Raw genomic sequence first — 57,671 nt, forward strand, 5'->3', positions numbered from 1 at the left:
TTCCGGTCCGGGAATTTCGCCCCTAATATTTTGGCCGATTAGTTTTACAGTCTTACCAAGATATCTATTACCTGTAAATGGTTTTACTATAATTCTTTTGTTCGATCTGATGTTATGGTAAATAATAAAGCTATTACTTTCTGGCTTACTGAAAATAGTTTGATCATCTGTATTGGGCGGCAAAGTATATGCACCTCCATCACTCGAAGCGATTATAATTAGCCAGTCTTCATTTGCGTAATTAGCACGCCTTTTAAGCGCAGCCAGTACTTCTCCTACATTTGAATCAAACTTTTCTATAGCAGACTTGTATTGAGGAAAAGAGTTATCGTAGCCACTTGCAGCACCAGCTTTATCTACATCAGTAAAATGACCAATAACTAAAGATGCTGTATCTGTGTTGAATTGATTGATAAGTGCATTTTTTACTGCATCATCATTGGCTACCTGAGCACTAATGTCTGCGCCAACGTTTAAGCTTTTAAATACTGGCGATGAGGTGTAAGCGGCAATTTTAGTTTGCGGCCTGCTCTCTTTTATCCTTTTAAAAATGATTGGATAATTCTGCAAGTTATTATTGGTTAAAGCGTCATCCTTAACCAAATGTTTCGCAACCTTTACACCAGTTAGCATGTTGGCCCAGTTGCTGGCATTTTGCGTAACACCAGGCTCATTTAATGCTACCCAGCTGTAGATTGATGTATTTAATAATGCGGTGATATTAGGGATGTTTGCAGTAGATACAGATTGTCCCCTTGCGCCATCTACAATTAGGTAGAGCACCTTACGGTTACCACTTTTGGCTGTAGTAGTATCACCTAAATTTTTGTCTGTTATCGTTCTCTCGAATTCTTTGTTACAAGAGTATAAAAATGTTGCCGTTATTATTGCGAATAAACCCAACAGTATCTTATATGTTTTCATAATATTTATCTTAATTAGATTTATTATTTTATTCAATTGTAATTCTAACCATATTATATGCAGGCTGATTATCAAATCTAGAGATCGATCCAATAAGCAAAAGCGCTTTTTTATTATCGGCAGATCTGGTTTCTATAATATCTGATAAGTAACCAACAAATGGCCCTGTAGCATTATATCCAGCAGCAAGAAGACCGGTAGAGTTTAGTACCATAAAACCGTTTCTTGTAACGTTATTGTATTTCCTAAAATCTCCAGATACCACAATCAAACCATTAGATAGTTGTCTCGCGAACGATGGATAGCCACCGTCAAACAGCTTAGAAGCAAAAGATGCATCCAAGCTACCGTCTTCATTAATTAACGCTATCCCATTGGCAGGTTTACCATTAAACTGTGTAAACGCTCCTGTAATAAGATATTTTTTGGTTGTAGCATTGTAGGTTAAAGAACTGATACCATTATCTGCACCTGATCCGGGATTGAAACTTAAATCTTTTGTTCCATCGGCATTTAATCTCAAAATTCTATTCACCGGTTGATCGTCGAAAGTGCTAAAATTTCCAAATACCATTAGTTTCTCCGAGTTAGCTGCATCTGTATGCATGTAGGTATCTATAGGTCCGTTGGCACTTACAGCACCCCTATTAGTTGTGGCATTAAAGCGATACGTTTTATCTAAAGTACCATCTAAATTAAAGCGTAAAATCTGGCGGATGTCTGTACTATCTAAGATAACTGTATCTCGTGTAAAATCATAATTATCTTTATCATAAGTACGCTTTACGTAATATCTGAAACTACCTGTAGCCAATATTTTTCCCTGATGAGGATAAACCCTCCTGATGTAACCGTTTGTACCTCCATTAAATTTAGGAAACCATTTTTGCGTAATAGTATCTGTTAATGTAGGTTTTTTCTTGGTTTGAATTTTAATGGTATCTATTGCCCCATTTGGGTATAAGCTGGTAATGTTGCTAATGTTTTCGGTACGTTGAGCATATCCACTAAATCCACCAGCGATGATGAACCTCCCCCCAATTTCAATTACATTCGCTAACGAACCATTGGCACCTCTTCCTGTTCTAAAAGTTCTATCGTATTCGCCGTTTAAAGAAGTTCTTGCAATTCTATTAATTGGCTGTACAATTCCTTTATTGTCGTAATTTGTAAAATCACCGAGAACTAATGCCCTACCGTCGAGCATTTCGTAAAACTGGTTTACAAAATTGTTTGTTCCAGCCGTAGGAACCCAAGTTGCATCGTTTTTGATGATTCCGGTAACTTTAAACTGGGGACCAATGATGAGCTGATCTCCGATAGCTATTGAGGTAACACCAGTACTCCCTGCTTCAGGAACCTTAACCGTGATTTCGGTATCGCTTAATGAAACTACCTCAGCCTTTTCTCCATTAAACATGAAGGTTAATTTGTCCTTGTATGGCATCAGCCCAGCTACTTTTATTTTTACAGTAGTACCTACAATACCTTCTGCAGGTGTTGGGGCAAGGGTTTGGCTAATATTGATGCCCAATGGTGCCTTACCATTACCATACGGATCTTCTCCAAGCACTTCTTCTTTCTTACAGCTTGCAATCATCAAGGCTGATATAAGAATAAAGGTAAAAGTGTATATTAATTTTTTCATAACTTATTGATCTCCTTTACAAATACTTATTTTGAACTGCTTGATCTTAAACCACTAGTATAGATATCGTTGAATAACTCACCTAAATTGAAACCAAGGTAGTAACCGCTATAATTTAGGGTATGCACTACTCCGTTTGTAGGCTTCACATCAGATGAAGAAATGAAATTTGATGACCAATTATCATTTGGTTTTGATATATCAGGAATATAGGAAATTACTAATTGCCTGTAGCCAATATACCTTACACCATTTGCATCGTTGAAATTTACGCCAATGTTGGCTACGGTATTGTTATAATCGTAATACAGTGCTCCCGGGTAGATGCTTTTAAGGGCTAAATCTATCTGTGGATAATCTTTTAAGCGATTGATGCCCTTAAACATGTAACGTTGCAGATACTTCCTCCAGATAGCAGGATCAACCTGATCTAAAGTTTTGATGGTATCTTTACCTGATAAATAAAGCATCTGATTGATTGATGGACCACGTGGAGAACGGTTTTGATCGAATGAATGAATATCTCCAATTGTTCTCTTAACCACGTCATCATCAAAAGCAAAAAACGTAAAATCTTCTTTGCTAAACTGTGCTTCCATGCCTGCAAGCTTTACAATCTGTGCAACAGTATCAAACGGAACTTTCTTTGCCTGCAAATACTGGTACATGTTACCAGGGTAATTCGGGTCTGCTTTGCCACCATCCTCATAGTATTCATCGCGCTTACAGGCGCTTAACACCATCAAAAATGCAATACATGTAATTATTATCTTTTTCATTTTCTTTTTTACGTTAGTTTCCGCCGTTTACCCAATACTCGTTTAATACCATAAATGGATTATTGTTTAAGGCGCTACCATTAATAGGCCAGGTCCATGCACCACGGTTAAATTTATCTGCAGTTAATACATTGTAAGACCATTGGTTGCTCAAAATTCTTTTGGTTCTTACCAAGTCGAAATAATGGTGACCTTCACCAATAAGTTCTCTTGATCTTTCATAGAAGATGAAATCTTTCAAGGCACTTCCACCGCCACCAGAATATTTTGATGCCTGGGCACGATCTCTTACCATATTCAATAACTTTATTGCTTCGGCATCCTGATCCAAAGCCGCCCTGGCTTCGGCAGCAAGTAAGATCTCACCTCCATACCTAAAAATCATAAAAGTATTATCTGGATTTGCATCTTCCTCGCCGGTGGCAAAAGAATTCTGTGCAAACTTTAGCATCATAAATTTACCGTTATCAGCAAAAATATCTTCGTTAAACCAGGTGGTAATACGCTTATCACCACCATCTTGAAATAGCTTCTGCATATACTCACCCCTATAATATGCAAAACTTACGCGGTGTGTATATTCCGGGCGTTTGTACGGATAATGTAAGAACATATCGGCTACAGGGGCCAGGTTAGTGTTGGCGTCGCCATAATTAATACTGCGGTAAAACTCAAACAAACTTTCCTCTGACCGGCCTTTGATAACCGTTGACCACTCTGAGATAGGCAATAACCTGAAAGCACCACTTGCAACCAATTCATCTCCCAAACTGGCAGTTTCCTGGTAATATTTGTTTGCATTGGCCTGATCGAAGCCTGCATTCCACATATTCATCTCCATCATTAAAGCAACAATACTACCTCTCCCAGCTCTAACCCCCTTAATTGACGGATCTGAGTAAGTCCATGGAACATTGTTTTTATGGGTTTTTAAATCAGCAATACACTTGTTCAAAACCGATACAAAGTTTTCCCGAGGTAATGCTGTTGAATGGAAAGCATCTGTGTAGTATACCACATTTCCATATAGGCGTACCATAAGGAAATAGCAAAGTGAACGAATAAATGCTGCCTCTCCTTTGAAAGCATTTTTTTCTGTTTCTGTTACCCCTGGAATTCCCTCATCTAATTTTGCGATGAGAATATTAGCGCCCTGTATTGCCCGGTAGTAACCCGTCCAATCGGTAATCCTACCGAAATTGTAATTGATGCCCGTAGACCAAGGTTGACTACCGTTAAGGAGTCCGAGGATGTCATTTCTTCCTAAGCTTTCTACAAATGCTCTAGCTGGTGCATTGTCTGATTGACTTTCGTATAGCACTTCCCCAGAACGGTATTCGCCAGTGGCGCCAATGTAGTGCGTTTCGTTAAACTTCCCGAAAACGATTCTGGATAAATCATAAATGTTGGCAGAGACATCTTCCTTTGATTGGAAAAAATTGTTACCAGTCAATTTATCCAATGGCTGCACTTCCAAAAACTTTTTACATGCTGGCAAGCAAAAAGCTGCTGCTACTATTAGCGTATAAATGATACTTTTTTTCATAACTATATTTTTTAGTTGCCAGTGTTTAATTCGAGGTTAAGACCAATATTGTAAGTACGTGGCACAGGGTAGCCTGTTGAAATGTCTCTACCTAATGTGGTTACGTTTTCTGGGTTTGGTCCGCTGTAATTAGAGAACGTAATCAGGTTATTTGTTGAGGCGTATACTCTAAGGTTATTTAATCCGATTCTGCTAATTAGCTTTTTATTGAACATGTAAGAAACCGTCACGTTACTGATTTTCAGGTAACTTCCGCTTTCTGCCCATAAAGTTTGATCAGCCCTTAATGGTTGGATCTGGTCGAAACGTTTATAATCATATGGATATGGGTATTTAGCGTTGTCGCCTGGTGCTCTCCAGATATCTAAATCATTTAATGGAACAACAGATTTTAGTGAGAAAGGATCACGCATAATACCAATCCGATCTGCCAATGCGTTGTTTAAGACAGTTCTATCAGCTGTAAAGGTTCCATAAACATTTAAACCCCAGTTTTTATACCTGATGTTGGCAGATAAACCACCTGTAAACAATGGCTGTGAGTTTCCTGTAACTTCATAATCTCGGCCATCTAAAACATAATCGCCATTAACATCTTTGATTATTGGATCTCCACCCAAGAAAAATACACCGTTAGACTGGTATCTTCTACCCGTAACCGGATCTACTGGCACATCTGCATCAGTACTATAAACACCCTGGTTAATTCTTAGGTAGTTAGATAAGGTATTGCGACCAACACGATAAACAATGTGTTGCAGGTATGATGAGTTATCAAACTTGATAAATTGCCCATTATATTCTGCCGGTAATTTTAGCAAAACATCTCTGTTAACAGCACCATTCACAGAAAGCGTTAAATCGAAATCTTTGCTTTTTACCGGGCGAACAGTTACCAATAACTCCGTACCATAGTTAGCGATGCCTAAATCATTACTTGCCAGCTTATTAAATCCAGTAGTATTTGATAAGAACCTATCGAAGAGTAAATTGTCAACCTTTTTGAAATAGGTATCAAAATTAACCGAGAGACGGTCGTTGAAGAAACCCAAATCTAAACCCAAGTTATATTGGCTGGTGGTTGTTGGTTTCAAGTTCGGATTCGGAATTAAATCATAATTGATACCAATAGTTGTATTATTGTTAAAGTTGCCATTCAGACCGTAGATACCGTAGATACTTTGTAGGTTTCCTGTTGGTACGATATTCTGTCCCCAAGTTAACCTCAAACTTCCGTATGAAAGCCACTTTTTGTCTGTTAACCAATTTTCTTTATTGAAGTTCCACCTTAAACCAACAGATGGGTTTTTTGAATACGGATTTTCTAAACCACTACTCGAAGTACCATCCAATCTGTATGAAAATTCTGCGACATATTTTTTATCAAAATCATAAGAAAGTGAACCTGCGAAAGATGCAATGGTTGCGTTTCTATAATTGCTTAAAACACCACCTCCTCTAGAGTTGAATGCATCAGAACCAACCGGACCTTGTAATTGATCGTTTGGTAAACGTGCCTGCCTGCTTATGCCTGCTTGTGCACCCTGCTTATAAATCTCGTTGAAGGTATTGATGAATACGTTGTGTTTTTCGCCGAAGGTTTTAGCGTAAGTAATCCCGTTACGATTGTATAACTGATAATTTCTTCCAACATAATCGTATAACCGGGCAAACTGACCATTTGCTGCAGCCGGAGTAAATGTAGACTCTGTATCTGATGTATAATCGTAACTTACGGTAGAGGTAGCGGCTAAACCTGGTATAAATTCATAACGGGCCTCAACGTTTGCTCTTATGTTTCTGGAATTGTTGTTATTTAAAGTTTGCAGAGCAGATAAAACGCCCCCGGTTGCCTGGTAAAATGATGGTGCCGGTAGCAAGCTTGATGCCTGACCATTTTCTGCAACTCCAGACTGAAGGAAACCAAGTCCGTCGCCCTTGTTTTGCTTTCCGACAGATCCGTTAATAAATCCGAAAAACCTGAACTTGTCATTTGGTTTAAACTCCATGTTCATATTCAGGTTATATCTATCATAACCAGTATTTTTAATTACACCTTTCTCTGTAAAATAACCAAGGTTGGCTTTATAATTAAAAGTTGGGTTTCCACCATCTAAGGCTAGGTTATGGCTTTGGTTATAAGTAGTTTGAAAAAATACATCTTGCCAGTCTGTTGAGTTATTCCAATAAGCATTTAAACTATCAGCTAAAAAAGAAGTATTGGTAATTCTTCTTAAATCGTTAACATTCTGTGCGTTCACAACAATCTGCTGAATTTTAAGCTGGCGCTCTGAATTTCCACCTAAGGTTTCGCGTAATTTTGGTGGCGTATTTACGAATGCATTTGTGGTATATCTAATACGTGGCACTTTAGAGTTACCGCGTTTTGTAGTAATGATGATTACCCCATAGGCACCTCTGGATCCATACATAGATGTTGCCTGCGCATCTTTCAAAATTTGAATATCCTGAATATCCTCAACAGGGATTAACGAAAGCGGACTAACGCCAGGCCCTTGTGTTTGGAAACCAAACTCAGCAGCTTTATCTGCATCTAGTGGCACACCATCAATAATGTATAATGGAGAGGTAGGCTGTAAGAAAGATTCGTTACCGCTACCAGTAATGCTTAAGCTGGATAGACCACGCACCTGAACCGAACCCCTAAAACCTGGTGCACCAGTGTTGTTTTGGATATTTAATCCTGGCACTTTACCTTGTAATAGTTGTTCTGGGTTAGATACCGGTATATCTTTGATATCATCGGCAGTAATTGAAACCGAAGAACCCGTTGTGGTTTGCTTTGATCTTTTTTGATAAGCAACAATTACCACATCATCAAGTTCCTTTTTATTTTCGGTAATTGTAACGCTGATGTTTGTAGCTCCAGTAACTTTCACCCTTTGAGTGTTATAACCCAAAAACTTAAACAATAAGGTTCCGCCAATTGGTGCATTTACAGAAAACTGTCCGCGGCCATTGGTTTGCGTTAAACCTTTATTGCCTTCTTCAAGTATTACAGAAACACCCGGCACACCTTGATTTGATTCTTTATCAACTACGGTACCACTCACAATTATAGATTTTTGTTGTGAATAAGCACTCACGCCAAATAGCATAAAGGCTATTAAAGTGACGTAAAAAAGTATATTTCTTTTCATATAAATTAGCTCTAAATAATTCCTATTCGCTTGCGAACTTTGGATTGTCTGTTTTGAAATGGAAAACGATTTCCCAATCTCCAGCTTTATAAATTGCGAAGTCGACACCGAAACTCGCAATGGTACGTCCACCACCGAAAGCACCACGCGAATAGCTGATATTTACCTTAGCACGTGTACCACCTGTAGCGTAAAATGTTGGCACCTCTACTAAAGGAATTGGATAAGCTACATCGTACTGAACATATTCTGTTGTTTTCTGAACATTAAACCCATGGATCATTTTCTCCCAAACAGTTTCATTAAAAAAAGCTGGGTTAATGGCTACTGAATCTTTATTTAACACCTTAATTCTTAGCGAATGGCCATTGCCGCCTGTAAATGGCCTGATATACACCACCGCATCTTTCAAATCGTTATTGCTTACTAAGTTTTTATTAGAGTTAGCGCCGATTACATTATTTAAAAACGGACGGATGTAATCTCTTAACTTTTTATCAAGAGGAAATTTTGGATCGGGAGCAGGTAAGCCTGTAAATGCATTAAAGTCGTTAGATGGCTCGTAAGGTCTCTCTCTGTAAGGCCTAATTTGAAAATCTCTAACAAGTCTTTCGCCACCGGTATTTTTGATTTTTACATCGAAAAAACGGGTATCCTGCGCAAAATTAGTACTGTCTGTTGGCCTTGGGGTAATAAGCTGATTGGTAGAGGAACCCCAAAACACAAACTGTCCTGATGAACGGATTTCGAAAAGCGAATGCTGTTCCAACTTCCGTTTGGCTTCGATTTCTGCCAAAGATGTTTCTAGCCCTGTGTATGGTGCAGTCCAGACATACGTTGGTACTTTCTGAAATACATCTGTAACTGGTCTACCATCTCCATATCTGGCATTTACAACTTCGAAGATGAATGGAGCAGTAGAGTTATCTGCATTGAAGCCCCCGATAAGTGTGTTTCTTCCGATAATGGGTTCCAGCACTTTATTGCTAAAATTAACATTGTTGCTTAAGTAGTCTTTTTCTGTCGGTAAATCAAAAATCTTTTTACATCCAGAGAAGAGTGCTATTGCAAGTAAAACAAAGATCAGTTCTTTTTTAAACTGTGCTTTAGTTAGTTTATTTGGTTTATTTTTAATGTAATACATGCTTATTTCGATTTATTGATTGTCCATTCTGCCAATTGGAAAAGAGAACCGTTTCTTAGCTCGGTAATGTTAATCCTGTAATATTTGTAAGCCACGGTATTTGAACATCTAAACACTTTTTGCTGATATCTTTGCTCGAAGAAGAAATTGCTCACACGGTGTAACTCTGTCCAGTTAATACCGTCTTGTGATGCTTCGTAGGTCCAAGCTTTTGGATCACGTTCTGGCGCATCATTTGCAGATATTAGTGTATAAACTGATGATACTTCTGGTGTTTTTAGCATAAACTGCATCGTTAAGAAACCGCCCAAATCGGCTAAAAACTTAGTATGATCATCTCCATCAATTACTTTTTTAGAACTTTCTCCACTGGTTATCCCGCCACCATTTTCTCTATTGGATGAAAATGTACCACCTACGGTTACCATTAAATTTGGTGGAGGTGGAACAAAGGTTAACCTGGTAACGAAGCCATCGAAACCAAACACATGATCTGGTGCAACAACGTGAACCATACCATTTTTAGTTTTAATGTTATTTGATGCAGTTGTGGTTGTTGCCCAATTTCTGATAAACTTGCTCTTCTTGGTGTTGCTAAACTCTATATATTCTGGTCCGGCACCAACTTCGCCAGATGCTGAACTTCTAATTGCTTTGGCATGCATCGGATACCCAACTTTTACACTTGTAAGGTTTGCACCATCCTGCAGTTTCAAAGAATCGGTAGGTTTAACACCTCTTATAATATAGTAAGAGGTCATGGTGTCTAGTTGCACACCATCTATATTCGCTAGAAACAACGGATCTTTATCGGTCTGTTTACGCAGTGTGTTAAGGTTGCGCAATGCAAGTTGAAAACTTGGGTTAGTTACTGCAAACAGGGTAACATTACTATCAGTTAATGTACTTTTCAGCCCCATTCTGTCGATAGTAGCCAATAATGAATCGTAAACACCAGGCTTGCTTTTTAAATACTCGTAAGTATTTCCGGTAAATGGCTTAGCATCATTTTCTTCGTTATAATAGCCACCATTTTTTTTACATCCTTGATAAACAATAGCGAATAACAATAGCACTGTTACTCCGCTAATAGATTTTAAATACCTTTTCATATGTCTATTTATTATCGCCAGTAAGAATTTTGAGTTAATAAATTATTTTGAGATAGCAGTCTTCTTGAGATTGGCCAATAGATCCCACCGTTATTGATCAGCTGCATAAACTTGGCATCATTTTGTCTTATCTTGTTAAAACGAATCAAGTCGTACCACCTTTGCCCTTCTCCTAATAATTCCCTGTGTCGCTCTTCAAAAATAATTTTAAGCACGTCATCGGTTGTTTTGTATGGAGATTCAGTACCTGTGGTAATCCTCCTGGTAACAACATTATTCAACTCTGTTAATGCACCAATCTGATCACCCAAAACCGATAAAGCCTCTGCTCTCAAGAGCACGATATCTTCCAGTCTTGTAAAGATGAGTGCACTGGTGAAATACCTGAAATTAGGATCGTTACCACCACCTTGAATAACCTTAATCTTACTAAAAATTGGATATTTTCCATTTAGGTTAGTGAAATACCTTTCGAACTTCGATTCTCCTAACGTATCTATGGCGAAGCGTTCATCGTTAGGCAGGGTAAAATATTTTAATATCGAATCTTTAGTTAGATAAATATCTGGAATTGCTTTTGTTGTAAGGGGTTCTGCCAGGGTTAATTCTTCTAAATGGCCAGTTACGGAACCATCAATGTGGCCGTAATCTGAGTTGAAACCGAACATCTGACGGTTGTTCTTATTATAAAAGAAGCCGTTTGAGTTGCTAAGATCTTGTACACCTGTGTAACCGCCTCTACTTCTTCCGAAATTATCTTCAACAAATTTCGCATACTTGGCTACGTTAGAATAATCTCCATTCCAAGCAGCTAGATGGGCAAGCACGCCATATGCAGTTACTTTAGTGGCAAGAGCTCCGCCCCAACGGGTATTATCTGCATTGTAATAATCTCCCGGCTGTTGAATATCGCCACCGCTGTATACGAAAGGTAAATCTGTTGCTGCCTTTAACATTTCAGTTTCTGCCCAAGCCAATATTTTCGCTTGGCTTTCCCGAGGTTTATTTTCAAAGGTCCCCTCACTTGCAGTAGTTATGAATGGTACATCTCCCCAGATACGCACCATGTAAAAGTAAGCGAAGGCTCTTAAAAACCTGGCTTGCGCCATGTCGACAGTCATGTTGTTATCTGAATATCTTTTATCCGTTTGCTTAACATGGCCAACATTTTCCAAGAAAACATTAGCACCATTAACGATTGCATAAAAGCGTGTCCAGTCTGATAATGATTCTAGAACCGGATAAGATGCATTAAGGTTATTGCTTAAAACGGCTTTTAAATCCTGTCTCTTCGGACTAGAGAATTCGCCCGGCCTTACGTCTCCGTAAATCCAATGTCCGTTGTTATCAGATAAGGCAGATCTTGTTAAAGCGTAAACACCTAAAATTCCAGCTCTGGCATCCTCTACGGTATTCCACATGTTCTTTTCGCCCACAACCCGAACAGAATCTGCATCTATAGATTTATTACAACCTGTTGAGCACACTACCGAGAGTAAAATAAGGTATATTAAATTTTTCATCGTCGTTGATGTTTTATAATCTCTTCTTTCCATATTATAATTCCATTTTAACTCCTAAAGTATAAGTTCTTGGTATTGGCTGGCCGTAACCAGTATCGTAACCATCGTAGCTTACCAATTCTGGATCCTGACCAGTATATGGTGTGATAACAAATACATTATTTGCTGATGCATATACAAAAAGCTTATTCACTTTCATATTTTTCTTCTTAAGGAAAGCGCCCAAATCATATCCTACCGAAACTGAACGAAGTTTAAGAAATGATGCATTTTCTAGAAACAGATCCTGATCAACACGATAAGGAATTACGGTACTCCAAGGATTGTAAAGCGGGTATTTGGAATAGTCGCCACGTTTCTCCCAGAAAGTGATTTCCTTAATAGAGGTAATGTCTGTGTTACCTTCTCTGTTAATAAAATCGAAACGATTGGCCATTTCCTGATTAATTAACTTCCTTCCGATATTGAAATATAGATTCGTATTTAAACTCCAGTTTCCGTATTTAAAAGCGTTGTTAAAACCGCCAGCTAAAACAGGCATAGAATGTCCTTTTAATACTTTATCCTTTTCATCAATAATATTATCGCCATTTTGATCTTTCCATCGTGGATCTCCCGCCTTAAGCGCCGTGCCATTGTACTTTATCGGTTGACCATTCACTACTGGAACCTGGCTATCTGCAGTATAAATTCCCTCATTTTCAAGCAGCCAATATTGATCTACCGGTGATCCTACCTTAAAGAACCTGTTTCCAATTACAATTTCGTTTAATCCTCTTGGTAGCGCGGTAAGGTTATTTTGATTATGATTAAGATTTAGTGCGGTATTCCAAGAGAATTTGCTTTTTGAAATCACTTGTGCGCTCACTGTCAAATCAACACCTGTATTGGTTAATGCCATGCCACTTTCGATAGCTTGTTTATATCCATATTCTGCATACGATGGTATGCCCAATAACTGGTTTTTCTCTGCTTTAGTGTAGAAATCTACTGCCACATGCAAACGATTGTTAAGCATGGCTACATCAGCACCAATATTTAATTGATCAGCATACGACCAAGGAATATCATAACCAACCCAACCAAAACTATAAGGACGAGTAAGTACACCAAAAGCATTATAACCAGGAACCGTTAAGTTACCTGTATAACCTACCGATGCGGTATATTGTGGACCTTGAGCATAGCTATCGTAAGTAAATGTGCGCCCAATTCTTCCCGCACTAACTCTAAAAACTAAATCATTGATACTGGTTTCATCTCTTAAAAATTCATTTTTTAAGTTCCAGGCTGCAGAAACTGTTGGAGAGTAGAACCATCTCTTTGTTATCTGAGAGTTCGATGATCCATCTAAGCGCATAATTGCTGATAAAAAATACTTATCCTGAAAAGAATAATTTACTTTTCCATAGAATGATAAAAGATTATCAACTGTTTTATCTAGGAAGCGATAAGTTAATTCTTTAGGGAATGCAACTGGATTAAGATAATTCGGGTTATCCGCACCATCCTTTTTAGGATCAGAATCTAGCAAATTAATCTTGATATAATCGTTTACGCCTTTGTATGCATATGCATTGCTATACTTATATAAATCCCACATCATCGATTGCCCAAGCTCGAAATGGAAATCGTGTGTAGAAGCAATGTTTAAATTATAGCTGGCCTTATTATCTAATAATAACCTTTGATTAAAACCATAATAGTTTGAAGCATAACTTGTTCCCTGCATTAAGGTTCTGGCGTAGAAAACATCACGATAGCCCTCATTGTAATCTACATTAAATGATGAGCTAACTTCTATCTTACCAATATTAGCCTGCAATTTGGCGTAACCTTGGATACTGTTGGTTTTGTTATCATCAAAGCCTTTACTATGTTGGTCAAGGTAGCTAGCGTAATAATCTTTGTTAGGCGCAAGCGGGGCACTTAAATCTGGAAAATAGTTCACCTGTGTATAGCGATCCCTTAATGTGCGGTTTCGTGTTCTATTTAACCTGTTACCATTAATCATGGCAGAGAAAAGCAACCATTTTACAGGTTTCATATTAATATTGAAAGTGGCACTGTAACGGTCTAAGCCGGTTCCATCAGCCACACCTTCGCTTTTCGTATTACCTAGAGCAAACCTGAAATTGGCCCGGTCTGAACCACCTAACAAACCAACGTTAACACCATAAACCAATGCATTTCTGTAATATAAATCTGTCCAGTCTGATTTACCACTATATACATTATTTAATGAGTCACTTAAATATACCGGATATACTTCGTCATCAGAATACCTTCCATTAGAGGTATATATATCATAAAAGCGCTGTCTGAATTCGTTTTCATACCTACCGTTAATGGTGTTTACAGTTGGCTTCTGAACCATCCCGATGTAAGAATCGAAGCTTATTCTTCTGGCGATGCCATCTGGAGATTTCGATTTAAGTACAATTACACCGTTTACACCTCTTGGGCCATAAGTTGCAGTTGCAGCAAAATCGCTTAATACTTCTACTGACGCTATGTTATTAATGTCGATGCTGGTAAGCAAATTGGTTGCAGGGCCAATTCTATTAAAATCATACTGCTGAATATCGAATGCGAATGGGTGCTCTCCAATTAATGGAATCCCATCTAACACTACCAACGGCTGCGAAGCATACACATCCTTTTTTGAAAGGAGAGGCATCGCTACACCCCTTAAAAACATATTTTGAATTGTGCCTGGTTCGCCTGACGGCTCCTGAACATATAGGCCTGCAAAATTACCTTTTAAATTCTGCTGTAATGAGATAGCTGGAAATAAAGAAAGTTCTGGCGTACTTTTCGCAACTCCGCCAGATAGCTTATTGTAGATAGTTTTTTGCTTAATTTTCTCCAGACTATCTTTCCTTGTAGAATCTTTCTCGCCGATTTTAATCTTGGTAGTATCCTGGTAAAGAAAATGTCTGCCGTTTAGCGCTGTGCTGTTTGTGTTCTTCGCATAGCTTACTAAAACGTTTAACGTTAATGATGCAAAAAGCACATAACACACCCTTAAGTATCGCATAGTTAATGGATCTTTTAAATGATAAAAAAATGATTTTTAGAACCTTATTTCGCCTGAATTATAGTAAGTGAATCGAAGGTTTGGTGGTAGTTAGTTTGGTTAGTAGAGTTAGTTATCATGAATTTTATATTTGGTTTATTCAAATCTAAATATACTAAATCGTTTTAACAAGAAAATATCATTTTTAGCATATTTTTATTGAAATAAGGGTATCATTATCATATCATTAACATAAATGTCATTTTAACATTTAATATTTAATATTTGGTCGATACAATGCTCATTTAGCGGCGAATGATTTTATCATCGGAAGGTCAATTTATTAGAAATTCATAATAAATTCATGGAAATTATTCGAAACAAAGGGAAAACAGACGAAACCGTTATGAGGGTCTGTTGATTTTTGTCAACAGTCTAAAAGAGCGTTATTAATAATAATAAGAAGTGGTTTGGGCAGATGAAATTTTCCCCAATAAAATCTGGTATAAACGTTAGTTTTTACTGTTTCAATCGAGAGCTCGTTTACAGGACAAAATTCGTGATATCACGATCAAATATTGTCATCGATAACATTCACCTGTATTATCTTGTCGGCATTTTTAAGGAGACGTTTACAATCGGCACTCAAATTTTTAAGGTATAGCTTTTTATGTTGCGCATAGTAGCGGTCTGTTATCTTATGCAGGGCATCTATGCCAGACATATCATAAACCCTACTATCCTTGAAATCGACAATTACAATATCAGGATCCCCTGCAATGTCAAACTTCTCATTAAATGCCGTAACAGATGCAAAGAACAGTGGCCCATAAATTTCATAATATTTTGCACCATCAGCAGTGGTATACTTCTTTGCCCGAATTCGTTTCGCACTTTCCCAAGCAAACACTAGGGCAGATATAATTACGCCAACTAACACTGCCAATGCCAAATTGTGCAACCATACCGTAATTATAGCAACCAGAATACCAATAAAAATATCTTGCCTGGGCATTTTGTTAATTACCCTAAAGCTCATCCATTCGAAGGTGCCAATAGCTACCATCATCATGACCCCTACCAGCGCTGCCATTGGTACCCTTTCAATAACAGGAGCTCCAACGAGTATGATGATCAAAATAGTTAACGCAGCAACAATCCCAGAAAGACGGGCCCTGGCACCTGCGGAAAGGTTAACCAGCGTTTGGGCAATCATCGGACATCCGCCCATACCTGTAAAAAACCCATTTGTTATATTGGCGATGCCTTGTGCTATGCTTTCCCGATTACCATTTCCCTTGGTATCGGTAATTTCATCAACCAGGTTCAAAGTAAGTAAACCTTCAGTTAAACCTACACCAGCCATAATTAATCCGTAAGGAAAAATGATTTTTAGTGTTTCTAAATTCAAAGGTATCTGCGGAATATGGAAAGGTGGGAATCCTCCGCTTACGGAAGCTATATTTTTAACCAACTTAGTGTCTATTCCAGTAATAAAAACCACCAAAAAAACAACTATGATGGCCACCAAAGATGATGGAATTGCTTTGCTTAATTTGGGGAAAAAAACCACAATTGAAATAGTAAGTGCTACCAAAAACAGCATAGTATATAGAGCCGCCCCGCTTAACCAGGTTACGTCGCCGTTTACTACGGTTTTAAATTGCTCCATCTGCGACATAAATATGATTACCGCCAGGCCATTTACGAAACCGAACATCACTGGTTGCGGAACTAAACGTACAAATTTACCGAGTTTAAAAAGCCCAACTATAATTTGTATAAGCCCTGCCAAAGCAACCGCGGCGAAAACATATTCTATGCCATTACTCTTCATTAAGGCTATAAGTACTATAACAGTAGCCCCGGCACCGCCAGATACCAAACCTGGCCTGCCACCAAGTACTGCCGTTACCAAGCCCATGATAAATGCGGCATACAAACCCGTAAGTGGCGGAAAGCCGGCTAGAATGGCAAAGGATAACGATTCTGGAATCATCGTCATGGCAACAGTTAAACCAGCAAGGATCTCTGTTTTATAATCTATCTTCTTCGAGAAATCGAAAAGTTGCAAATAGGGTTTCATTAGGAGAAATTTTAATTCGCAAATATCAGAATTATTAAACTAGTATGCCTAAAAAGATAAAATCAGAAAAGTACATACCAACCTAAACCAACTTACATACCGAAACATTTATAAGACAGGAATTGGTTCGTGAGCAACAGCGGTAAGTTAACACCTGCTGGATGTATGGTTTACGCATCTTGAGCTGCATACCTATTTGTAAACAGCAAAGCAACTTATAATGCGATTGCCTAGCGTTTCCAGGTCTCGGCAGATTGAAATTAGTTTTGGATTCAACTAATAGAAAACCATGGCCTAAACCCTAAATCCATCACCGTACTAGCCGAAGACGGAATAGATGATTCCCAACACACGTCAAATCTGGTTAGCGAATATGCTGTAATCGAAGTTTATGCAGTAATAACCGTTCGTGACAAGGCAAACAAAACCTGCCCCTACTTTTCAGGTGAGATAGTTATCATCATTACTTCCCAAACCCAGCAAAATTAGAGGTACTGATGATGAAATATTGAATGAATTTAGATGGTAAGAAACATGATAAAATCTATGAAGCTAACCTCAGACAGAAGCACCTTTGACACCGTAATGTAATTGACTATACACAACTTGCTGAAACAAAACTAAAATTTCAGCGATGGAAATTGGCATGGCATGGATTATTTTATCCTTTGATCTTCACCTTTTTGAGATAAATGATATTAGTTCTAATTCGCTGTAAGGTTTTCTTATATACCCCGACTAACGAGAAAATCTTTCAATGAATTATTACAACGTATCTACTAGCAAATTGGCACCCTGGATAGAAAAGGACATATGGAGCATTATTTTAACGTAACAGTAAGCTATATAAATAATCAAGCTATTCTTCACAGGTTAGACCCGTGGTTGTTCGCCACTCTCTACCTGTTGAGTAAATTCCTTTTTTTAATATTCATCTCAATGGCAGTAAAAAGGCTAAAAAATAAGCGTCCAATACTGTTATCGCTCTTACTATCGGCCTTGGGTTATAGCCTACCCTATTTATATATGGTAATTTCTGGCAAAAATATTCCATTTTGGGTATATCTTGTTATTACGCTAATTTATGTTTTTAGCGGATGGTCTATTTACAGAAAACTTCGACAGGTAAGATTAGCAGCAGAAATAGAAAAAAATGCCATTCTTTAAACAACATTTGGAAAAAAAAATCTGCTGGGTACAATTGAAGGAACTAGGATTTACCTAAGAGGGCAATTCCTAGTTCGTCTCTCAGTGCTCATAACCATGCATTGTACATTTTGTATCGAAAATCAAAGCAGGGAAAAGGCTTAATCATATTCCCCTGGGAAATTACGGTATTGCAAGATGCCTTGATAGGTAAGCTCAGCAAATATTCAGGCGTCTCAATTGGTTTATAGCTCTAATGTTGCGTAACCAAACAGATGACTAAATCGCTGGCAATAAACCAAAGCATATTTATAGTCTTTAGGCATTGTTCCTGCAGGTATTGCATACAGTTGGTTCCCACTAACTGATTTTAGCTCTCCCAAATTAATAAAGCTTACTGGATTGATTTCTTTACTGAGGTAAACTTTTAAATCAGGGCCATTACTGCTGGAGAAATTTTCAAAAGCAAGTTGAAATCCATCGCCAACCATATATACTCTAGCCGTGCCGGTAACATTACCATACGGTCCGTTTGTAAAATTACCCATAGTTTTTACAACTGCAGTTGCGTCTACCTTTTCGTTTAGAGCAACTGTAGGGGTATTTTCCTTTTTGCAACTCATAAAAAGGAACATCATCATTGATAAAAAGATTATATTTTTCATTTTGATCTTGTTTAGAATTAATGACTATAAAGTTGTAATGAAGCCTACATTAAGCTGAACCTAGTGCCAATACAATATGTAAAACCTTGCAAGCGGTACTGTTGCACCTGCAATGACGAGGTAAAATAAGTTGCTTCCAAATAAATGTGCTGCAGAAAAGCTGAATTTGTTTTATAGTTGAGCCTGCTTCCTGCTTTACCGAAAACACTATTTCTAAAAATTTTCTGCTGGGTGGTTACCCTAGCGGCAATATCGTTAGTTACCTTAGGTTCGCTAAAGCGCTGAAATCCTGGCCCTGCATATAAGGAAAGACTTAATTTAGAAGGTGAAATTTTAAACGAATATCCGCCACTTAAACTAAGTTGAAACAAACCGCTGTTGGCATCCTTAAACAAAAATTCAGTCGAATTTTCACGTATTAGCTGATTGTAGCCAATAGAATTTAAGTTGGCATCACCCTGTATAAACCAATTCTTTTTTAGCTGAAGCTGCAAACCCGAATTAAATGTAACCGATGATTGAAGTACGGAGGAATGTTGACCCGGAAAACTAATGATGCCGACACCAGTATTGGCGGTAATTTTTGGACTATCTTGTGCGTATAGCACCGACCCTATTAGCGTGAACAGGAAAAAAAAGAGGCCTCTCATTACCCTTTATTTTTGATAATAGGCCATTTTTCATCTGCAGCTTTAATACGCTCCGTTTGTTCTTTTGTCCACATCTCTTTTACCTTAACATTATAATTGAAATAAAGCTTATCATCTACAACAGTCCAGGTATCGGCCTGGGTAGGGGCTTTATAATTATTGGAGCAGCCATATGCGCAATAGCCGCCATACTGTGGTGCGAATTTCTCTGGATCGGCTTTGAACATAGCCATGTTTTCGGCACTTGCAAAAAGCCAGGTTACATCTTTCCATTGATAAGAAAGGGTATCTACACCTTTTAAAGCTTTAGCCTGGGTAAAAAATGCTACCGGATCAAACCCTCTAATGGCTTTGCCTCCTGGGGCAAAAATCTCCGATTGCTGTGCACTGGCACTAAATAAAATAAACAAAGAGAGTGCGGCAACGATTAATGTTCGTTTCATAATATTGGTTTTAATAAGTTTTAGATTTTAGTTACTTTAAGAATTTAGCCCAACTGGCATCAGCCTTGGTTTTCAGGTTTTTCTCGTCCTTATTCCAGGTTTTTTTGGTATTGTTAAAGAATTTATTGTAGAAGAGGTAAAGTTTACCATCCACAATTTTAAAAGTTTCTGGGTCTATCTCCACTTTTTCTCCGGTATCGCCCATCGCATAGGCACACCAACCACCGTATTGTGGTTCGTATTTTTCGGGATTAGCTTTAAAAAGTGCTTTGTTTTGGTTGTTGGCAAAACGATAAGTGATCCCATCATTAATCAGGGTGATATCACTTTTGCCTTCAGTAGCTTTCTGTGTAGTAAAATAGGCTACAGGATCATAACCTTCGATGGCCAACGCAGATTTATCAATGTTAAATTCTTTTTTTCGCTCGCTGGCGTTTTGAGCGAATACTCCACCAATAGACGTTGTAGCAATCAGGAGTAATAGCAGAATAGATTTTTTCATTTGCTGTAAGGATTTAATGTTTGGTGTTTTTCCTTCTTGGTAGGCCTTACTGCATATACCTTACAACAAATGATGAATTTTTAACACTTTTATTTTTTATCTAACTCATGCTCAATTGTTTCCTGTAGTTTCGCTTTAAAATCATCAGTAAGTACATCATTTTTTTGCGCAGTGCTGCTAAAAATATCTTTGGTTAGCCTGGTGATAAAGATACTTTGGCGCTGATACAACCTACATACAGCACATCCGGTCAGGTGAAAACTTAACTCTACTCTTTCCTTCAAGGAGAGGGTTGTGAGCTGCTTTTTTTCTATTAAAAATGTGGCTTGCTTACAATTATAGGTTATCGATTTTAGGTTATTCATATTGATGATATTTAGAGCCAGTTTTTTTGCAGGCAACTTCTTAAATTTAATTTCGCTCGGTGCATAATTACCCAAAAATTGGTAGGGGTAATGCCCAATCCACTACAGATTTGTTCAGTTAGTTCATCTTCCACATGTTTCAAAGTGAAAACAGCAAACCAAAGGTTCGGGAGTTTTTTAAGGCATTGTTGCATGATGTTTTCAAATTCTTTTTCCACCAAGGGATCTTTTGTAGACACAAAATCTGCAGGCCTATGGGCGGTGTTCCAATGCCCGTCTCCACTATCAAAAAAATCCTGTTCTTCTACCTCATGATGTTGTTCCGCATTTCTTAATCCAGATGATTTCTTACGATAAACATCGATGATCTTGTATTTAAGGATGGCAGTTAACCAGGTTTTCTCAGTACTCTTTCCCTCAAATCCTTCTACTTTTTGCAAGGCCGCCAAAAAAGTATCTTGCACTAAATCCATGGCTAACTCGGGGTCATTTATTCTTGATAAGGCATATCCATACAAATAATCAGAATAGTGCGCTACCCATAGTTGCGGTTTCAACACTTGGGTTTCTAATGTGCTATTCAACATAGGGCTATTTCTTTTTTAAGAGGATGATTTCGAAGGATATCTGAAAATGAATACAGCATGTTATGATAATTAGAAACTTTTTCGCGTTGCACCGCTGATTTTGCCTACACCTGATGATTGTACAAAGCCGATGATCTCATACTTAGTCGGATCAAATGTTGATGGAAGCTGTAGCAGTACGGTTTTAGCTTTTGCAGTAGAGGGTAAAGTTTGCTGATCACGTACAACCTGAACATGCGATAACTTCAACCCCCTATTTTCACCATTTAATACGTTCGAACTTGCCACTTTCTGAACGAGTGAAATTTTAATTTCGTCGTTTGGATTTGCATCCACTACGGAGAAAGATACCTTAGCTGTATTTTTATCTACAACTATGTCATCAATACTTAGTTTTGCGTTTTGTATTGAAGATGTATTTTTAGCCAATTCGCTCCTTAACCTGCGTTCATCTGAACCTACAAATTGAGCGGCCCCATTAACAATAAGCTGTGGGGTGTAAATAGAGCCAAGCTTAAAATAATCGCCATATTGATACTGCCTGGCAGAATATGCCGGTTTACTAAAAGGGTCTTTCCACCCTAACCTGTTCCAATAATCTACGTGATAGGTAAGGATAAAAACCTCCTCGCCTTTAAACTCACGGTTTATTTTTGCAATGAGTGCATCAGCAGGCGGACAACTAGAGCATCCTTCTGAGGTAAACAGTTCTAATACAACCGGCGATGATTTCGGGACTGGTGGTTTATCAGCTGCATTTAACAATGAGATTAGTCCCACAGAAAGAATTAACGTGGCAATTAAAGTTATACGTTTCATAGCATATGGATTAGTGAAAATTATAATCAACTAACACTTGGTCGTACGCCAGAGCTAATCCTTACAATAAATTATGTTTAAGCTGCGCAGGTAAATAATACGGGCATGAAGATGAGATTTCTTCTCCCAGATCCTTTAGGCAAGTTATCCTAGCAATAAAAAACTAAGATACCTCGCTAGGCTAAGATATAAGACTTGACTAAAACGTAACCTTTACCGAATCTGGAGCGAGATAGGATTCGCTATAATAAACGCGTTAAAAAGACTCCATAAAAAAAAAGACTTACTAGGTCTAGTAAGTCTTTAAAAGCTTTATTAAGAATTTTTAAACTGTTTCTGCCACCTTCGCAACGTTACGATATGGGTATGAGTTACAAATATGACGGCGGGCAAATCTACCTGGCGAATCTGCGTTTACTAATTTAATATATATGGCACGAGGTACATCAAAATATTCATATGCACTTCCATCAAAAAACTGAATATTTAATACCGATTGCTTATATTCGAAATCCATGATATTTGAATTCAATATCGTCTGGTTGTATACTTCGATGTTTTGTTCGCGGGTTTCTGGTGCAATACTTACCAAAAAATGATAAGCTTCGATAATTTCTTTACTCTTTGCTTCTGCCGCCAATTTTTCTTCTTCCACTTGAAATTTATCGGGATGGCACTCCTTCATCATTGTACGATATACTGACTTAAGCAACGCTAATTCAGCAGTTTTCTCTACGTTTAAAAGCTTCCTGTAATCTACTATTTTCTTCATTTGGCGCAAAGGTACGATTTATAATCATTTGATTTTGAGAAACTTTTAAATTGATGAATGAAAGTTGCTTTTTGATATCTGAGAAACAATGATTTATCGGAATTAAAAAAAGTCATTCAAAATATCCTTCGAATGACTTGAAAATATAGACGGGAGATTTAGAGACTCAACTATGTAAATGCAAAACTATTTTCGCTGCAGAAAATATAGAGATAAATCCTTTACCCCATAAATATACAATTTTTATGGCTTAACCTGAAACGAATTTTCAATTACTGCCTCATAAAATTCTACATAGTAGGGAAGTATCTTTTTTAGATCAAAGTCTTGCGCCCGTTTAAATGCATTCTCTTTAAAGGTACTTAATATCTCGTCGCTTTTTAAGATGGAAATTGCGTTGGCAGCCATTGCATCTACATCGCCAACATTACTCATGTAGCCACAAAAACCATCAACATTTAGCTCTGGTAAACCGCCAGCATTAGTGGTTATTGCTGGAACCTTGCATGCCATAGCCTCCAATGCAGCCAAACCAAAACTTTCTGATTCTGATGGCATCAAAAAGAGATCAGACACAGACAGAATTTCCTCAACCGCGTCTTGTTTACCAAGGAAGCGTACATGGTCACAAATATTTAAGCTACGGCAAAGCTGCTCGTCGTAAACCCGTTCAGGACCATCGCCAACCATCAATAATTTAGATGGAATTACTGCCTGCACTTTTTCAAAAATGCGGATTACATCAGCTGTACGCTTAACTTTCCTGAAATTTGATGTATGGATAAGAATACGTTCGTTATTTGGCGCAATTGCTTTCTTAAAATGGTCTTTGGCTTGTAAGCTGAAGCGACTAAAATCTATAAAGTTTGGAATAACTTTAATGTCTTTGGATATTTCAAAATGGTTGTATGTATCTTTTCTCAGGTCATCAGATACGGTTGTAACACCATCACTTTGGTTAATAGAGAATGTAACTACCGGCTTATAGGTAGGGTCTTTTCCTACCAGAGTAATATCGGTGCCGTGCAATGTTGTAACCACAGGAATATGAATTCCATAACTTGCCAAAATCTGCTTAGCCATAAAAGCGGCCGAGGCATGTGGAATGGCGTAATGCACATGCAACACATCTAATTGTTCGAATCGAACCACATCTACCAGCTTGCTGGCGAGCGCAGATTCGTATGGCGCATAATCGAACAGCGGATAGTCTCTAACTGATACTTCGTGGTAAAATAAATTCGCAGAGAAAAAGTCGAGCCGTGCGGGCTGGCTATAGGTAATAAAGTGAACTTGGTGCCCTTCATTTGCAAGTGCTTTTCCTAGCTCGGTTGCAACTACCCCACTACCGCCAAAGGTTGGGTAGCAAACAATTCCTATCTTCATTTTTAATGCGTTGTTGTTATTGCAAATGTAGCCCATTTTAATGTATTATACATGTCGGCATATTGCAATAAAAAGGATACGTTACATACATTCATCAGCCATTTCAGGCGTGAAGCACCTAACATGAACAAGGACTATTCTACGAATGAAATCTGAACCAAAGAATATAGTAGTAGCTGCAGCAGAAGTAAACTAATTGGAAACGAACAGTATATTTGGTTTCCTATAGCCAAGTTTACGTTCCTCACGCTGTATTTGATCACGAATGTCTTCTACATTTGCAATTTGCTTAGCCAATCGTTCCAGGGCTTTTTGCGCATTCTGACCATCATTACGGGCTTTCTTGGCTGTCTTTTCTACTACCTTTAGATCGTTGCTGTTTTTAGATGTGCTACTGGACTTATCTGCCGAGGCATTTGCATCCCCTTCTGCTTCTACAAGCTTGATTCGCAATTTTTCTACCTCCGCTTCTTCTTCCGCCTCCTTAATTTTTAAAGCTAAAACCTTATTATTCATTTTCAAAATCTCAACACGGGTGGTTAACACCGCTAAAGAGTCTTTAGATACCCTAGGTGAATAATTTTGGGCGAAAGCAGCACATGTGCCACAAACTAACAAGCAAGAAACTAAAAATTTTTTCATAACCATCTACTTTAAGTAAATCGTTATTCAATTCAGGTGCCTTAACTAAAAGGTCTATTTTAAAGCAATTGCAGGCTTATCTAAAAAATACCGGCGATTTCTGAGCATTTTTCTCCACAGGTATTATTTAAAAGTTCGCATTTCTTCTTTAATGACCAGGAAAAGTTCGTTGGGTCTTTGCGTACCAATGAAGTATTCCAACCCATCTCTATCTGTTAATACTACTGCATCTTTACCAGAAGAATAGAAACGGATTGTGCCTTTTGTATGCAAATTGTAAACGGGATTGTTAAAAAAATATCGGCTGTAAGTAGCTTTTCTTACGTCTACAATGCTATTCAGATCGATTTTAACACGCTTGGTGGTCCATAATCCATCTAAAATTAAGCTCCCGTTCTCTACAACGGTTTTATATTGAATTAGAAAAAGGAGCAACATTGAAACGCCAATTATTCCAAATCCAACAACTAAAAATAAGTCTTGCGTATTGCCACGGTCGCGTTCATAAACGTATACACCAAAACAAAACGCAGCCATAATTAATCGAATGAAAATCCGTACATAATCGCGACCAATGAATTGTTTTTCGATAAAGGCGTATTTGCTTTCCACTTAATAATTTTTGAGTTCGAATATAACAACTTTTTTGGTTGCACTGGTTAATTTATATCTATTATCCTGCCGCATACCTACAATCCAGATAATTTCGCCGTTACCGTTAATTAGCAATGGAATTTGGTGTTTTATATGTAGAGGCACTTTTTCATTAATAAAATAATCGCTAACCTTTTTCAGCTTACGCATTCCTAGCGGGATAAATTTATCTCCACTTTCCCAATTACGTAATACCAGTGGATATATGAGGTCGTTAGTGCTTATAAAAGCCCGTTTGGCATCACTCGCAAATTGTAACCGATCTGTATAATGGATACCAATTTCATAATCGGCAAAATTTATTTCTGCTGTTGTAGGATGAATGAATTGATTGCGTTCATTTTCTTTAGCTCTCCTCGTAATAATTAAATAATCTCTATTGATTATCGCTTGATGACTTAAACTAAAAAAATGCGTTCCACTTAAGGCCTCCAGGGCCGATAAAATTTCGCCGGTTACATGTTGGGAAAATCCAAAAGGCTTAAGCAATTCAAACACCAAGAGCTTTTGAGGATGCAAATTTTTAAGCGCTGCAATTTTGATGTAATTACCATCTTCACGTTGGTCTATTATTTCCCGAGATAAATTGGCCACCTCAAGGGCCAGAAACGATTCAATTTCCGCAAATCTCTGGATATTATCTGCGAACGTTTGCGCTAAGTTTGGGTTTATTGCTTGAAGATGCGGAATCACTTGTAAGCGAAGCCTATTGCGGGTGTAGTTTGTAAGCTGGTTCGAACTGTCTTCTACAAAATTGATGTCATTTAAAATTACCAAGTCATCAATTTGCTGGCGGTTAAGAAATAGCAAAGGCCTGATTAATCGATCTCGTTTTGGAGCGATGCCATGTAGACCGCTAATGCCAGTACCACGTACCAAGTTAATAAGAACGGTTTCTACGGCATCATTCTGGTGTTGAGCCAATGCAATGAAATCATAACCATGTTGGGCACGAATTTCCTCAAACCACGAATAGCGTAGATCTCTCGCCGCCATCTGGGTAGAAATTTTATGCTCCAGCGCATATTTTTTAGTATCAAATTGCGTTATATAGATCGGGAAGCCGAGGGTGTTAGCTAATATTTTTACAAAATTTTCATCTCGCTGTGCCTCATCACCCCGTAAATTAAAATTACAGTGCGCCACTCCAACATCTGCTCCAATTGCTTTAAATAAATGCAACATTAATACCGAATCTTTCCCACCGCTAACAGCTAAAAGAACTTTATTACCCTCAGCAAACAACTGGTGTTGCGCTATAAATTCTCGAAATTGTTGTAAGGGTAACATCCACCAAAAATATTTAATTTTAACTGGTATTCCGAACGTTCGGAACAAAAAACTAACTTTGTAAAGTGCAGAAACTATTTGTCTTTCTTTTTTTATCGATTGCCCCTTTTATTGTATTCGGCCAACAAGTAGGTTCGAAGATCAAAATCGTTTCTTACTCAAAAATTCGTGGCGATGTTAAAAATAAGATTAACTATCTACGCAATCCGGTTTTTCAACAAGACAATGCAACGTTAAGTTGCGATAGTGCAGTTTTTTATAGCGAGCGCAATTATTTCGAAGCTTACCAAAACGTACATATCAACCAGCTTACCACCGATATCTATTCTGATCAGCTGGAATACGATGGTAACAAGAAACAGGCTCACTTAACGGGCAACGTTCGAATGGTGGATCCGACCACTGTTTTAACGACCAATATTTTAGACTACAATACGTTGAGTAAAATTGGAACTTACACCAGTGGTGGAAAGATTGTAAACCAACAAGTTACTTTAACCAGCAAAAACGGTTATTACTTTAACACCACCAGCGATGCGTATTTTAGGTACGATGTAGTGGTAGTTACGCCTCAGGTTACCATCAAATCAGACACCATGCGTTACAACACGCAAACAAAATGGACCTACTTTTACGGACCTACCAATATCAAAGGCAAAGATGATAATCTTTATACAGAGAATGGTGCATATAATACCATGACTGAAGATGCATATTTTGGAAAGAAAAACCTTTACACGCAAGGAACACGTTCTTTAAAAGGTGATAGCCTTTATTACTTCGGGAAAGTTGGTTACGGAAAGGCGGTTAAAAATATCGTTTTCTCTGATACCAAAGATAAGATGAAAATGTTTGGGGATTTAGGCTATTATTACAAGGCAGACCAAAGAACCTTGGTTACACGAAATGCCTACCTAGGCATAGGCACTGAAGATTCTATCGAAGTGAAAGGGAAAAAGCGCCCTGATAGTTTATGGATGGGAGCCGATACACTGGAGACGCAAATGGTATTGCAAAAAACCCTGAAGCTGATCCCGAAGATATCGATAAAAGCCGACAACGAGATTGGGGAAGACGATGAAGCTGAGCCTAAGGAAAAACCTGAGCGCTCTGCCAGCCAAGCTGTAGCGGGTAAAGCTACAGAGGCTACGCCAAGAAAAACGCCTGCGTCGAAAAATAAACGTGGTAAAGCCGATAAAAATGCAGTTGGTGGAACTGGTGAAATGAAAAATATCACAGACAGTACAATTGTGAAAGTAGATTCTGCTACTAAGAAAATAATTACAAAGGATTTAGACAGCCTTGGAAAATCGAAAATTCTGAAAACCGCAGATAGCATTAAACAGAAGTTGATTACAAAAGGGGCAGATAGTTTAGTAGTACGCGGTAAAAATGCCATTTCTGGCGATCCGCAAAAGATTAAAACGGTAACCGACAGCTTGGCAAAAAACACTGGGAAACTTGTTGCAAAAACCGTAAACAGCAAAACTCTTGGAGGACTGCAGGCAGGGATTTCCAAAAACGACACTACAAAATTTAATCCTGCAGATACGGTGCAAGCACGTATTATAAAGGCCTACCATGGGGTAAAAATTTTTAAAACAAATATCCAGGCCAAAACAGACAGTTTATTCTACACGAGTGCCGATTCTACATTGCGCTGTTATCAGAACCCCATGATTTGGTCGGAAGGGTCACAACAAATTGCCGACACCATTTACGTTCAGTTTAAAAACAAAAAGTTAAACAATTTACAAGCCATCAGAAATGCTTTCTTGGTAAATACGCCTAAAGATTCATTACGTTTTAATCAAATAAAAGGACGTTTAATGACTGGCTTTTTTAACAAGGGAAAGCTGAAAACGATGTATGTAGATGGTAATGCCGAAAGCATTTACTACACGCAAGACGACAGCACCAAGGTTTACAAGGAGATGAACCAGACATTAAGCAGCAGGATCAAATTTATTTTCCAGGATAATGAAAATGATATTCAGGATATTGTGTACATAAAAGGCGTAGAAGGTGCGCTAAACCCGGAGAGCAAGATTGAGAAAGACCATGTACTTAAAGGATTTTCATGGAAACCAACCGAGCGTCCGAAAAGCAAAAAGGATGCTATCGGATCATCTGGCAAAGCGAAGCCAAAGCCTAAAAGTACGCCCGGTGCCAAGGCGCCAGCAAAATCTGTAACCACTCCCAAAAAGCCAATAGCGATACTAAAAATACCTGCGGAAAAGCGCAATACGCCGAAAGCAGATTCTTCGAGTAAGCAAGTTCCTCAGATAAAGCTAATAGACACAAACAAAGTTGGAATGAAGCCCGTTTTGCAAAAAACTGATACAACCAAGCTCAAAGAAGTAAATTGAAAAAGCGGAATTAGTGAGATTTAAGAAAAGCAATCATTTTCTGTACTGCAATAGCCCTGTGGCTAATTAAATTTTTCTCCTTCATATCCATCTCTGCAAAAGTAATGTTGTAACCATCAGGTTGAAAGATGGGGTCGTATCCAAAACCTTTTTCTCCGCTTGGCTCTGTTCTAATCACACCATTTATTACGCCCTCAAAAAGATGGTTTTCACCATTTCGGATTAGCGAGATTATAGTTTTAAAACGAGCTTTTCTATTAACCTCCCCTTCCAGCTTTTTCAATACCAAATTTAAATTTTCCAGGTCATCTCTTCCGCCGGCATATCGAGCAGAGTAGATGCCAGGTTCGTTATTGAGTGCTGCAACTTCCAATCCACTATCATCTGCAAAGCAATCTAAGCCATAATTTTCGACGACGTGAGTACTCTTCAGCGTCGCATTACCAGCAAAAGAATCGGCTGTTTCTGCAATGTCTTCTGTACAGCCAATATCTTTCAAGTTTAAAACTTCATACTGGCCAATTAATGCCAAGCGAATTTCTTCTGTTTTATGTTGATTATTGGTTGCGAATACGAGTTTATTCATATCAAAATGTTATGCTAAATGATAATTTAGGCATTTAATTTTTTGAGATTACCCCAAAGGAGCTTCTTAGCATTTATATCGCCATCCAGTTGATGGAGATTTGGCGCAAATATAATTCTTGTGGTTTCATGGATGATGATCTCATTTTGCCAGATATAACTGAGCTGCAAATCGGCAATTTCCACGCCAAAAGAAAGCATAATTAACGGTTTAAAGAATCCATGGAGTGTAGTGAAGTCAGTTCCTTTATATTGCGCATAATTGACTAATGCAAAATCCGGTGTACTTAAGCCGACTGCCTTCACAATATTTCGAAGCAAATCTCTTCCCTCAGGCGTACTCACATCATGATCGGCATCATTAACCAAAATTAAAACCGATTTCTTATTTCCACCAAGAGATTTAAACTCAACTTTAAAGTTAGAAGTGGGATTAACTTTCGAAATGCCCGGGTTTTCTACGTTAATCTTTGGTGTTTCTACAACTGCAGAGGGTAAATGATATTCTTCATTATACACATCTGCACGCTTATCATTAGAATTTATTTCTTTAGCATCATCTTGCAAAACCGATTCATTTGCAGGCAAATGCGTTATTTCGACATTTTTATCCTCAACTAAAAAAATATCTTCAGTAAAAAATAAAGGTAAAGCATTAGCATTGTTGGTAACCTGGTTTTCCATTCGTATTTTTGCCCGATAATAATTTCTGTTAAAATTAGTTAAATATCTTATAATAGCGCCGCTAATTGTTACTTTTATCCTTTAAATTTTGTAGAGTGCTCCCTGTAAAGAAAGCATATTTCTTACTTGTTTTTAGCCTTATTTGCAGTAGTTCGTTTGCACAGAACGTAGCTGTGGTTAATGGGAAACCTGTAAGTGCGAAAGAGTTTTTGTGGGCTTATAAAAAAAGCCACAATGGAAGTGTAAGCGCAGATTACATGGCTTTAGAAATGTATTTAAACCTATATTTGAATTTTAAATTGAAGGTTTTAGATGCAAGAGAGATGGGTTTAGATAAAAGTCCTGTTTATCAGGAAGAAATTAAAACTTACGAAAGTACACTTGAAGCGCATAAAAAGACTAGCGGTAATGCTAAGAACCACGATTTTTTGCTGAATGAATACCGCGAGGGCGTTCTTATGTTTAACGTTTCGGAGCAAAAAATCTGGACCAAGGGGCAAGAAGATGAGCGTGAATTAAACAATTTTTACAAACAAAACGAACAGAAATACAATAAACCACTGGATGATGTTAGGGGGCAGGTAATTGCCGATTTCCAACAATATTTAGAAGAAAGTTGGCTGAAGAGCCTAAGGCAAAAATACCAGATCAAGATTAATGAAAACGAGTTGAGAAAACTTGCCAAACAATAATTAAACTGGTATACATTAATATAACATTGCAACATATAATTTATAGAATGAAAAAAGTTTTTTTAGCAGCAACCGCATTAATTTGCTTATTTTTAAATAGTTATGCCCAACAGGGAAAGCATAACATTGATAAAGTTGCTGCTGTGGTAGGTAACAATATTATCCTGCTTTCAGATTTGAACCAACAATACACGCAATACCTTTACCAGGGCAATCCGGCAAATGAAAGTATTAAGTGTAGAATTTTACAGAATACCCTTACGCAGAAACTACTTAAGCAACAAGCTGAGATTGACTCGGTGATGGTAGAAGAAAACCAGGTAGATGATGAGGTGAACAAGCGTATGCGCTTTAGTATGCAACGTGCCGGTGGCCAAGAGCGCTTAGAGCAGTTTCTTAATAAATCGGTTCTGCAGTACAAAGATGAAATTCGTCCTTCCATTAAAGATGAATTGATTGCCCAGAAAATGCAGGCAAAAATTACCGAAAACATTAACGTTACCCCCATGGAAGTTGAAAAATACTTTAAAAGTTTGGGTGATAGTATTCCGGAGTTTAATACGGAAGTTGAAGTTGGTGAAATTATATTAGATCCAAAATTAACAAGAGCAGAGAAACAACGTTTTCATGATAAAATCGAGGCTTTACGTTTGCGGATTAAAGGCGGCGATGATTTCGGCGTATTGGCAAAGACATATTCTGAAGATCCTGGGTCATCTGCAGACGGCGGAGATTTAGGGTTCTTCGACAGAAGCACTATGGCGAAAGAATTTACCGCCTGGGCATTTAAACTTAAAGCGGGAGAGATGTCTCCAGTGTTCGAAACAGAATTTGGTTTCCATATTTTACAAGTAATTGAACGCAGGGGTGAACAGGTGCATGCACGCCACATTTTAATAAGGCCGGCTACCACACAAGAAAGTTTAACACGTTTAAAATTGCATGCAGATAGCATCTACAACAATATTGCAAGTAACAAACTAAGTTTTGCAGCTGCTGCTAACTTGTTTTCTGATAACAAAGAAACGAAATACAACGGCGGTATGATGCTAAATGCGGAAAACGTACAAGCCAGAAGTACTTTTATTCCTATTGATAAATTAGAGCCTTCTGTTTTTCTGGTTGTTGATACCATGAAAATTGGGTCGGTTTCTAAACCCGATTTGTATACGGCAGCTGATGGTAAACAAGGTTACCGCTTGCTTTACTTAAAGTCTAAAATCCCGCCGCATAAAGCAAATATGGCACAAGATTTCCCGAAAATTAGAGATGCCGCTCAAAGTGATAAAATAAATCGTACTTTAAGCGAATGGTTTGAAAAACGTCGTGAAAGCACTTATATTAAAATTGACGACGAATTTAATACCTGCGATGAATTGAAAATCTGGACTAAAACCACCACCGCAGCAAAATAAAACGAATGCAGTACAAAAACGATGTAGAAGCTGTTGATGCCCTTCACATAGCCTTTAACAACATTAAAGCCGAAATTGGCAAGGTTGTCATCGGGCAGGATGAAATCATTAAATCGGTATTGATTGCTATTTTCAGTAATGGTCATTGTTTACTTGTTGGCGTACCTGGTTTAGCAAAAACGTTGCTCGTGCAAACTGTAGCGTCTGTTTTAGACCTTAACTTCAACCGAATTCAATTTACGCCAGATCTAATGCCAAGCGACATTATTGGCGCTGAAATTTTAGGAGAAGACAGGCATTTTAAATTTATAAAAGGGCCTGTTTTCTCTAATATTATTCTTGCAGACGAAATTAACCGTACGCCGCCTAAAACCCAGGCTGCCTTGTTAGAAGCCATGCAAGAAAAATCGGTAACAGCAGCCGGACAAACCCATGCGCTGCCAAGGCCATTCTTTGTATTGGCAACCCAAAATCCGATAGAGCAAGAAGGTACATATCCCCTACCCGAAGCTCAGTTAGACCGTTTTATGTTTAACATCGAGCTTAACTACCCTGCTTTTGCAGATGAGCTTCAAATAGTAAAAAATACCACCAGCAACAAAAGTACTCAGCTGCAAAAGGTGATACAAGCTGATGAAATTCAATATTTTCAGCATTTAATAAGAGCGATTCCTGTTACAGATAACGTATTGGAATATGCGGTTAAACTGGCTGCGAAAACCCGCCCAAATAGTGAGTTTGCAACTGATGTTGTTAATAAGTACATCAGTTGGGGTGCCGGTCCACGGGCATCGCAGTTTTTAGTGCTTGGCGCTAAATGCCACGCAGCATTAAGTGGTAAATATGCGCCAGACATAGAAGACGTGCAAGCTGTTGCGGAGCCGATATTACGCCACAGAATTGTGCGTAATTACCGTGCCGAGGCAGAAGGATTATCTATCACAGATATTATTAAGGGTTTATTATAACTGCTTCTTGGCATTTTCATTTTACTGCCGTTTTATGGAAAGCAAATGCGGTAACGGCTATCAATGTTCAGTCCCGCCTCCGTTTCTGCCCCGATGAAAAATCGGGGGCATCTCACTAAAGTCGGGTTTAAATTACACAGGCTGTTTCTGCTATTTAAATGTGTTGCCTTGCACTCGCCCAGGTAAATAGCCCTGATTGAAATGGAAAGCCCGCAAACGAGGTACGAGTGCGGACTTGTAATGGAAAGCAGGAAGAACCATTAATTGTTGAACTGCCATTGCGCTTCAAAAAAAAGTATTTATGTAGGTCTGGAGATTGATTTTATGCCAATCGAATAGATTTTAATAAACTTAATGATTGCATGTGCGGTTACAGGTGCAAAGATAACATGGAGACTAAAAACTAGCTTGTTCTAAAATGCTTTACTATTTGTTAGGCTAGCGGCTTTAAGTTTTTAAAATTGTTCTTATCTTTAACGGCAATTAGGAAGCATAATTTTAAAAATCAAAAATATTAGATATGTCAGCTCACGATTCACATGCACCAGTTCAGCAAACAAAGGGTATTTGGGCATTGCCGTTAACGGCTTGGATTATTGTTTTAATTCTATTGGTAGCTTTTACAAGGCCTATATTTCATCATGGAGAGGGCGAAGCGTCGCATGAAAAGACTGAAGCGCACCACACTGAAGCAGCAGAATCTCATCACTAAGTTTTAAACTGGTGTGTAATAAAAGAGCGATGAATTTTATAGTTCATCGCTCTTTTTATTTAAGCTGGTTCATTATGTTTGGGAAATCAGTAATTATACCGTCTACGCCCAAGCTCATAAAGTATTTAACTTCTTTAACAGTGTTTACCGTCCATGGAATAATTTTTATACCCATTTCATGACAGCGATCTACCAAACCCTTGCCAACCAAAACTGAATATGGACTGTAAATAGTGGGCTTAAATCCTAATTTTGCGATGTAATCTTCAAAAGGTTCTTTCTCATCTATCAATAATGAGGTTTGAACTTTAGGATATTTCTCGTGTAGATATTGTAGTGTACGCATATCGAACGATTCGATAATAACCCTTTTGGAAATTTTCTTAGCATTTACTACGGCCATAATAAGTTCTACAAATTCTGCAGGCTCGGGGTGAAATTCGTTATCGCCATTTTTAATTGTTTTAGTTTCGATATTGTAAACCGGCTTTGGAAGCTTATGTTTTTTGGCATAAAGCTCAACGGCATCAATGGTTTCGGTAAGTAGTGGTTTGTAAGCTTTAAACTTCATCTGGCCTGGGAAGCGGGCATGTACCTTACTACCTACATCGAATTTCTTAACTTGCTCGTAATCCATTTTAAAGATGTTGTATTCTTTTTGGTTTCTAAGGGTTATGGGTTTCCCCGCCGGAGTTAAGGAAATTTCATTGTTAAAGTAGGGCTCTTGAGATAGTACTACTTGTTTATCTTTGGTAATCACAGCATCCATCTCTAGTGTATTAACCCCCAAATCGAGCGCTTTAAGCATGCCTTCGATAGTATTTTCGGGCATCAAGCCTCTGGCACCTGCCTTACCTTGAACATCAAATTTTTGTTTTTGTGCGAATAGTTGGAAAGAAAGAAAAACGAGAATTAATAGTAATGGTAATTTTTTAATCATGCAGTTTAAACGTAAATAATGCAATTTAAATATTTAATCAGGATAATAAGGGCTGCATTGCCATATTTTGTTGAGCCTGTTTGTGTTTGTTGATTGTTTATTCCTGCAGAACTGGTTTGGAAATTTTTTCGATGATGCAGCTTATTTTCTGCGAAAATCCGTTAGATCTGCAGAAGCATTTTTAAAACATTAGTTGTTTTTGATTTTAAATGTTTGTGTTGTATTTACTTTTTAGGTTTTTCCCGCTGATCACGCAGATGACGCAGATTGTTTTTGCGAAAATCTGTATTATGTGCGGGAGCATTTTTTACAACACTAGCCGATGTTGTTTCCAAACGTTCAAGTTGTATCTACTTTCAGATTTTTCCCGCTGATCTCGCAGATGACGCAGATTGCTTTTCTGCGAAAATCCGTGTAATCTGCAAGAGCATTTTTAAAACATTAGTTGTTTTTGATTTTAAATGTTTGTGTTGTATTTACTTTTTAGGTTTTTCCCGCTGATCACGCAGATGACGCAGATTGCCTTCTGCGAAAATCTGTATTATCTGCGGGAGCATTTTTTACAACATTAGCCGATGTTGTTTTCAAACGTTCAAGTTGTATCTACTTTCAGATTTTTCCCGCTGATCACGCAGATGATGCAGATTGTTTTCTGCGAAAATCCGTGTTATCTGCGGGAGCATTTTTACAACATTAGCCGTTGTCTGTTTTAAATAGTTGGTGTTGTATTTACTTTTCTTCCCGCTGATCACGCAGATGACGCAGATTGTTTTCTGCAAAATCCGTGAAATCTGCGGGAGCATTTTTTACAACATTAGCCGATGTTGTTTTCAAACGTTCAAGTTGTATCTACTTTCATATTTTTCCCGCTGATCTCGCTGATATCAGAAAGCTACACAACTAATATACCTACCTAAATAAAAAGCCCTCTTTTTCAAGAAGGCTTCCGATAACTTAATCCCTGAAATCAGATCTTATCTATCCGCGGGCACAAATGCTTGTACAATTAAATTCCAGCTAGCATCTGCAGCCTTCTCATACACGAACACATAATTAAAACTTTCTCTTAGATCAGCTTTATAATCAATCGTTGCAATACCGTAGGTATAAGCCAAATCGCTACCCAATGCTTTATCTACCCCAGTGGTTTTCAAATTTATCTTACTTACCATACTGTTATAAAAAGCGACTATTTTGCCTTTGCCATTTATGGCTTCATTACCTGGAAAAAGCAATCTTGCATCATCCGTTAAAAAACCTCCAAAGGCAGCAATTCCATGTGTTTTCAATAAGGTATTTAGTGTCTTTTCAGTTGTTAAAATAATATCCTTGCCTGCTTTAATTTCTCTATCGTTTAAAAACTTAGGAGCTACATGGTCTTTCGGTTCAACAAATTTGGGTGCACTACTTTCAAGGGGCTTATTGCTATTTGTACCTAAGTCTATTGCAAGTTTCCACTTACCATTTTCTGATTTCCAGATAGATAAGTATTGCCCATACTTTTTATCTGCACCTTCCACAGCATATGGGCCGGTGGTAAAACCCAGATCGCCACTGCGAGATACCTTAGCTAAATTTGGTTCCCACGTAACGGCATCTTCACTTTTAGTTTGTGCATTATAAAATGTTTTAGCATTAACAGGGTTTGGCCTGAAAACCAAGGCTGTTGAAGCCGTATAATCTAAATAAGCATCTTTGTCGCCATTCCTTGCAATTGCTTTCGCAAAATCTTTCTCTGCATTTACCAAAGATTTTGTTGTACCATCATTCTTTTGTGCAATTGCACCAAGTGCTAAAAGCGAAAATATTGCTGTAGAAAAAATTTGTTTCATCGTAAATTTAGGATATATGTTTGGCGAATATAAAATTTTATATGGAGGCGAAGCTCAAAAGTAATCAACAATTACACAATTATTTTTCGCGGTATATGGTTTCTAAAACTGTTTGTCCGGTTGCCTTGAGTGTATTTTTATCAATGTTAGCCAGATTATCTAATTGTGTATGCCAATTAATGTAGAAACCGCTATTGTCGTTATAGTGAATAATATCAACAGTGGGCACACCACCCTTATTCATCCAAAAATGATCATCTACAATTTTTCCACTGGTAATATTAACGAAGTAAGATGCATAACCAATTTCATTACCAATGTCCCAAATCTTTGTTACTATATCTCCTGCTTCAGTTCTTGAAATTTCGTCTTGCGTAAACTGTGCATTTCCACCACCAACCATATCTAGGTTTACGCCAAAAATCGCTTTGTAGCCTTTGGCTGCCACTGTTCTGTTCCAATACTGCGAACCCAGGCACCAGGTTACTTCATTCTGCGTTTGATCGTTGGATTTACCATAATCTTCCAAATCCCATAAGATGAAATCGACACCCACATTTGGCTGGTTTTTTTGGATTTGCCTCGCCATTTCTAAAATTACTGCAACGCCACTGGCGCCATCATTTGCCGCATCAAATGGCATGCTTTGCTTTAGGGGGTCAGTGTCCTGATCTGCAAAAGGACGAGCATCCCAGTGGGCAGTAACCAAAACACGCTTACTCCGTTCAGGATTAAAGCTGGCGTGGATATTCTTAAGTTGAAAAATCTTACCATCGTAAGTCTGTGTCTTCTCTCCCTGAATTTCTACCTCAGCACCAAACGCTTTAAATTTACGCACCAAATATTCTGCGCACATTTGGTGAGCTGCCGTGCCAGGTATCCGCGGACCAAAATCTACCTGCGCTTTGGTATAAGCATAAGCACTATCGGCATTAAAGTTCGGGGAAATGAGTTTAACACTATCCTGGCCACTAGGCGAAGCATCTTTAGAGCTGTTCTTACACCCTATTAAGATGCAGAAAGTTATCAGGAGAAATAATAAATTTTTATGCATTCGAAATTATTTCCAGTTTAAACCTTACTCCAGGTTGTTCCATCTTTACTGTCTTTTAATTGAATACCCAGTGTTTGCAAACCGATTCTAATCTTGTCTGATGTAGCATAATCTTTATTGCCTTTGGCTTCGGTTCTTAAATCAATAACCATTTCCAAAACGCCGTTTAAGTCGTTACTTCCTGCATCTTCATCTTTCAATCCCAAAATGTCGAAAACGAAATCGTTTATCAATGCCTTCAATTCGGCTAGCGCATTTGCAGAAATTTTACCTTTACCATCATACACTGTATTTATTATTCTTACTGCTTCAAAAAGTTCTGCAATTAAAATCGGACTGTTAAAATCGTCGTTCATTGCAGCTACACAATTATCTTTTAGTGTGGCAATATCGAAATCATTTGTATCAGAAACAACCAGCTTCTCTAGCAATGAAACAGCAGCCATCAAACGTCTGAAACCTTTTTCAGATGCATCCAGCGCATCATTAGAAAAATCTAAGGTACTACGGTAATGAGCTTGTAGCATAAAGAATTTAACCGTCATGGGGCTATAACCTTTACGCAGCAAAGGGTGGTCGCCGGTAAAAAGTTCCAGTGGAAGAAACCCATTGCCTGCCGATTTCGACATCCGGGTGCCGTTCACAGTTAGCATATTGGTATGCATCCAATACCGGGCTGGCTGCCTGTGGCTGCAAGCTTCAGACTGTGCAATTTCGTTGGTATGGTGCGTTGCTGCCAAATCCATCCCGCCGCCGTGAATGTCAAATTCATCACCTAAATACTTAGCGCTCATGGCAGAACACTCAATGTGCCAGCCTGGAAAACCCATGCCCCATGGCGATTGCCACTGCATTAATGTCTCTGGTTTAGCTTTAATCCACAATGCAAAATCCAGTCTTCCTTTTTTCTCATCCTGTCCGCCCAATTCGCGTGTGTTATTTAGCATGTCTTCCAAGTTCCGATTAGTTAAAATCGTATAGTTGAATTCCTTACTGTATTTCTCTACGTCAAAATATACATTACCATCAATCTCGTAACCATAACCATTGGCCATAATTACCTTAATCATTTCAATTTGCTCAATAATATGGCCGGTAGCAGTGGGCTCAATGCTTGGTGGCAACGTATTAAACATGCGCAACACATCATGAAAACCCAAAGTGTATTTTTGAACAATCTCCATAGGCTCTAATTGCTCTAATTTTGCCCGCTTCGCAAATTTATCGTCGCCCTCATCTCTATCCCCTTCTAAGTGGCCAGCATCAGTAATATTGCGTACATACCTAACTTTATATCCCAAATACTTCAGGTATCTAAAGATCAAATCAAAAGAAATAAATGTGCGGCAGTTCCCTAAATGCACATCGCTGTAAACCGTCGGACCACAAACATACATCCCCACATTGGGTGCATTTAAAGGTTGAAAAAGTTCTTTCTTACGTGAAAGCGTATTGTAAAGCTGTAAGCCAGTATTCATACTGCAAATGTAATATTTAGCATCGTAAAGTTTTTAAGATAGACTTAATGTTTCCAGCTAAGGCTGTTTATTTACATTTCATCAATGGAAAATAAAATTAGAAAAGGTACTTTGTTAGCAAGAGGCAAAAGCAGTCCGTCTTTCCGCTAAATCTTTTTTGTCTCCTTTGCTTTCTCCCATGGCCTACAAAAAAGGATACCGCTTCAATACGGTTTATATATTAGGTTTGTGCAGCAAACGCGGTTTCGAAAACCTTTGCGCATAAAAAATCCCGGCTTCGATTTAAAAGCCAGGATCTTAAACATATTGCACTTTATTTCTTAAGCTTCGCCTTGAAAACTTTTTCAAGCTTCTCTAATTTTGGCAAAATGACCAATCGGCAGTATGCCTCATCACCATTTTTGTTAAAATAATTTTGGTGATAACTTTCGGCAGCATAGAAAGGTTTGGCAGACTCTATAGCAGTTACTACTTTCTTTCCGTAAGCATTGGTTTTATTCAGTTCAGCCTTGTATTTATCTGCCAGGGCCTTTTGTTCAGGTGTGTGGTAAAAAATTACAGAACGATACTGTGTTCCGCTATCTGCTCCCTGTCTGTTCAAAGTTGTTGGGTCGTGGCTCTTCCAAAATACCTCCAGCAATTCATCATAAGATATTTCCATTGGGTTATACGTAATTTGCAATACTTCAGCATGCCCGGTAGCACCAGTGCAAACTTCCTCGTAAGTTGGGTTTGCTAATGTGCCCCCTTCATAACCCGATTTTACAGCTGTTACGCCTTTCAACCTTTGGAATATCGCCTCCGTACACCAAAAACAGCCCATCCCGAAAGTAGCTTTTTCTGTTTTCTTCCCCTGAGCTTGTACTTGGTTCAGCGTTAAAACAGTAAGTAAGATTAAGATTAATTTTTTCATTGTTTGTGTGTTTTAAATACTTCGCTAAATATATTAGCTTGTATACGATATTACGAAAAAATAGCATTTGTAGTTTCAGTTTGGCCAATAATGTATTTCGAATGACAAACGTATAGTTAATCAATCTTACCATCATTGTTAATAACTTAAAATACTGATAAATAAGCTTTTGTATGCATTAATAGTATCAAAATAACAGTTATTAACAATTCTTTTTTAAATTCGTACAACATTTAACATAAAATTATGTCTACACCGTATATTCCATGTTTAGATTTAGGCTCATACATTAATGGCACTGAAGAAGAACGTAAAAAATTTTCTGATGAGTTGGGCAGAGCCTTTAACGATTCTGGCTTTGTAACCATAACCAACCATGGTTTAACTCAAGAATTGATAGATAAGTTATACGAAAATATTAAGGCCGCATTTGCTCTTCCGCTAGAAACTAAGCGGAAATATGAGAAACCGGAGCTAGCAGGGCAACGTGGATACACCAGTGCCGGAAAGGAAACGGCAAAAGGCGCCAAAACGCCTGATTTGAAAGAGTTCTGGCAAATTGGACAGGAAGTTACAGATGGAGATCCGGTTAAAAACGAATATCCTGATAACGAGATTTTAGAAGAGCTTCCGGAGTTTAATAAAGTTACCGGCGATATTTATCGCAAACTGCAGGAAAATGGCACCCATCTGCTCCGGGCTATTGCAACTTACCTAGAGTTGCCAGTAAATTATTTTGATAAACATGTACATAATGGCAATTCAATTTTAAGAGGTATTCATTACTTTCCTATTGAAAACCCAGAATTGATTCCTGATGATGCCGTACGTGCTGGTGCACATGAAGATATCAACTTGATCACACTGCTTATTGGCGCTAGTGCCGACGGACTGGAAGTGCTCACCCGCAGCAACGAATGGTTGCCAATTAAAGCACATCATACCGATATTGTGGTTAACGTTGGCGATATGTTGCAACGTTTAACCAACAACAAGTTAAAATCGACAACACACAGAGTTGTAAATCCACCACGCGAATTGATGAAAACTTCGCGTTTCTCGGTGCCGTTTTTCTTACACCCACGCAGCGATATGGATTTAACCAGCCTAGCATCTACCATTGATGATCAACATCCTAAAGCATACAGCGATATGACGGCAGGCGAGTATCTGGATGAAAGATTACGAGAAATTGGTTTGAAAAAATAATGAGTTTAGCTTCTTAAAGAATAAGGTAATTGCAAAAGCATCGACGTAGTCGGTGCTTTTTTGTTATAAATGCATAACTTTATTTATTCCCCCTAGATTTTGACCACATCCCATTAAACCAAATGCTATCCAAAATCAAAATCCAAATTTTGAAGATTACGAAAATTTATTTAATCTTTCTATCTCAATTTATCCACTAAGTATGAAATACTTAAAAATAATAACGATAGTCTCTTTCCTTTTAATAGTGGGATTAGATCAGAAGGGATTTCCAAACTTTATAACAATTTTCATATGTGCATCTCAATTTCTAATTAATCTCCTGTCGCAACCCTTTAATGAAATCTCATGGGGTTTGGGTTTAGCTGCTCTCTCTGCCATTGCCTGTATTTTCTTAATATTATTTTCTAAACACTACAAGGACCGCTATATTTTAATATTTTGTTTTGCAACACTACTCTGCATTGAAGTTTATTTTTCAGGAATCTTACGATATCAAAACTTCATTTCATGGTTTATTTATCCACTACTAATATTTGTAGTAAGTATGATCGTATTGATAGTTATCAATTTTAAGCCTAATAAGATTTAGCTTATGCCCAGTTGTGTAGCATCAAAAATGAAAAGGATAATAATGGCTTAATCATATTAACCCAATTTCTTATTCTCTTAAAGATAATTTTTATTTCAGTAATTATAACTGAGAATATTATACTAGCGAATTAGGAGGGAAAGGCAAACCATTTAATGGGATAAAAAAGGGCTTTAAGAACTTTATAAAACGGCACCCGTTGGAGAAAGATAAAACATTATACCGAACATTTACACTAAAAACTTGGCGCTTTTGGGAGTGGGGTGAGTGGTTAATTCATCGCGATAGATTTATGCTACGCAATTTTGAGGAAGAACAAATTTTAGAAAACAGAAAAAAAGAGAAGGCTTACCTACGAGATTTTAAAGCTACTGGGGATGATAGCTAATATTGCAAATTGTCTGTTCAAGTAGAAATGACGACCAAAATATCCCATTTGCAGCGAAGACAAAAAGTCTTTGAACGTGACAGTTAAGTAGATCCAAAAATTCCTCCATTTCAACACCAGGAGGACGCACAGCTCCGCGTAAGTCTGAGAAATCTGCCGGAGATACCTTCCACAAGCAATGCTTTTGCAACATCCTACCCCTCAAAGCATGTTGTCAGTTTGACACAACCATTTTCAGTACAAGTATCAAGCTTGCGCTCTTGATGTACCCTGATCATGTATAAAAAACACGCTAACGACCAATCATCATTTTAAGCGAAGATCAGAAATCTTTGCACATCGCAAAACTAACTACAAAGATTTCACGGCTCCACTGCGTAGCGATCGAAAAACGATCCATCATAAAGAAATTTCAAACTACTTTTTAGCGCTATCTATGGCTTTGTTGATCACATCTTGGATTCTACCTCTAATTTTAAGATTGGAAAGCTTCTCGGTAACTGTCGGATTTACCCGATTTGAAAGGAAAACATAAACCAAACCACGAGATGGATCTACCCATACACAGGTTCCAGTATAACCTGTATGCCCATAGGTTTGCGGCGAAGCCAGATCTGAAGGATAGTGTTTAGTGCTATCTGGATCCCACCTGTCAAAACCTAAACCTCTGCGACTCACATTAGACTGCTTTGACGTAAACATATCTACTGTTTCGGGTTTAAAATATTGCGTACCACCATAAGTACCCCTGTTTAACAACATCTGATAAATAATAGCCAGATCATTAGCACTGGCAAATAGGCCTGCATGGCCAGAAACACCACCAGCCAAAGCAGCACCTTGATCGTGTACATATCCTTCTAACAAAGTTTTCCTAAAATATGTATCTTGTTCTGTAGGGATAATTTGATCTTTACTGAAACGGTTTCTTGGCAGAAAACCAGCAGTTTGCATACCTAGCGGCTTGTAAAAGTTTTCATAAGTATACTGATTTAATGGCTCTTCGCTCAAATGCTCCACAATATCTTTCATCACATACATGCTAATGTCGCTGTAGACATATTTCCCACGGGTTTTAATAGGTGAGTTAAGCATCTTTGGCCACATAAAATCCTTAAAAAATCCCTTTTTTATATAATAGTTGTCTGCAACTTTAGTTGGAAAAGCCGCAGAAGAGTCTGAACTATAATCGCCGGTTTTTACATAGTTGTGAAAAGGGATAAAAGGGATAAAACCAGCCTGGTGTAACATTACTTCTCGTACGTTAATGTTATTCATAGCTGTGGTGCGGGCCTTAGGAATATAGGCACCGATGTTGGTATCTAATTTTAACTTGCCCTCTTCGAATAAACGCATCACTGATGGCGTAGTAGCAGTTACCTTCGTCACCGACGCCAAATCAAAGATATCCGTTACCTTGTCGGGTAATAAACTATCATAAGTATGTTTACCATAGGCTTTATTAAAAACAACTTTACCATCTTTGGCTACAAGAACCACAACCCCAGGAGTTGCTTTCTGATTAATGGCTTCCGCAGCAATGGCATCTATCTCCTTTAAATCATTGGAATTTAAACCTGCGTCTTCTGGAACTGTATATTTTAAACGCGTTTTGGTGGTTGTAAAGCCAGATCCTGCTGTATATCTGGCGGAAAAAGCAGAACCTAATTTATGTTCAGCAGCAATTCCACCAAAAATATATTGGGGCACAATGGCTGCCGCATCTGCGTTGTTTACCGCGGTAAAAATAATGGGCGATGACAATACATCAAACGATTTAAGGCCATTACCGTTTCCAAAATAAGATAAGATAACTTGCTTAGTCTGCGCAATGCTATTGATGAAATTGACATACTTTGCTTGATTTGCATGTTGATCATCAATAGTAACTAAAATGGTATTGAAATATTTTAAATCATCCTCTAAATCATTTAGGTTGATGCTGTCTTTATATACATCAGCGGTAAAGGATGTGATTTTATCGTATTTATTAGCTAAACTATCAAAAACACTGCTATAAGAAAAACCTAAACTTACTGCAGCAATATTCAGTTTTTCAAGGTTTTTAAGCGGAACAATTCCACCTTGATTGTTCAACAATACCGTTGTCCTTGAAATGGTATTGGCTACCGCAAGCTTCTTTTCATTGGCGCTATGCTCTTGAGCACAAGCCATTAAACATAAAACATTAAAACAACTGGCTACTGCTACAATTAATAATCTATTTCGCTTCATACACTTTCTCTCCGTTCAGGAAGGTTTTTAAAACTTTGGTTTTTAATATATTTTTTGGGGATGATTTTAAAATATCATTATCGAGAATTACAAAATCTGCCAGCTTGCCCACTTCCAGACTCCCTTTTTCGTTTTCTTCGAAATTCGCTTTTGCAGCCCAGATGGTCATTCCTCGAAGCGCTTCTTCTGGCGTTAAAGCGTTTTCCATTTGAAAACCGCCTTTAGGATAACCCTTTGCATCTTCCCTTACAGTGGCTGCATAGAAAGTTAACAATGGACTAATTTTTTCTACCGGAAAATCAGTTCCCAAAGGAATCCAACCATTTTGCTTCAACAATTGTTTGTAAGCGTAAGCATCTTTTACCCGTTGTGGCCCTAGGCGTTCGGCTGCCCAATACATGTCTGAAGTGGCATGGGTAGGCTGAACCGATGGCACTATACTGGCTTTGCCGAATAAATTAAAATCGGAATTATTTACTACCTGGGCATGTTCTATACGCCAACGTTTATCGTTTTTGCCTTTTAGAACTTTGTTGTAAATGTTTAGCATTACCCTATTGGCCGAATCGCCAATGGCATGCGTACACATTTGAAAATTATTAGCAGCGATTTTTTGAGCTACTTCTTCATAATGCTTTTTAGCACTCAATAGAAACCCTGTTTTTGTAGGCATATCGCTATAAGGATGTAATAAGCAAGCTCCACGAGATCCTAAGGCACCATCTGCATAAACTTTAAAAGACCGCACATTTAGCCGATCGGTTTTTATTGGTCCGCGTTTAAATAGATAGTTATAGTTGTCTTCTGCATCAGAAAGCATAACGTATAAGCGCATTTTTAGCTTTTGCTCATTCTGTAGTTTTTCGATGAATTCTACTACCTCGTATCCCAACCCACAATCGTCTATGGTGGTTAAGCCTGCGGCAAAGCAATTGGCTTGTGCATCTGTTAAAATTTTCTCTGCCAGTTTCGCATCGGGCGGTGGAATTTTAGCTTCTACCAAACCGACAGCATTGTCAATAAGTACACCGGTAAGTTTACCATTCTCGATAAGCATGTCGCCGCCAACCAATTTTTGTTCTCCTTTAATTCCTGCTGCATCAAGGGCTTTCTGATTTACTACAGCAGCATGTCCATCTACCCGATTAAGAAATACGGGTCTGGTAGGAAACAGTGACGTTAATTTTTCATTATTTGGGAAAGCTTTATCCTGCCAATCATTCTGATCCCAACCGCCGCCAATTAACCAGCCATCGGGATGGGTTTTAGCGAAACTAACAAGGCGTTCTAGAACTTCCTCCCAAGATTTCGTATCACGAAGATCAGCCGATTGCAGACTTTGCCCATAACCAAAGAAATGCGCATGCGCATCTATAAAACCCGGGTAAACCGCCTTGCCGTCTGCATTAATTTCTTCTTTTGCTTTGTATCTCGCTTGAATATCTTTAGAGGTACCTATAGCCAGAATTTTCCCGCCTTTAACGGCAAAAGCTTCTGCAGTTTCGAACTTACTATTTACCGTGTATACATTGGCATTGTAAACCAATACATCGGCCTCTTCTTTTTTGCCACATGAAGAAAGCAAAAAAGCGAGAGATAGGAGGTAAAGAAAAGATTTCATATCGATAAAGATAGATAATTGTGTCCAGTTTACTTTGTAAATTCAGCTTTACACTACACATAATTGAGCGTGGCTAAATGTGAGCGAAAGTATCCTGAACGTTAAACATAAACCCAATGGCAGCGATATCCTTTGGCTAAAGGCTAGGCAGCGACGGCCAGCCAAAGATTTAGCGTACAGTGGGGCTGCGGAAACCGAGATGCACATCACTTACTTTTCCAGAAAATAACCATCATGCAGTTTAACATTTGCACCGTCATTTACATGTTGAGTTTTAAACAAAAGCCGTTCTTTAAGCATATTTTGCATAATTTAGCGAATTCACTTTGCCAGAATACATGACTGATATTATCCACTTATTACCTGATGCTGTTGCCAATCAAATTGCTGCCGGAGAAGTTGTTCAACGACCTGCTTCTGCGGTAAAAGAATTACTTGAAAATTCTATTGATGCTGGTGCAGATAAAGTTCAATTGGTGATAAAAGATGCAGGCAAAGCGCTGATTCAGATCATCGATAATGGATGTGGAATGAGCGTTACCGATGCCAGAATGTGTTTCGAGCGTCATGCTACCTCGAAGGTAAAAAAAGCTGAGGATTTGTTTGCCATTCGCACCATGGGTTTTCGGGGCGAGGCCATGGCATCTATAGCGGCGATTGCGCAGGTAGAGATGAAAACCCGTAGGCATGAAGATGAGATTGGCAGCTGCATTACTATTGAGGGTGCAGAGGTAACGGCACAAGAGCCTGTTGCCACACCGGCGGGTACACAAATAGGAATTAAAAACCTTTTTTTTAATACACCCGCCCGAAGGAATTTCTTAAAAAGTAATCCGGTAGAGATGCGCCACATCATAGATGAATTTCAGCGTGTTGCATTGGCACATCCCACTGTATTTTTTAGCTTACACCACGATGGAACAGAGATTTTTAATCTGCCGAAAGGAAACCTGAAGCAAAGAATAGTACACCTGTTCGGCAATAATTACAACGAGCGATTAGTTCCTGTTGAAGAAGAAACGACGATTATTAACCTTAAAGGATTTATTGGCAAACCTGCTTTCGCGAAAAAAACCCGTGGCGAGCAGTTCTTTTTTGTAAACAATAGATTTATAAAAGACCCCTACTTAAACCACGCGGTAAGTTCAGCTTTCGATGATCTTCTACCTGACGATAGCTATCCGTTGTATGTTTTGTTTATCGAAATAGATCCGGCGAAGATTGATGTAAATGTTCATCCTACTAAAACTGAGATAAAATATTTAGATGAAAAATCCATTTATGCAATTTTAAAGTCTGCGGTAAAGCGCTCGATAGGCCGATACAATATTGCACCAAGTTTAGATTTCGACCAGGAAACGGGATTTAGCAATATGATTACCCAAAAAGCAGTCGAAGATATTGTTCCACCAAGTATCAACTTCAACCCAGACTTTAATCCATTTGCCAGCGACACCGCTTCGACCTCGGGCTATGCCTCTTCGCCACGAAATTACGAGGCAAAACCAAGCGCAAAAAACTGGGGTTCGCTTTACGAGATTGTAGCCCAACCTGAAGTAGAACAAGCTACCTTTTATACCGAAGAAAGTGAAATAGAAACGCCTAAGAAGCAGTACATGCAGCTACACAACCGCTACATTGTTTCGCAAATTAAATCGGGATTGATGGTTATCGACCAGCAAATGGCACATGAGCGCATCCTTTATGAGCGTTTTCTCGTACATTTAGATGACCGCAAGGGGGCATCGCAACAGAGCTTGTTTCCACAGACCATAACCTTAAACGCTAATGATTTTGAGTTGGCTAAAAGTTTGTTAGATGACATTAAGAGCTTGGGCTTTGATGTAAGGGAGTTCGGTAAAAATACGTTGGTGGTAGAGGGTGTTCCGGTAGATTTAGGAAGCACCAACATTAACGAAACACAATTGTTTGAGCAACTAATTGAAGGTTTTAAAAACAGTCAGCAAGAATTAAAGTTAAGTAAGCGAGATAGTTTGGCTCGCAGCCTTGCAAAAAATAGCGCCATTAGGGCAGGAACAGCGTTGGCACAGGAGGAAATGAATACCTTAATTGATGAACTTTTTGCCTGCAAAACCCCTAACTTTGGCGTTAGCGGAAAGGCTATTATTCAAACCATTACGTTGACAGAACTTGACAAAAGGTTTGAAAAAGGTACAGGCTTTTAATTTTAAGACTGAGGGTGAAGGATTAAAGCTAAAGCCAGAGCAATAAAGCGGAACTATCATTCCGAACGGTTAAAGACAAAGCTGAAAAACCAATGCAAATAGACTATAAATATGCATCGGTGACAATTTTAAACAATTAAATATAAATGAATAACATCCATATTCCTCCCGTAGTTAAGAACCTACTCATTATAAATATCTTATTCTTTCTGGCCACACTCTTTTTCGAGTCTAAAGGAATAAGATTAGGTTATAGCCTGGGTGCATTTTACTTTGATTCGCCCATGGCGAAACCATGGCAACCCATTACTTACATGTTTATGCATGGCGGTTGGGCGCATATTTTTTTCAACATGTTTGCGCTTTACTCTTTCGGTACTTTGCTAGAAAGTAGGTGGGGCGCCAAGAAGTTTTTGATGTTTTATTTAATTACTGGTCTGGGAGCTTTAGCTTTACAATTAGGTGTTCAAGCTTTCGAAACCTATCAACTTACTGGTTCGATTACCAATCCAGGGGCCGTAAGTGTAGATTATGCTTCGAATATGGTGGAAGCCAATATTAAGGGCCTAAACCAAGAACAACTGGGCAAACTGATCGAGATTTATACAACGCCAATGGTTGGTGCTTCGGGTGCAATATTTGGATTATTGGTGGCATTTGGCATGCTTTACCCTAATGCAGAGCTGATGATCATGTTTATCCCTGTGCCCGTGAAAGCGAAATATATTATTCCATTTTATATTCTTTTAGAGTTATTTTTAGGCGTAGGTAGATTTGAAGGCGATTCAGTTGCCCATTACGCACACCTCGGCGGGGCATTAATAGGCTTCATTCTGGTGAAAATATGGAAAGATAAGAACACAAATTTTTACACTTATTATGAATAATACTTTTAAAGATTTAAAGTTTAAGATTTTTCATTCTGGGAATCCCCTGTACTTTTACATTGGCGTAAATACCATTTTGTTTTTAGTTTTAGCCATAGTGTCTGTTTTTCTGTTCCTCGGCAAAACCGACTTTTTTGTAGACGAGTGGGTTAGGGAATATTTCGGCGTTCCTGCTCTATTGGCTGCCCTTCCAACGCGTTTCTATACCGTGTTTACTTATATGTTTTTTCACGATGGATTCCTTCACCTATTATTTAACATGTTAGGTCTATTTTGGTTTGGAAACATCTTCATGAACTTTTTAAATAGCAAACAGTTTCATTTTATTTACTTAGCAGGAGGTATAGTTGGCGCACTCTTCTACATTGCCGGGCTTAACATTTTTCCAGCCTATACAAACGGCTTAGTGGGCAAAACAGTAATTGGTTCTTCAGCAGCAGTAATGGCAATCATTACCGCAACAGCAACCCTGGTACCCAATTATACATTAATGATGATGTTTATTGGTGAAGTGAAAATTAAATGGATCGCCATTGCTTACTTTCTCATCTCTTTTATAGGTTTATCATCTGCCAATGCAGGCGGAAATCTGGCTCATATTGGCGGCGCTATTTTGGGTTTTCTATTTATCAGCAGTTTGCAGAAAGGTAAAGATTGGAGCAAATGGTTTGAGCGAAAACCAAAATTAAGGGTAGTAAAAAACGAAAAACCACCTGTAAAAAAAGCAGCTTTCAAGGATGTATCTCAGCAAGAGATCGATGCCATTCTAGATAAAATTTCCTCTTCTGGTTATGATAAGTTAACCGCAACAGAAAAAGAAAAACTTTTTAAAGCAAGCAAAGATTAATGGCCAAAAAGAAGTACAGTTTCTTGGATAAAATTTTGCTGCCGCTGGCAATTGTTTTGGCCATTGCCCTAATATCGGGTACACTTGCAGGCAATATGGATCCGCGGAAGCATGCAATTATCGCGTTTTTCGGACTGGCCTATCCTTATGTGCTATTTTTTCATATCGTGTTTATTTTGTGGTGGTGCGTGAGTAAAAAGTGGATTTTTGCCGCGTTGAGTATGGCGATTATCTTTTTTGGCCTATCTACCTTAAAAGCAACGTTTGCAATCGGAGGTGATGAGGGAAGCAATGAAAAAGCAGAAAACAGTATTAGAATGATGACCTATAACGTACATAACTTCAAATTGTACGGTGGTAAAAATGATGAATCTGTAAAAGAAAAAATTCTTCAGATTGTAAAAGACCAGAATCCAGATGTTGTCTGTTTCCAGGAATTTTATACCCGCTATAAAGGCGATTTTAATACGGTAGATAGTTTAAAGAAGATGTTAAATTCTAAACACTACTATTTTGTACCTACCAATAAAAACGATTTCGAAGCAATCGGTCTGGCAATTTTTTCCAAGTACCCCATTAAAAAAACAGGCAAAATCCCTTTCGTAGAGGGCTTTGCAGGGAACATGAGTATCTATGCCGATTTAAAGGTGAATGATCAAATCCTGCGGATTTATAATGTGCACTTTCAATCTATCTCTTTCGAAAAACAAGATTATGAATATTTGGATAAAGTGAAAGAAATGAATACGGAGTTACAACCATCTAAACGTATTCTGCGCATGTTAAAAAGTGCATTCTTAAAGCGGAGCAGCCAGGTAGATGTAATGAAAAAGGAGATGGCCAGTTGTACCACGCCTTACCTTATAGCAGGCGATTTTAATGATACGCCAGCATCTTATGTAGTTACCCAAATTACACAGGGTTTAAATAATGCATTCATCAAAAAGGGATCTGGCTTCGGAAAAACTTATAATGGCAAATTTCCCAATTTCCAGATTGATTATATTGCCACTTCCAAAGATTTAGAGGTCTTGAATTATAAAATTGATGAAGCCAAGCTATCTGATCATTTCCCTGTAAGGAGCGACTTAAGATTAAAATCCAACCCTTAACTAAGGTCTTTGTTCGGCGCCTGCTTTCTTACCATACGTCAACATTTCTCAATAACAAAATCGTGATATTTGACTCATAAAATTTAAAAATATCATGAGTTTAATAGATGCACTTAAATGGCGTTATGCCGTTAAAAAAATGAATGGTCAACCTGTACCGCAAGATAAGGTTGATAAAATTATTGAAGCCGCTTTGCTGGCTCCAACATCTTCTGGTCTACAGCCTTTTAGGGTTATCGTAGTTACCAACCAAGAACTTAAAGAGAAAATAGCACCGATTGCTTTTAACCAACAGCAAATTATTGATTCTTCACACTTGCTAATTTTTGCAGCCCAGGAAAACTATACAGAAGAGGGTATTGATAAGGTATTTGATAGAATGAACACCGAACGAGGATTGCCGTTAGATACTACCGATGCGTATAAAAACCAGTTAAAAGGTATGATCCTGGCAAAACCGGCTGAAGAGAATTTCCATCACGCAGCTAAGCAAGCTTATATTGGTTTTGGAATTGCTATTGCAGAGGCAGCAGTTTTAGAAGTAGATGCTACGCCAATGGAGGGTTTTAATGGCCCCGCGTTAGACGAACTTTTAGGCTTAGATAAAAAAGGCTTAAGAAGTGTTACCTTGTTGCCTTTGGGCTATCGCGATGAGCAGGGCGATTGGTTGGCAAACCTGAAGAAGGTGCGCACCCCATTGAACGAATTTTTAATAGAATATAAATAATAAAGTATTATCCAGATTATTAGGCAAGCTTCAGCAATGAGGCTTGCTTTTTTTATGGTCTTTTTATGTAAAAAAATGTTAAAGATGACGACAGTTTAGGTGCTATATGTTTAATTGGATATATTTACAAGCTTAGTTTTAAAATTCCAGTTCATGAAGATTTTCAGGTTATCATATTTTATACTTCTGTTTCTCGCTTTAAATTATTTTTCTTCATCGGCCCAAACCGATACAATTAGCATCAACAACCTTATTGAGAAAACCAGCAAAGTATTAAATGATTATCCGGCAGAGAAAATCTATTTGCACTTTGATAAACCATATTACGCTATTGCCGACACCGTTTGGTTTAAGGCATACGTAACTGAAAATCAGAATTATCTTTCAGGCATTAGCAAAATTATATATGTTGATGTTATCAATCAAAAGGACTCATTAATACAAACGCTCAAACTTCCTATAACTGATGGTTTGGCAAATGGAAGCTTCCCGCTAGATCAGGTTAATTATAAACAAGGTAATTATCATATAAGGGCTTACACCATGTGGATGTTAAACTTCGAAGATGCCGCATTATTCAACAAAACCTTCTACGTTGGTGAGGCCATCGATAAAGAAGTTAAAACTCACATTTCATACAAAAACGAATCGACAGATAAACAAGAAAAAATTGATGCCCGGGTACAGTTTAAAGATGCCAACAACAAACCCTATGCTAACCGAAATGTAACCTGGCAAGTGGTTACCAGCTATACCGCCATTGCAAAAGGACGCGGTACCACAGATGCAAATGGGTATTTAACCATTTCGATGACGGCCAACCAAAAAGCAGAATATCAACTTCGAAAAGGAGAACTTATTACCAGTATAAACACTACTGAAAAGGATGTGGTAAGTAATAGTTTTCCATTGAACAATGCAATTGTAACGAAAGATTTTCAGCTTTTCCCGGAAGGGGGAAGTTTGATTGCAGGGCTAACAAACAAGGTTGCATTTAAAGCATTAAAAAGCGATGGGTTAGGTATAAATGCCAAGGGAACCATTTTGGATAATGATGGAAAACAGGTAGCCACATTTACAGCCCAGCATTTGGGAATGGGCAGTTTCAACCTATTGGCAGAAAGTGGAAAAAGCTACAAAGCAAGTGTTACTTATCCTGATGGGACAACCGAAACGTATCCGTTGCCAGCTGTTGCCGAAAAAGGGATTAAAGTAATTGTAGATAATGCCGATGCAGAAAACCTACAGGTCAAAATTATTGCCAATGATGGTTTTTTCAATGAAAACAAAGGGAAGAAATTCTACCTTGTGGCTCAAAGTGAGGGTGTAATTTGCTTTGGGGCACAAACGGCTTTGGCCAATAAGGAATATAACTCCACCATTTTAAAATCTAAATTCCCTACCGGGATTGCGCAGTTTACTTTGCTTACTGATGCTGGGAAACCCCTAAGCGAGCGCCTGGTATTTGTACAAACTAAAAATAATCTTGCCATTAACCTAACCACAGCTACACCAAGCTATGGCATCAAAAAAAAGGTTAAAGTTAACGTATCAGCAAAAAAAGATGGTGCGCCGGTTGCGGGCAATTTTTCTGTAGCCGTAATAGACGAAACCAAGGTGCCTTCAAATGAAGACGCCGCTACTACAATTTTAACAGGTCTCTTGTTAAGCAGCGATGTAAAAGGGTATATCGAAAAACCAAGTTATTATTTCAATGCACCAGATGCAAAGAAAAATACCGATTTAGACGTGCTGCTCTTAACACAAGGCTATCGCAGTTTTAAATACACCAACATTTTAACCAATACGCTACCGAAAATTAGCTTCTTGCCAGAGCAGGGCATAGCTGTTTCGGGTGTATTGCGCATGACTAATGGGATTCCGGTAAGGAAAGGACAATTACTACTTACAATACCCGATAAACGCTTTAATCTTGAGGGAATTACCGATCCTGTTGGAAACTTCACCTTTAAAAACCTTGTGCTAAACGACTCATCTAAAGTAACCATCACTGCAAAATACAACGTCAATTATAAGTCGATGATGATTAGCTTAACGGGTACACCCACCCCGAGTTTAACCCGCAATTTTAGCGCTGCAGAAGAGGTGTTAAATATTGATAGCGCCCTCACCACTTATTTAGACAATAGTAAAAAACAATACGCCTATTTACATACCTTAAAAGACGTCACCATCAAAGGCACTACGGTGCCAAAGGTAAGTCACAGAGATTACCCGGCATTAAGCGGGCTTGGGCAGATTGCAGACCATGAAGTTACCGGCGACAGGCTACAAGGCTGTGCACTCTTAATTAACTGTTTACAAAGTATGTTGCCCGGCGTCACTTATCAGGATAATAATTTTTACGTCAGTAGAGATTACAACGCAGGGAAAAGGGTACCCATGGGTATTTTTATCAATGGCATGAATGTAGATGTAAATCAAATCAACGCATTAAACGCCTCAGAAATCGAGTCTATCGAAATCTTTTTAAGAGATGAATTGGGCTTAGTAAACAGGGCGAACAATGTTAACGGTGTTATCGTTATCAACCAGAAAAAAGCACCGAAAGGCACCAAAATTTCTAAAGCGCAATTGCTAGATCTATTGCCGAAAAACTACGAGGTTACCTTTTCACCACAAGGATATAATAAAGAGCGGCAATTTTATTCTCCGAGATATGATGTTCCTGCTAATATGAATAGAAACGACCTGCGCACCACCATATACTGGAACCCGAAAGTTGTTACGGATGCTACCGGGAACACTTCTTTCGAATTTTATAACGCTGATGGCAAAGGCCAATATAAAGTGATTATAGAAGGTACCGATGGTAGTGGGAACCTAGGAAGATCAATCTTAAAGTATAGCGTAAAGTAAGTAGTGATTTAAATCAAAAAGCCACACAAGGAAAAGTTGCAGAGTCTTCACCTTTTATTATTGGTATTTTGACACGCCTAACGTCCCTATTTTAGGGTATTTAAGAGCTGGGTAAAAAAAGTACCGTCATTTCGAACGAAGCGAAAAAAACTTTGGATAAAAGATATTCGCACAATTTTTTGTGCGTTTTAACACGCTGTCCGCTGTATCTTTTTGGCAGAAAAAGCCAAAAAGGATGCCGCTTCCATCGTTAACGCTAGCTAAATCACTGCGACATTGCAGCTATGAAAAAAATGGGTTGTATTTCAAGTCTTGAACCTGCTATTTTAATACGTCGTTATGAAGTGAAAGAAGACCAACTTACATTTCGAGCGTAACAAAGAAATCTTTCAATGTAAAAAATTTAGCTCCAAAGATCTCTGCAGTTCACAAGATAAGATGACACCTTCTGCTTCAAATATGAGAAATCCGCGGGAGATATCTGCGCCTGCAATGCTTCCCAGCTTCCCACCCGTCAAGATAGCTATTCTAATTTGTGCTTATGAAGTGAAAGGAGACCAACCGCCATTTCGAGCGTAACAGAGACATCTTTCAACGTAAAAAATTTAGCTCCAAAGATCTCTTCAGTTTAGAGGATACGACTGCTTGATATTGAACTAAGCCCCAATTACCAAATAGGATGAGGCAGTTGCTTACCTTCTAAGCCTGCCATAATATTTCCGACAATTAGTTTTGCCATAGCATCTCTAGTTTCCTTTGTAGCCGAACCTATGTGCGGCAATACTGCTACATTTTCCATTTGCAAAAGGCGATTATTTCTATCCATCGGTTCCGGATTGGTTACATCTAAACCAGCACCCCAAATGACTTTCTCTTCAAGCGCACGTATTAAGTCTTGTTCATTATGTATACCACCTCTCGCCGTGTTGATGAAGATGGCACCAGCTTTCATCTGCTTAAATACATCTAAAGAAAATTTACCTTTTGTTTCATCAGTTAGCGCTGTGTGTATTGAAATCACATCGCTTTGCGCCAATAAATCCTTGAAAGAAACGTATGTGGCATTTACTTCCTTTTCTGCCTCGGGGTTACGCTTTCTATTGTGATAAATAATAGGCATCTGAAATGCGCCAGAACATTTTTTGGCCATCTCGAGACCGATTTTCCCCAATCCAAAAACACCTAAGGTTTTACCATTCAAATCAATACCTAACTCCGGTGTAGGCTCATAATTTCGCCATTCTCCTTTTATAATTTTTTTATGAAGAAAAAACGCTTTTCTCGAAACCGCCAGCATTAACAAAAAGGCAGTATCTGCAGTTGCCCCACTTAAAACACCTGGCGTGTTGCCAATTGAGATGCCCAGCTTCTTGGCTTCCGCAACATCCACCTGATCGAAACCCACAGAGTGCAATGCAATCACTTTTAGATGTTTGCAGGCATTTAAAAACTTGGCATTTATTTTATTGGGGCCAACACTAATTAACCCATCCTGCCCCTGGCAGGCATCAATCAATTCCGCGGCAGTAATTTGTCTATCTTCATTCCATTGGGTAATTGCAATGCCATTACTTTCCAATTCTTCTAAGCCTACACTGGCTATGTTACCGCTTATAAATACCTTCATGCTTTAGAAACAACTAATTATTTGGTGAGTTTTGACTATCTGAAATAACAAAATTATTTTACCGTTGCATTTAACCTTTGGTAACTATGCGCACTAAAATATCCCAATGCATTGTTGCTGATGTTTGATGTAGGGTTAGCAGGAGTTGTACCTTGGTTTGGTCCACGGCCAGATTGCTCGCTCAATGCGTACCAATAATCAAACATATTCGCATCTATACATTCCATTTCTACGCCCACGCTATCACCACTTTTTAAACCGCCGTCGTCATCCTCATCTGCATCATAAAAAAGCTGAATACGGAGTTTGTTGCCGTTGGTTAAACGATCATTGTTAACGTAAATACGTTTAGAAAACCGAGAATTTACGTACAAGTTAAAGTGATAAAAATTGATTTCATCAGCCGGATCTACCAGGAAAGCGGCGGCCGTTCTGCGCTCATTGCCAAAAAAAGAATTCTTTATTACCCCTATAGAATCCAATTTTACCAACTTAGGCATGGTAGAGCTTGCTTTATAATTTTTGCCGTCAACAGTAATATCTAAATTATAGGTTACCCCCGAAACGCCTCGCATTCTGTTTACATAAACTCCAGGTTCTTTTTCTGCAAAAACAAAATTATTCCCGCGACTATCGCTTACCGTTACCTTTGCGCCAGACAATTTTGGATAACTATTGGCTTCATCGTACCTCACGGTTTTGCTAATGATGATTTGTTGCTCTACCAATCGATCGATAATTTTACCCTCAATTACCACTTGAGGTTCAGCATTGTCAGTATCAATTTGAATAATCTTTTTGCAGGAGAAAAGACAAATAATGGCGATAACATATATGAATAGTTTTTTTTCCATT

General features: G+C 38.3%; 47 protein-coding genes (1 of these 47 only partly in view). 14 read left to right on the plus strand and 33 right to left on the minus strand.

Features of this window, described 5'->3' with window-relative positions; translation table 11 throughout:
* The 10 genes from OQ268_RS01375 to OQ268_RS01420 all read right to left on the minus strand — a co-directional run.
* Positions 1–924: the 5' portion of an alkaline phosphatase family protein gene (locus tag OQ268_RS01375; protein ID WP_265854266.1), read on the minus strand. The gene continues 771 nt to the left of window position 1, outside the view; 924 of the gene's 1,695 nt are visible here — the first part of the coding sequence; its start codon is at positions 922–924; its stop codon lies beyond the left edge, outside the window.
* 28 nt (positions 925–952) lie between these two features.
* Entirely contained in the window at positions 953–2,572 is a 1,620-nt protein-coding gene (locus OQ268_RS01380; protein ID WP_265854267.1) for a DUF5008 domain-containing protein, read from the minus strand.
* Between the two features lie 26 nt (positions 2,573–2,598).
* Positions 2,599–3,351: a hypothetical protein gene (locus OQ268_RS01385; RefSeq protein ID WP_265854268.1), complete on the minus strand. Its 753-nt coding sequence runs from the start codon at positions 3,349–3,351 to the stop codon at positions 2,599–2,601.
* A 13-nt stretch (positions 3,352–3,364) separates the two neighbouring features.
* Complete coding sequence (locus OQ268_RS01390) at positions 3,365–4,897, minus strand: RagB/SusD family nutrient uptake outer membrane protein (RefSeq protein WP_265854269.1); 1,533 nt, start codon at positions 4,895–4,897, stop codon at positions 3,365–3,367.
* Positions 4,898–4,908: 11 nt separating this feature from the next.
* Entirely contained in the window at positions 4,909–8,058 is a 3,150-nt protein-coding gene (locus OQ268_RS01395) for a SusC/RagA family TonB-linked outer membrane protein (protein ID WP_265854270.1), read from the minus strand.
* A 22-nt stretch (positions 8,059–8,080) separates the two neighbouring features.
* Positions 8,081–9,202 (minus strand): DUF5007 domain-containing protein, encoded by a 1,122-nt coding sequence (locus OQ268_RS01400; protein WP_265854271.1) that lies wholly within the window; start codon positions 9,200–9,202, stop codon positions 8,081–8,083.
* A 2-nt stretch (positions 9,203–9,204) separates the two neighbouring features.
* Complete coding sequence (locus OQ268_RS01405) at positions 9,205–10,314, minus strand: fasciclin domain-containing protein (RefSeq protein WP_265854272.1); 1,110 nt, start codon at positions 10,312–10,314, stop codon at positions 9,205–9,207.
* An 11-nt stretch (positions 10,315–10,325) separates the two neighbouring features.
* The gene (locus tag OQ268_RS01410; RefSeq protein WP_265854273.1) at positions 10,326–11,837 is read right to left on the minus strand and encodes a RagB/SusD family nutrient uptake outer membrane protein; all 1,512 of its coding nucleotides are present in this window, start codon (positions 11,835–11,837) and stop codon (positions 10,326–10,328) included.
* 34 nt (positions 11,838–11,871) lie between these two features.
* A complete protein-coding gene (locus OQ268_RS01415; protein WP_265854274.1) occupies positions 11,872–14,877 on the minus strand; it encodes a SusC/RagA family TonB-linked outer membrane protein in 3,006 nt (1,001 codons plus the stop codon).
* Between the two features lie 550 nt (positions 14,878–15,427).
* Positions 15,428–16,942, minus strand: coding sequence for a SulP family inorganic anion transporter (locus OQ268_RS01420; RefSeq protein WP_265854275.1), 1,515 nt, complete (start codon positions 16,940–16,942; stop codon positions 15,428–15,430).
* A gap of 939 nt (positions 16,943–17,881) precedes the next feature.
* Here OQ268_RS01420 and OQ268_RS01425 point away from each other — a divergent pair.
* Positions 17,882–18,109 carry a hypothetical protein gene (locus tag OQ268_RS01425; protein ID WP_265854276.1) on the plus strand — a complete coding sequence of 76 codons (228 nt, stop codon included), beginning with the start codon at positions 17,882–17,884 and terminating at the stop codon, positions 18,107–18,109.
* 224 nt (positions 18,110–18,333) lie between these two features.
* On the opposite strand, the gene OQ268_RS01430 is transcribed toward OQ268_RS01425, so the two are convergent.
* From OQ268_RS01430 to tilS, 12 genes are all read right to left on the minus strand, one after another.
* A complete protein-coding gene (locus tag OQ268_RS01430) occupies positions 18,334–18,753 on the minus strand; it encodes a DM13 domain-containing protein (protein ID WP_265854277.1) in 420 nt (139 codons plus the stop codon).
* Positions 18,754–18,797: 44 nt separating this feature from the next.
* Positions 18,798–19,403, minus strand: coding sequence for an outer membrane beta-barrel protein (locus OQ268_RS01435; RefSeq protein WP_265854278.1), 606 nt, complete (start codon positions 19,401–19,403; stop codon positions 18,798–18,800).
* Positions 19,403–19,846, minus strand: a complete 444-nt coding sequence (locus OQ268_RS01440) for a YHS domain-containing (seleno)protein (RefSeq protein WP_265854279.1) — start codon at positions 19,844–19,846, stop codon at positions 19,403–19,405. Before OQ268_RS01440 ends, OQ268_RS01435 begins: the two co-directional genes overlap by 1 nt.
* 31 nt (positions 19,847–19,877) lie before the next feature.
* Positions 19,878–20,348: a YHS domain-containing (seleno)protein gene (locus OQ268_RS01445; RefSeq protein WP_265854280.1), complete on the minus strand. Its 471-nt coding sequence runs from the start codon at positions 20,346–20,348 to the stop codon at positions 19,878–19,880.
* Positions 20,349–20,437: 89 nt separating this feature from the next.
* Positions 20,438–20,713: a hypothetical protein gene (locus tag OQ268_RS01450; RefSeq protein ID WP_265854281.1), complete on the minus strand. Its 276-nt coding sequence runs from the start codon at positions 20,711–20,713 to the stop codon at positions 20,438–20,440.
* A gap of 11 nt (positions 20,714–20,724) precedes the next feature.
* A complete protein-coding gene (locus OQ268_RS01455; protein ID WP_265854282.1) occupies positions 20,725–21,300 on the minus strand; it encodes a sigma-70 family RNA polymerase sigma factor in 576 nt (191 codons plus the stop codon).
* A 69-nt stretch (positions 21,301–21,369) separates the two neighbouring features.
* Complete coding sequence (locus tag OQ268_RS01460) at positions 21,370–22,119, minus strand: DUF1223 domain-containing protein (protein WP_265854283.1); 750 nt, start codon at positions 22,117–22,119, stop codon at positions 21,370–21,372.
* 325 nt (positions 22,120–22,444) lie between these two features.
* Positions 22,445–22,891: a KTSC domain-containing protein gene (locus OQ268_RS01465; protein ID WP_265854284.1), complete on the minus strand. Its 447-nt coding sequence runs from the start codon at positions 22,889–22,891 to the stop codon at positions 22,445–22,447.
* A gap of 243 nt (positions 22,892–23,134) precedes the next feature.
* Positions 23,135–24,277 (minus strand): N-acetyl-alpha-D-glucosaminyl L-malate synthase BshA, encoded by a 1,143-nt coding sequence (bshA, locus tag OQ268_RS01470; RefSeq protein WP_265854285.1) that lies wholly within the window; start codon positions 24,275–24,277, stop codon positions 23,135–23,137.
* Positions 24,278–24,469: 192 nt separating this feature from the next.
* Entirely contained in the window at positions 24,470–24,919 is a 450-nt protein-coding gene (locus OQ268_RS01475; RefSeq protein ID WP_265854286.1) for a hypothetical protein, read from the minus strand.
* A 123-nt stretch (positions 24,920–25,042) separates the two neighbouring features.
* A complete protein-coding gene (locus OQ268_RS01480) occupies positions 25,043–25,531 on the minus strand; it encodes a hypothetical protein (RefSeq protein WP_265854287.1) in 489 nt (162 codons plus the stop codon).
* On the minus strand, positions 25,532–26,863 hold the full coding sequence (tilS, locus tag OQ268_RS01485; protein WP_265854288.1) for a tRNA lysidine(34) synthetase TilS: 1,332 nt from the start codon (positions 26,861–26,863) through the stop codon (positions 25,532–25,534).
* A gap of 65 nt (positions 26,864–26,928) precedes the next feature.
* Here tilS and OQ268_RS01490 point away from each other — a divergent pair, with 65 nt between their 5' ends.
* Positions 26,929–29,232 carry an OstA-like protein gene (locus OQ268_RS01490; RefSeq protein ID WP_265854289.1) on the plus strand — a complete coding sequence of 768 codons (2,304 nt, stop codon included), beginning with the start codon at positions 26,929–26,931 and terminating at the stop codon, positions 29,230–29,232.
* 10 nt (positions 29,233–29,242) lie between these two features.
* Here the strand turns inward: OQ268_RS01490 and rdgB are convergent, their stop codons facing one another.
* Together rdgB and OQ268_RS01500 are read right to left on the minus strand one after the other, a co-directional pair.
* On the minus strand, positions 29,243–29,818 hold the full coding sequence (rdgB, locus tag OQ268_RS01495) for an RdgB/HAM1 family non-canonical purine NTP pyrophosphatase (protein ID WP_265854290.1): 576 nt from the start codon (positions 29,816–29,818) through the stop codon (positions 29,243–29,245).
* A 26-nt stretch (positions 29,819–29,844) separates the two neighbouring features.
* Complete coding sequence (locus OQ268_RS01500) at positions 29,845–30,501, minus strand: hypothetical protein (protein ID WP_265854291.1); 657 nt, start codon at positions 30,499–30,501, stop codon at positions 29,845–29,847.
* Between the two features lie 95 nt (positions 30,502–30,596).
* On the opposite strand from OQ268_RS01500, the gene OQ268_RS01505 reads away from it, so the two are divergent.
* The 4 genes from OQ268_RS01505 (at position 30,597) to OQ268_RS01520 (ending at position 34,288) form a co-directional block, all read left to right on the plus strand.
* Positions 30,597–31,193, plus strand: coding sequence for a hypothetical protein (locus tag OQ268_RS01505; protein WP_265854292.1), 597 nt, complete (start codon positions 30,597–30,599; stop codon positions 31,191–31,193).
* 47 nt (positions 31,194–31,240) lie between these two features.
* Positions 31,241–32,608 carry a peptidylprolyl isomerase gene (locus OQ268_RS01510; RefSeq protein ID WP_265854293.1) on the plus strand — a complete coding sequence of 456 codons (1,368 nt, stop codon included), beginning with the start codon at positions 31,241–31,243 and terminating at the stop codon, positions 32,606–32,608.
* A gap of 5 nt (positions 32,609–32,613) precedes the next feature.
* The gene (locus OQ268_RS01515) at positions 32,614–33,576 is read left to right on the plus strand and encodes an AAA family ATPase (RefSeq protein ID WP_265854294.1); all 963 of its coding nucleotides are present in this window, start codon (positions 32,614–32,616) and stop codon (positions 33,574–33,576) included.
* Between the two features lie 520 nt (positions 33,577–34,096).
* On the plus strand, positions 34,097–34,288 hold the full coding sequence (locus OQ268_RS01520) for a hypothetical protein (RefSeq protein ID WP_265854295.1): 192 nt from the start codon (positions 34,097–34,099) through the stop codon (positions 34,286–34,288).
* Positions 34,289–34,343: 55 nt separating this feature from the next.
* On the opposite strand, the gene OQ268_RS01525 is transcribed toward OQ268_RS01520, so the two are convergent.
* The 5 genes from OQ268_RS01525 to msrA all read right to left on the minus strand — a co-directional run bounded on the left by OQ268_RS01525 (position 34,344) and on the right by msrA (position 40,505).
* Positions 34,344–35,228, minus strand: a complete 885-nt coding sequence (locus OQ268_RS01525) for a glycerophosphodiester phosphodiesterase family protein (RefSeq protein WP_265854296.1) — start codon at positions 35,226–35,228, stop codon at positions 34,344–34,346.
* 974 nt (positions 35,229–36,202) lie between these two features.
* A complete protein-coding gene (locus OQ268_RS01530) occupies positions 36,203–37,060 on the minus strand; it encodes a nuclear transport factor 2 family protein (protein ID WP_265854297.1) in 858 nt (285 codons plus the stop codon).
* A gap of 79 nt (positions 37,061–37,139) precedes the next feature.
* Positions 37,140–38,114: a M28 family peptidase gene (locus OQ268_RS01535; protein ID WP_265854298.1), complete on the minus strand. Its 975-nt coding sequence runs from the start codon at positions 38,112–38,114 to the stop codon at positions 37,140–37,142.
* A gap of 17 nt (positions 38,115–38,131) precedes the next feature.
* Positions 38,132–39,592, minus strand: coding sequence for a cysteine--tRNA ligase (gene cysS / locus OQ268_RS01540; RefSeq protein WP_265854299.1), 1,461 nt, complete (start codon positions 39,590–39,592; stop codon positions 38,132–38,134).
* A 313-nt stretch (positions 39,593–39,905) separates the two neighbouring features.
* Entirely contained in the window at positions 39,906–40,505 is a 600-nt protein-coding gene (gene msrA / locus OQ268_RS01545; RefSeq protein WP_265854300.1) for a peptide-methionine (S)-S-oxide reductase MsrA, read from the minus strand.
* 246 nt (positions 40,506–40,751) lie between these two features.
* Here msrA and OQ268_RS01550 point away from each other — a divergent pair, with 246 nt between their 5' ends.
* Positions 40,752–41,714 (plus strand): isopenicillin N synthase family dioxygenase, encoded by a 963-nt coding sequence (locus tag OQ268_RS01550; RefSeq protein WP_265854301.1) that lies wholly within the window; start codon positions 40,752–40,754, stop codon positions 41,712–41,714.
* A 791-nt stretch (positions 41,715–42,505) separates the two neighbouring features.
* Entirely contained in the window at positions 42,506–42,694 is a 189-nt protein-coding gene (locus OQ268_RS01555; RefSeq protein WP_265854302.1) for a hypothetical protein, read from the plus strand.
* 417 nt (positions 42,695–43,111) lie between these two features.
* Here the strand turns inward: OQ268_RS01555 and OQ268_RS01560 are convergent, their stop codons facing one another.
* Together OQ268_RS01560 and OQ268_RS01565 are read right to left on the minus strand one after the other, a co-directional pair.
* Positions 43,112–44,929, minus strand: coding sequence for a serine hydrolase domain-containing protein (locus OQ268_RS01560; RefSeq protein WP_265854303.1), 1,818 nt, complete (start codon positions 44,927–44,929; stop codon positions 43,112–43,114).
* On the minus strand, positions 44,916–46,550 hold the full coding sequence (locus tag OQ268_RS01565) for an amidohydrolase (protein ID WP_265854304.1): 1,635 nt from the start codon (positions 46,548–46,550) through the stop codon (positions 44,916–44,918). Before OQ268_RS01565 ends, OQ268_RS01560 begins: the two co-directional genes overlap by 14 nt.
* Positions 46,551–46,888: 338 nt before the next feature.
* Between OQ268_RS01565 and mutL the strand changes: the two genes are divergently transcribed.
* The 6 genes from mutL (at position 46,889) to OQ268_RS01595 (ending at position 55,189) form a co-directional block, all read left to right on the plus strand.
* Complete coding sequence (mutL, locus tag OQ268_RS01570) at positions 46,889–48,736, plus strand: DNA mismatch repair endonuclease MutL (protein WP_265854305.1); 1,848 nt, start codon at positions 46,889–46,891, stop codon at positions 48,734–48,736.
* 146 nt (positions 48,737–48,882) lie between these two features.
* On the plus strand, positions 48,883–49,623 hold the full coding sequence (locus OQ268_RS01575) for a rhomboid family intramembrane serine protease (RefSeq protein WP_265854306.1): 741 nt from the start codon (positions 48,883–48,885) through the stop codon (positions 49,621–49,623).
* Positions 49,616–50,470, plus strand: a complete 855-nt coding sequence (locus OQ268_RS01580; RefSeq protein ID WP_265854307.1) for a rhomboid family intramembrane serine protease — start codon at positions 49,616–49,618, stop codon at positions 50,468–50,470. The genes OQ268_RS01575 and OQ268_RS01580 overlap by 8 nt, the downstream gene beginning before the upstream one ends.
* Positions 50,470–51,582 (plus strand): endonuclease/exonuclease/phosphatase family protein, encoded by a 1,113-nt coding sequence (locus OQ268_RS01585; protein ID WP_265854308.1) that lies wholly within the window; start codon positions 50,470–50,472, stop codon positions 51,580–51,582. The genes OQ268_RS01580 and OQ268_RS01585 overlap by 1 nt, the downstream gene beginning before the upstream one ends.
* 94 nt (positions 51,583–51,676) lie before the next feature.
* Positions 51,677–52,309 (plus strand): NAD(P)H-dependent oxidoreductase, encoded by a 633-nt coding sequence (locus OQ268_RS01590; RefSeq protein WP_265854309.1) that lies wholly within the window; start codon positions 51,677–51,679, stop codon positions 52,307–52,309.
* Between the two features lie 153 nt (positions 52,310–52,462).
* Positions 52,463–55,189: an Ig-like domain-containing protein gene (locus OQ268_RS01595; protein WP_265854310.1), complete on the plus strand. Its 2,727-nt coding sequence runs from the start codon at positions 52,463–52,465 to the stop codon at positions 55,187–55,189.
* A 667-nt stretch (positions 55,190–55,856) separates the two neighbouring features.
* Here OQ268_RS01595 and OQ268_RS01600 read toward each other — a convergent pair.
* Both OQ268_RS01600 and OQ268_RS01605 read right to left on the minus strand, forming a co-directional pair.
* Positions 55,857–56,816, minus strand: a complete 960-nt coding sequence (locus OQ268_RS01600) for a 2-hydroxyacid dehydrogenase (RefSeq protein WP_265854311.1) — start codon at positions 56,814–56,816, stop codon at positions 55,857–55,859.
* Between the two features lie 53 nt (positions 56,817–56,869).
* Positions 56,870–57,670 (minus strand): DUF4249 domain-containing protein, encoded by an 801-nt coding sequence (locus OQ268_RS01605; RefSeq protein WP_265854312.1) that lies wholly within the window; start codon positions 57,668–57,670, stop codon positions 56,870–56,872.
* Position 57,671: the final 1 nt, after the last annotated feature.

It is taken from the genome of Pedobacter sandarakinus (assembly GCF_026240095.1).
Classification (GTDB): domain Bacteria; phylum Bacteroidota; class Bacteroidia; order Sphingobacteriales; family Sphingobacteriaceae; genus Pedobacter; species Pedobacter sandarakinus.

Excerpts from the sequence above, each read along its gene's own strand:
- OQ268_RS01380 (WP_265854267.1), bottom strand. The coding sequence starts at position 2,572 with ATGAAAAAATTAATATACACTTTTACCTTTATTCTTATATCAGCCTTG.
- OQ268_RS01385 (WP_265854268.1), bottom strand. The coding sequence starts at position 3,351 with ATGAAAAAGATAATAATTACATGTATTGCATTTTTGATGGTGTTAAGC.
- OQ268_RS01390 (WP_265854269.1), bottom strand. The coding sequence starts at position 4,897 with ATGAAAAAAAGTATCATTTATACGCTAATAGTAGCAGCAGCTTTTTGC.
- OQ268_RS01395 (WP_265854270.1), bottom strand. The coding sequence starts at position 8,058 with ATGAAAAGAAATATACTTTTTTACGTCACTTTAATAGCCTTTATGCTA.
- OQ268_RS01400 (WP_265854271.1), bottom strand. The coding sequence starts at position 9,202 with ATGTATTACATTAAAAATAAACCAAATAAACTAACTAAAGCACAGTTT.
- OQ268_RS01405 (WP_265854272.1), bottom strand. The coding sequence starts at position 10,314 with ATGAAAAGGTATTTAAAATCTATTAGCGGAGTAACAGTGCTATTGTTA.
- OQ268_RS01410 (WP_265854273.1), bottom strand. The coding sequence starts at position 11,837 with ATGAAAAATTTAATATACCTTATTTTACTCTCGGTAGTGTGCTCAACA.
- OQ268_RS01415 (WP_265854274.1), bottom strand. The coding sequence starts at position 14,877 with ATGCGATACTTAAGGGTGTGTTATGTGCTTTTTGCATCATTAACGTTA.
- OQ268_RS01420 (WP_265854275.1), bottom strand. The coding sequence starts at position 16,942 with ATGAAACCCTATTTGCAACTTTTCGATTTCTCGAAGAAGATAGATTAT.
- OQ268_RS01425 (WP_265854276.1), top strand. The coding sequence starts at position 17,882 with ATGGCAGTAAAAAGGCTAAAAAATAAGCGTCCAATACTGTTATCGCTC.
- OQ268_RS01430 (WP_265854277.1), bottom strand. The coding sequence starts at position 18,753 with ATGAAAAATATAATCTTTTTATCAATGATGATGTTCCTTTTTATGAGT.
- OQ268_RS01435 (WP_265854278.1), bottom strand. The coding sequence starts at position 19,403 with ATGAGAGGCCTCTTTTTTTTCCTGTTCACGCTAATAGGGTCGGTGCTA.
- OQ268_RS01440 (WP_265854279.1), bottom strand. The coding sequence starts at position 19,846 with ATGAAACGAACATTAATCGTTGCCGCACTCTCTTTGTTTATTTTATTT.
- OQ268_RS01445 (WP_265854280.1), bottom strand. The coding sequence starts at position 20,348 with ATGAAAAAATCTATTCTGCTATTACTCCTGATTGCTACAACGTCTATT.
- OQ268_RS01450 (WP_265854281.1), bottom strand. The coding sequence starts at position 20,713 with ATGAATAACCTAAAATCGATAACCTATAATTGTAAGCAAGCCACATTT.
- OQ268_RS01455 (WP_265854282.1), bottom strand. The coding sequence starts at position 21,300 with ATGTTGAATAGCACATTAGAAACCCAAGTGTTGAAACCGCAACTATGG.
- OQ268_RS01460 (WP_265854283.1), bottom strand. The coding sequence starts at position 22,119 with ATGAAACGTATAACTTTAATTGCCACGTTAATTCTTTCTGTGGGACTA.
- OQ268_RS01465 (WP_265854284.1), bottom strand. The coding sequence starts at position 22,891 with ATGAAGAAAATAGTAGATTACAGGAAGCTTTTAAACGTAGAGAAAACT.
- bshA (WP_265854285.1), bottom strand. The coding sequence starts at position 24,277 with ATGAAGATAGGAATTGTTTGCTACCCAACCTTTGGCGGTAGTGGGGTA.
- OQ268_RS01475 (WP_265854286.1), bottom strand. The coding sequence starts at position 24,919 with ATGAAAAAATTTTTAGTTTCTTGCTTGTTAGTTTGTGGCACATGTGCT.
- tilS (WP_265854288.1), bottom strand. The coding sequence starts at position 26,863 with ATGTTACCCTTACAACAATTTCGAGAATTTATAGCGCAACACCAGTTG.
- rdgB (WP_265854290.1), bottom strand. The coding sequence starts at position 29,818 with ATGAATAAACTCGTATTCGCAACCAATAATCAACATAAAACAGAAGAA.
- OQ268_RS01500 (WP_265854291.1), bottom strand. The coding sequence starts at position 30,501 with ATGGAAAACCAGGTTACCAACAATGCTAATGCTTTACCTTTATTTTTT.
- OQ268_RS01510 (WP_265854293.1), top strand. The coding sequence starts at position 31,241 with ATGAAAAAAGTTTTTTTAGCAGCAACCGCATTAATTTGCTTATTTTTA.
- OQ268_RS01515 (WP_265854294.1), top strand. The coding sequence starts at position 32,614 with ATGCAGTACAAAAACGATGTAGAAGCTGTTGATGCCCTTCACATAGCC.
- OQ268_RS01520 (WP_265854295.1), top strand. The coding sequence starts at position 34,097 with ATGTCAGCTCACGATTCACATGCACCAGTTCAGCAAACAAAGGGTATT.
- OQ268_RS01525 (WP_265854296.1), bottom strand. The coding sequence starts at position 35,228 with ATGATTAAAAAATTACCATTACTATTAATTCTCGTTTTTCTTTCTTTC.
- OQ268_RS01530 (WP_265854297.1), bottom strand. The coding sequence starts at position 37,060 with ATGAAACAAATTTTTTCTACAGCAATATTTTCGCTTTTAGCACTTGGT.
- OQ268_RS01535 (WP_265854298.1), bottom strand. The coding sequence starts at position 38,114 with ATGCATAAAAATTTATTATTTCTCCTGATAACTTTCTGCATCTTAATA.
- cysS (WP_265854299.1), bottom strand. The coding sequence starts at position 39,592 with ATGAATACTGGCTTACAGCTTTACAATACGCTTTCACGTAAGAAAGAA.
- msrA (WP_265854300.1), bottom strand. The coding sequence starts at position 40,505 with ATGAAAAAATTAATCTTAATCTTACTTACTGTTTTAACGCTGAACCAA.
- OQ268_RS01550 (WP_265854301.1), top strand. The coding sequence starts at position 40,752 with ATGTCTACACCGTATATTCCATGTTTAGATTTAGGCTCATACATTAAT.
- OQ268_RS01560 (WP_265854303.1), bottom strand. The coding sequence starts at position 44,929 with ATGAAGCGAAATAGATTATTAATTGTAGCAGTAGCCAGTTGTTTTAAT.
- OQ268_RS01565 (WP_265854304.1), bottom strand. The coding sequence starts at position 46,550 with ATGAAATCTTTTCTTTACCTCCTATCTCTCGCTTTTTTGCTTTCTTCA.
- mutL (WP_265854305.1), top strand. The coding sequence starts at position 46,889 with ATGACTGATATTATCCACTTATTACCTGATGCTGTTGCCAATCAAATT.
- OQ268_RS01575 (WP_265854306.1), top strand. The coding sequence starts at position 48,883 with ATGAATAACATCCATATTCCTCCCGTAGTTAAGAACCTACTCATTATA.
- OQ268_RS01580 (WP_265854307.1), top strand. The coding sequence starts at position 49,616 with ATGAATAATACTTTTAAAGATTTAAAGTTTAAGATTTTTCATTCTGGG.
- OQ268_RS01585 (WP_265854308.1), top strand. The coding sequence starts at position 50,470 with ATGGCCAAAAAGAAGTACAGTTTCTTGGATAAAATTTTGCTGCCGCTG.
- OQ268_RS01590 (WP_265854309.1), top strand. The coding sequence starts at position 51,677 with ATGAGTTTAATAGATGCACTTAAATGGCGTTATGCCGTTAAAAAAATG.
- OQ268_RS01595 (WP_265854310.1), top strand. The coding sequence starts at position 52,463 with ATGAAGATTTTCAGGTTATCATATTTTATACTTCTGTTTCTCGCTTTA.
- OQ268_RS01600 (WP_265854311.1), bottom strand. The coding sequence starts at position 56,816 with ATGAAGGTATTTATAAGCGGTAACATAGCCAGTGTAGGCTTAGAAGAA.
- OQ268_RS01605 (WP_265854312.1), bottom strand. The coding sequence starts at position 57,670 with ATGGAAAAAAAACTATTCATATATGTTATCGCCATTATTTGTCTTTTC.